Here is a 56,770-nt window from a genome sequence, read left to right as displayed (position 1 = left end):
TGGGCGATGAGAACCGTTGCCGCAGTGCTGGGCGAAATCGCGGGCCTCGCCGTTGCAGGAAAGGGGAGCCACTTCCTGGCCGCGGCCGGTGTGGTGTCAATTGGGGTGCTGTATGCACGCGATCGCGCAGGTCCGATCGCCTTTTGGCCGGTACTGGTCGGCGTCCTGATGCTAAGCGCGGCATTGGCCCATATGGCGGACCGGTCGCTCGGGATCGGCGATTGTATCCCCTCGGTCCAGCTGGCGGCACTGTTCGCGCTCGCCCTAATCGTCCGGGCTCGGGTGGCGGGCAAAACGGGATTCCTTGCCATCGGGTCGATCCGGAATCATGCGCCGTTCTGGATCGTCGCGATGCTGGCGCAGGCACTCGCCAGTTCGTTGGCCGACTGGGTGGTGGAGCCCGGTCAGACCGGCTCATCCGTCGTGCTGCTGGCTGTCGCAATCGGCCTGCCGGCGGTGGCCGCAGCCCGATGGGCGCGGATCGCACGTCCCGCACTGTTCTGGGCCGCGTTTGTGTTGACCGGGATTCTCGGCGCGCTCTGGGGTGACATGCTGATCCGTCTGATCGGAGCCGGCCACTCGCTCTCCACCTGATCTCAAGCTCCCTTGCGCCACTGGCCACGCCACCACAGGCCGAAGGCAATCGTGACCGCGGCGGCCAGCGAAAACCAGGTGATAGCGTACTGCATGTGGTCGTCTTTGAGATGGACCTTGAGAGGTCCGGGCTTCGGGGTGCCGCTGTCGGGCACCGGCGCCTCGAGGTCGATATAGAACGGTGCGAGCTGAGCTCCGTCCTTGCCCCAGCCGAGCGCCTGCGCCATCGCGCGATGATCGCGCACGAACCACAGCCGCTTCACCGGATCCTCCTTCGGCGTCAGGCGGCCCGGCGGCTCGGGAAAGCGGATATAGCCGGTGAGCTCGACCGGTGCGCCCGTGACGAGGCGCCCGGTGACGCGATCCTCGAAGGCACGGTCCTGCATCGTGTTCTGCACGAAGCCGGTGTTGATCACGACGGTTTCGCCGCTGGCGAGCTTGGCCGGCAGGAACGCCCAGGTACCGGGTCCCGAAATGTCGTCGCGCACGGCGGAGCCGGAGCTGAAGACCATCGCATCCGGCTGTTGCGCGTAGGTCGCGGCCAGGGTGACGCGGCGGAATTCATCCTTGGCTGAGGTCAGCGTGGGCCATGCCGAGGGTGGCGGCAGCGCGTCGGTCGGGGCGGCCAGCCGTGCGTCGAGCGCAGCGATCAGCGCATGCTTCTCGACCCGGCGCTGCAATTGCCAGACGCCGAGCGCGACGAACACCGCGATCAGGATCAGCGTGAAAATGCCGAAGCCGGCCGCGCTCGGCCGGCGGGTCGTGGTGGTCTCATTCATTTCGGATCGCGCTCGATCAATTGGCCTTCGGCGGCCTTGTGGTGGAATTGCAGCGCGATCAGCAGCGCCTTCATGGATCGCAGCGGCAGGATCGTGGTCGCCACGATCAGCGGCAGCCACAGCGCGGCGTGCACCCAGAACGGCGGCTGGTACTTCACCTCGACGATCAACGCCGCCGCGACCACAATGGCGCCGGCCAGCATGATGACGAAGATCGCCGGCCCGTCGCCGGAATCGATGAAGGCGAAGTCGAGGCCGCAGGCCTGGCAGCGCGGCGCCAAGGTCAGGAAGCCGGAATAGAGCTTGCCCTTGCCGCAGCGCGGACAGCGGCAGGCGATGCCGCGCATCGCGCTCTCGGTCACGGTAGGCGGGGTATCGGTCATCGGTTCTCTTCAAAAGCAAAGGGGCGGCCGTTCGGCCGCCCCTGATAGCACGTCGGCCTGCGCTTTAGTGCGCGCCGTGAGCCATCGACTCGGCGCCGTGGCCCCAGACGTAGATGCAGATGAACAGGAACAGCCAGACCACGTCGACGAAGTGCCAGTACCAGGCGGCGAACTCGAAGCCGAGGTGCTGCTTCGGCGTGAAGTGGCCGGCATAGGCGCGGATCAGGCAGACCAGCAGGAAGATGGTGCCGACCAGCACGTGGAAACCGTGGAACCCGGTCGCCATGAAGAACGTCGCGCCATAGACGTTGCCGCCGAACGAGAACGTCGCATGGGCGTACTCATAGGCCTGCACGCAGGTGAAGAGGGCGCCGAGAATCACGGTGAGGATCAGGCCCTGCTTGAGGCCCTGGCGGTCGTTCTCCAAGAGCGCGTGGTGCGCCCAGGTGACCGTCGTGCCCGAGGTCAGGAGCAGCAGCGTGTTGAGCAGCGGCAGATGCCAGGGATCGAAGGTCTCGATGCCATGCGGGGGCCAGGTACCGGGGACCGAGCAGGCGCCCATCGCGGTGCCGGGGCCGCAGCCGAACACCGCATCGCGGGTGGCGTGCACCGCATCGGCCGGGAACAGCGCCGAATTGAAGAACGCCCAGAACCAGGCGACGAAGAACATCACCTCGGAGGCGATGAACAGGATCATCCCGTAGCGGTGGCTGATCTGCACCACGCGGGTGTGGTCGCCCTTGTACTGGGCTTCCTTGATCACGTCGCCCCACCAGCTCGCCATCGTGTAGAGCACACCGATGGTGCCGATGCCGAACACGATCGGAGCGGCGGAGTACATGTGGTGCATCCAGCCGATCGCACCGAACGCCATGATGAAGGCCGAGATCGAGCCGACCACCGGCCACGGGCTCGGGTCGACGAGATGATAGTCGTGATGCTTGACTTGCGCCTCAGCCATTGCCGTCTCTCCATTCGCGTGCCGCAAGGCACGTCTTAATCTTCAATTCCAATCTCTTCAGCATGATCTTCCCGGAAAACCGGTCCCCACTTTTCCGGATCGTGCTCTAGCCGCCCTTGCGCTGCTCCGCCTCGCCCGCAGCCACGGGCTTCGGCGTGGCATCGCGCACGGGGAAGAAGGTGTAGGACAAAGTGATCGTCTTCAGCGTGTCGTTCTCGCTGTCCCTGGCCAGCGCCGGATCGACATAGAACACCACGGCCATCTCGCGCTTCTCGCCCGGCGCCATGGTCTGCTCGGTGAAGCAGAAGCAGTTGATCTTCTGGAAATAGGCGCCGACCGTCAGTGGCGCGACGTTGTAGGCGGCCTGGCCCGTCGTGGTACGCGCCGACTGGTTGGTCACGGTGTAATAGACCGTGACCACCTGGCCGATCTTGACGTCGATCGTGGTCTGCTCGGCCTCGAACTTCCAGGGCAGGCCCGGCGCGACGTTGGAATCGAAGCTGACCGAAATGGTGCGCTCGAGCGGCGCATCCGTCGGGACCGACGTCGCGACCTGGGTGGTGCCGTTGAAGCCGGTGGTGCGGCAGAACCAGTTGTAGAACGGCACGGCCGCGTAGGACGCGCCGACCATCAGCACCACCACGAAGCCGCAGATCGACGCGACCATGGCGTCGCGCGTCAGCATGCGGCGCGTGACTTTCGTGCCCTCGCCTTGCGGAGCCTGCGGTGCGGGATGGTTCGCCACCTCGCTCACAGCGGCCGCACCAGCACGGCCGGCCCCTTGACGAGGGTGACGGCGAAGAACAGCACGACCATGACGCCGAGCGCGAGCGCAATGGCGATCGAACGCTGGCGGCGGCTCCTGAGCTGCGCCTCGGTGAGGACGATGCCTTCTGGTTGGTTCTTGTCGTCCATTGGTATCCCGTGCGTCCCCATCTCGCCCCCCGGCGTCCCTACCCGATGATGACAGGCAGGATCGCGCGGACCACGACCTCGGCGAGGAGGACGGCGAACAGCGCGAACAGATAAAGGATCGAGAAGGCGAACAGCCGGCGCGTGGCACGGTTGGCCGCAACACCCTCACGACGGCGATAGACCTCGATGGCGAGCCACAGCATGCCACAGCCGAGCACCAGCGAGGTGACGCCGTAGATCGCGTCGAAATAGCCGAGCGGCCACGGCGCCAGCGCGATCGCGACCAGCACGATGGTGTAGAGCAGAATCTGCAGCCGGGTCGCGTCCGGCCCGGCGACGACCGGCAGCATCGGGATGCCGGCGCGCGCATAGTCGTCGCTGCGGAACAGCGCCAGCGCCCAGAAATGCGGCGGGGTCCAGAAGAAGATGATCAGGAACAGCAGGATCGGCTCGACCGAGAGCGAGCCGGTCGCGGCCGCCCACGCCACCACCGGCGGCAGCGCGCCGGCGGCGCCACCGATCACGATGTTCTGCGCGGTCCAGCGCTTCAGCAACATCGTGTAGATCACGGCGTAGAAGAAGATGGTGAAGGCAAGCAGCCCGCCCGCCACCCAGTTCACCAGGATGCCGAGCGTCATCACCGAGAAGAAGGCGAGCGTCAGGCCGAAGGCGGCCGCTTCGGCCTGGGTGATCTTGCCGCGCGGGATCGGCCGGTTGGCAGTGCGCGACATCACGGCGTCGACGTCGCTCTCATAGGCCATGTTGAGCGCGCCGGAGGCGCCGGCGCCGACCGCGATGCAGAGGATCGAGGTGAACGCCAGCACCGGATGCACATGCACCGGCGCGATCATCAGCCCGACCAGGGCGGTGAAGATCACCAGCGACATCACGCGCGGCTTCAACAGCGCGATGTAGTCGCCCACTTCGGCCTCGGAGATCCGGGGCATTTCGATAGCGTTGTGATCGACAACCGACAAGATCAGGTCTCACTTCTCTTGGAAAGGCGCGGCGCACCTGGGGTGCGCCGCGTTGTCTTGGACTTACTGCACGCGGGGCAGCACTTCGAACTGGTGGAACGGCGGCGGCGAGGTCAGCGTCCACTCCAGCGTGGTCGCACCCGCGCCCCACGGGTTGTTCGCGGCCTGCTCCTTGCGGACGAAGGCATCGATCACCCCATAGATGAAGATCAGCACGCCGACGCCGGAGATGTAGGAGCCCCAGGAGGAGATCAGGTTCCAGCCGGCGAACGCGTCCGGATAGTCGACGTAGCGGCGCGGCATGCCCGACAGCCCGAGGAAGTGCTGCGGGAAGAACACCAGGTTGACGCCGACGAAGGTGAACCAGAAGTGCGCCTTGGCGATCTTCTCCGAGTACATGTAGCCGAACATCTTCGGGAACCAGTAGTACCAGCCGGCGAAGATGCCGAACACGGCGCCGAGCGACAGCACGTAGTGGAAGTGCGCCACCACGTAGTAAGTGTCCTGCAGCACGCGGTCGACGCCGGCATTGGCCAGCACGACGCCGGTGACGCCGCCGACGGTGAACAGGAAGATGAAGCCGATCGCCCAGATCATCGGCGCCTTGAACTCGATCGAGCCGCCCCACATCGTGGCGATCCACGAGAAGATCTTCACGCCCGTCGGCACCGCGATCACCATGGTGGCGGCGACGAAATAGGCCTGCGTCGCCGAGGACATGCCGACGGTGTACATGTGGTGCGCCCACACCACGAAGCCGATGCCGCCGATCGCCACCATGGCGTAGGCCATGCCGAGATAGCCGAACACGGGCTTGCGCGAGAAGGTGGAGACGATCTGGCTGATCATGCCGAAGGCCGGCAGGATCAGGATGTACACTTCGGGGTGGCCGAAGAACCAGAACAGATGCTGGAACAGCACGGGGTCGCCGCCCCCGTCGGCCGCGAAGAAAGTGGTGCCGAAATTGCGGTCGGTCAGCAGCATGGTGATCGCACCGGCGAGCACCGGCAGCGACAACAGCAACAGGAACACCGTCACCAGGATCGACCACACGAACAGCGGCATCTTGTGCAGGGTCATGCCCGGCGCGCGCATGTTGAAGATCGTGGTGATGAAGTTGATGGCGCCGAGGATCGACGACGCACCGGCCAGATGCAGCGACAGGATCGCGAAATCCACTGCCGGACCCGGATGGCCCGAAGTCGACAGCGGCGCATACATGGTCCAGCCCGCGCCGACGCCGTTGGCACCCGGCTCACCCTCGACAAAGGTGGACATCACGAGCAGCGCGAACGAGGCAGGCAGCAGCCAGAACGAGATGTTGTTCATGCGCGGGAACGCCATGTCAGGCGCGCCGATCATCAGCGGCACCATCCAGTTGCCGAACCCGCCGATCATCGCCGGCATGACCATGAAGAAGATCATGATCAGACCATGCGAGGTCACGAACACGTTATAAGTGTGCGTTTCGTGGAATATCTGGACGCCCGGATACATCAACTCGGCACGGATCGCGATCGACATCGCAGCGCCGATGATGCCCGCGATCACCGCAAAGATAAGGTACATCGTACCGATATCCTTGTGGTTCGTGGAGTAGAGATAACGCCGCCATCCGGTCGGATGGTGGGCGTGATCGTCATGGGCGTGATCGTCGTGTGTCGCTGCGCCTGTCGCCATGTTCAAAATCCTGCCTTGCAGTCCCTCTCGGACCTTGCGGGTCCCATCGCCCTTATTCCGTCCGCGCCGTGAGCCGTCAGGCTTACTGCGCCGCCTGACCAGCCGAGGCGTAGGAATTCGCCGGGTTGGTCGCAAACTTCTTCTTCGCCCCTTCAACCCAGGTCGCGAATTCCTGGTCGCTGACGACCCGCACCGCGATCGGCATGAAGGCGTGATCCTTGCCGCACAGTTCCGAGCACTGGCCGTAGAACACGCCGGTCTTGGTGGCCTTGAACCAGCTCTCGTTGAGGCGGCCGGGGATCGAGTCGATCTTCACGCCGAACGCCGGCACCGCGAAGGAGTGGATCACGTCGGCACCGGTGGTCTGGATCCGCACCACCTTGTTGACCGGGACCACCATCTCGTTGTCGACGCCGAGCAGGCGGGGCTGCTTGTCCTTGTCGAGCAGCGAGTCGAACTCGAACTTGCCGTTATCCGGATAGGCGTAGGACCAGTACCACTGCTTGCCGGTGACCTTTACCGTGAGGTCCGGCTTCGGCACGTCGAGCTCCAGGAACAGGAGGCGGAACGACGGCACCGCGATGCCGACCAGGATCAGCACCGGGATCAGCGTCCAGGCCACTTCGATCAAGGTGTTGTGGGTGGTCCTGGAGGGGACCGGGTTGGCCCTGGCGTTGAACTTCACCACCACGATGACGAGCAGCGCCAGCACGAACAGGGTGATCAGGGTGATCAGCACCAGCAGGAAATTGTGGAACCAGATGATGTTTTCCATCACCGGGGTCGCGCCTTCCTGCAGCGTGTGCTCCCACGGCGCCGGCTGTCCCATTTCGGCGAAGGCCGATCCCGCGGCGATCGACGCCACACCCGCTACCGCCAACCCCAGCAATTGCCTGCCCAACCGGCCAATCGACATCTTCATGCCGCTCGCGCTCCCTTGCATTGTTCCCCAAAGCACCTCCGGCTTATGGCCGAAAATGCAGCACGATCCGCCCTGACAAACGGCCTTCCGGACATACCCGTCTCTGAGTCAAGGTGGGTACGGGAGCCAGATCGCTAGAACGCGTCGAAATCCAGCCTCTCAAACCATAATTCGCAGGCGCTCGCAATGCAGTAGTAGGGCCGAAAGCCATGCGCCTGCGATGAGCCTGCCGCTTGCGAATTTTCCCGCAAAATCAAGCGAAAGTCGTCGAAACTCCGCCGCACGCAGTTGACAGGGGGATTGCCGGATGTAGGCACAGGCGGCGTAGCCCACAGGAACCTGATTCGCTGCGTGCTGCCCCAATCCGGCGCGGGAATGGCTTCAAGATCGCCTTCAAGGCGCCCTATTGCGGTATCAGTCGAGGCTTGAGCATGATCCGGAAAGTTGGAGACCGGTTTTCCGAAAAAGATCATGCTCAAACAAGAACATGAGATCATGATGCGCTTCGGGAAGCGCATCATGGCGCGCGTGCTGCCGGCGGCCGGAATGGCCGGATTGACCAAACATCTCAAAGGATCGACCCGGATGGGCGCTTCGAACATTCAGGCAGGACGAAAGGCCGGCTGGCTCGGCGGGCTGCTGCTTCTGGCCCTTTCTCTTGGTCCGACTCTTGGCCTGAGCCAGCCGGCGAACGCGCAAGGCGCGGTGCGCTCGGTCCATGGCGACTGGCAGATCCGCTGCGACACCCCGCCGGGCGCCCAGGCCGAACAGTGCGCACTGATCCAGAGCGTGGTAGCGGAAGACCGCTCCAATGCCGGCCTGACCGTGATCGTGCTGAAGACCGCCGACCAGAAGAGCCGCCTGATGCGCGTGGTCGCACCGCTCGGTGTGCTGCTGCCCTCCGGCCTCGGCCTGAAGCTCGACAACCAGGACGTCGGCCGCGCCGGTTTTGTCCGGTGCCTGCCCAATGGCTGCGTCGCCGAGGTCGTGATGGACGACAAGCTGCTCGGCCAGCTCAAGAACGCCAAGACCGCGACATTCATCATCTTCGAGACCCCGGAAGAGGGTATCGGCTTCCCGCTCAGCCTGAACGGCCTGGCGGAGGGCTATGACAAGCTGCCGTGATCGGCCTCACGGTCGCGGCCCCTCCCGATTGCACATCACACGCATTATGTTGGCTGATCGCCGTCCGGTCCCTGACAGGGAGACCGGCACAGGTTTCCGGGTTGTAAGATGAGTTTCCTGCTCGTCTCTGCTTAGATGTCCGGAATTCCTGGGCTGGTTTCCACGCGCTGGCATTCAATTGCGCATGGGGGCAGGATCGCAAGGATGTGCCCTTTGCTGGAGTGACCATGACCAATCCCGCCACGACCTCCCTGCTCGACCGCGCCAATCTGGACCGCGATGCCGTCCGCCGCGAGGTGGCGCGCGGACTTGAGGGCGCCGACGACGGCGAGCTGTTCCTCGAGTTCGGGCAGACCGAGGCGCTTATGTTCGACAATGGAAGGCTGAAGCAGGCGACCTATGACACCTCGCAGGGCTTCGGCCTGCGAGCCGTCAAGGACGATGCGGTCGGCTATGCGCATTCCTCCGACGTCTCGATCCCGGCGCTGATCCGTGCAGCGGATGCGGTGGCGGCGGTGCGCGGCGGCTATGCCGGGACGTTCGCCGCGGCGCCGGCCCACACCAATGTCAGACTTTATGGCGACGAGAACCCGCTGGACGGTCCGGCGTTCGAGGCCAAGGTCAAACTGCTCGGCGAGATCGACGCCTATGTCCGCGACAAGGACCCGCGGGTGCGGCAGGTCTCGGCCAGCCTCACCGCGACCTGGCAGGTGGTGGAGATCCTGCGGCCCGACGGCGAGAGCTATCGCGACATCCGCCCGCTGGTGCGCGTCAATATCTCCGTGGTCGCCGGCCAGGGCGACCGGCAGGAGAGCGGCAGCAAGGGCTATGGCGGCCGCGAGGGCTATGCCCGCTTCATCGAGACCAAGGCCTGGCGCGACGCCGCCGACGGCGCGCTGCGCGAGGCGCTGGTCAATCTCGAATCGGTGCCGGCGCCCGCCGGCGAGATGGACGTGGTGTTAGGGGCCGGCTGGCCCGGCGTGATGCTGCATGAAGCGGTCGGCCACGGGCTCGAGGGCGACTTCAACCGCAAGCAGACCTCCGCCTTCGCCGGCCTCATGGGCCAGCAGGTGGCGGCCAAGGGCGTCACGGTGGTCGATGACGGCACCATGGCGTCGCGCCGCGGTTCGCTCTCGATCGACGACGAGGGCACCCCGACCAACCGCACCGTGCTGATCGAGGACGGCATCCTGGTCGGCTACATGCAGGACCGCCAGAATGCCCGGCTGATGGGCATGAAGCCGACCGGCAACGGACGCCGGCAGAGCTATGCCCATGTGCCGATGCCGCGCATGACCAACACCTACATGCTGTCAGGCGACCGCGACCCGGCCGAGATCATCGCCTCGGTGAAGAACGGCATGTATGCCGCCAATTTCGGTGGCGGCCAGGTCGACATCACCTCGGGCAAATACGTGTTCCAGTGCACCGAGGCCTACAAGATCGAGAACGGCAAGCTCGGCGCGCCGCTGAAGGGCGCCATGCTGATCGGCAATGGACCGACCGATCTCCACAGGATCACCATGATCGGCAACGATCTTGCGCTCGATACGGGAATCGGTACCTGCGGCAAGAACGGCCAGGGCGTGCCGGTCGGCGTCGGCCAGCCGACGCTCAGGATGGAACGGATTACGGTCGGAGGAACGGGCTAGTGAGCAGCGGAAACGAAGTCGTGGCGGCCAAGCCGACCAGCTGGCGCGGGCAGGCCATGCAACTGGCGGCGATCGTGGCCGTCGTGTTCCTCGCCAAGGGTGCGATCGCCGAGCCGTTCTACGTGCCGTCCGGCTCGATGGAGCCGACGCTTTTGATCGGCGACGCGCTGGTCGCCTCGAAGTTTCCCTATGGCTACGGCGCGGCGTCGCTGCCGATCCAGATCACGCTGCCGGAGACCGGCCGGGTGTTCGGCGAGACGCCGAAGCGCGGCGATGTCGTCGTGTTCCGCTGGCCGGGCGACCGCTCGCAGGCCTGGGTCAAGCGCGTGGTCGGGCTGCCCGGCGATCGTATCCAGATGCGGCAGGGCCAGCTCTTCATCAACGATCATCCGGCGGCCTTGAAGCCCGATGGCACCGGCTTTGCCGAGGACGATCGCGGCGGCGGCGAGGATGCCAATCGTTATGTCGAGACGCTGCCGAACGGCGTCAGCCATGCGATCTTCAAGATTCGCGACAATGGCAGGCTCGACAACACGCCCGAGGTGACCGTGCCGCCGGGCCAACTGTTCGTGCTCGGCGACAACCGGGACAACTCCGCCGACAGCCGCGTGCCGGTGCGCGACGGCGGCGTCGGCCTGTTGCCGATCGACAATCTGATCGGCCGCGCCGACGCGGTGGTCGGTTCCTGGGACATGGGCATCCGCAGCCAGCCGGTCTGGACCTGGCTCTCCGGCTTCCGCCTCGCGCGCTTCTTCACCTCGGTGCAGTGAGTTCGCCAACGTGACCTTCGACGACGTCAGGACCCTGGTGCTGGCGTGGCCGGAGGTCGAGGACGGCTCGTCCTACGGCACACCGGCGCTGAAGGTGCGCAAGAAGATGCTGGTGCGGCTCAGGGAGGACGGCGACAGCCTGGTGATGCCCGGCGTCCCGCCGGATGAGCGCGACATGCTGGTCGAGAGCCAGCCCAAGGTGTTTTACTTCACCGATCACTACCGCGACTATCCGACCGTGCTGATCCGCCTGTCGAAGGCAAAACACGCCACGGTCGAGCCGCTGCTGCGCCGGCACTGGCGCGCGCTGGCATCGAAGAAGGCGGTCCGCGATTTCGACGCGACCGTTTCGTCGTGACGCAAGACGAATTCCTCGCCGCGGCGTTGCGCAACCCGGCCAATCAAGCGATCACAGACGAGTTGTACCGCCGCGCCTTGCCGGATGCCTGGCTGGTGTCGGGCTGCCTGGTGCAGAGCGTGTGGAACGTGCTGACGAAGCGGCAGCCCGAACACGGCATCAACGATTACGACGTCTTCTATTTCGATCCGGATACGTCGTGGGAGGCCGAGGACGCGGTCATCCGCGACCTCACGGCGCGGCTCGGCCATCTTGGCGTCGCGATCGAGGTCCGCAACCAGGCCCGCGTCCATCTCTGGTACCCCGGCAAGCACGGCGTGCCCTACGCCGCACTGTCGTGTTCGACCGACGGCATCGATCGCTTCCTCAGCACAAACGTGCAGGTCGGCATCCGCCGCAGCGCGAGCGGCTACGACGTCTATGCGCCAAGTGGCTTTGACGATGTCGCCAGCATGATCGTGCGACCGAACCGGACCGCGAACTTCTCGGCGGCGAACTATGCGACGAAGGCTGCGCGGTGGAAGGCGCTGTGGCCGGAGATCACGGTGCTGGCGGCGGAATAGCGGCTCGTACTTTGCGCGTCAGCGCACCACGCCCGACGTGAACCCTGCCTTTCGGCGCGGCGGCTTGATCTCTTTTTTCAGGAAGCAACGCGCGTCGCGGCCGGCATAGCCGGGCCGGGCATAGGTCCAGGCGCGGCACTTGGTGTCGGCGGTGCAGGCGGCCTGGCAGGCCTCGTCGCCATCGCTGCTCTTCAGCTCGAAATTCTTGTAGTCGCCGCCGAGCCGGTCAATCGAGGTTTCGATGGCGCCGTTGCGCGGCTCGACCACGCCCGCGCCGCGCACCCCGGAGACGCAGCAGACGTCCTGCACCCGCGCCGGCACGGTATTCTTCAGCCAGCACACCGCGCCGTTATTGGCGTCGGTCGGATAGTTGAAGCTCCAGGCGCGACAGCGGCGGTCGCGCTCGCAGGTGAGCGCGCAATCGGCGGGATCGCCTGATGTCACCGGCGCGTTCAGGTAGTCGCCGCCGGGCCGGTCGAAATTGGTCTGCGCCAATGCCGGACGCGCGGCGAGAACGGCGGAAAAAACCGCATACATCACCACGCACGCCCTAAAGAGGCGACCTATCCCCATGAGATTGCTTTCAAATTCGCACAGCCCCGCGCACTCCGCGGGGCGTCATTTGAACGCCAAGAACCTGTACGGCTGATGAACGGCGGGTGCGACACCACCGCCGTTCCGCTCGTGTGCCTCACCCGAATTCGGGCCGGCGGGGATTAGAAGGCGTACTCCTGATAGGCCGGTTCCACCGAACCGTTCCACGGTCCGTTGAACTTCTCCAGCATCTCCTCTGCCGGCGAGCGGCCGGTCTCGATGATGCGCTCGAGCGGTTCGAGGAAGCGGCTCTCGTCGCGACCGAGATGATCGATCCGGCCGCGCCGCCGCAATCCGGCATGCGAAAGGACCAGGCACTCCTTGGCGATCTCGAACAGATAGCGGTCCTTGATCCGCGACTTGAAGCCGAAACGCGGCACGTCATCGCGCAGCGCCTGCCGCTCCGGCGCGGTCCAGTGCCGGACGATGTCCCAGGCGGCATCCAGGCTGTCATTGTCGTAGAGCAGCCCGACCCAAAACGCCGGCAGCGCCGGCAGCCGGCCCCACGGCACGCCATCGGCGCCACGCATCTCGAGGTAACGCTTCAGCCGCACCTCGGGGAAAATGGTCGACAGATGATTGGCCCAGTCCGACAGGGTCGGCCGCTCGCCGGGAAGGATCTTGTTCTTGCCGGCGAAGAAATCGCGGAACGAGGAGCCGGAAACGTCGATATATTCCTCGCCGCGCTTGACGAAATACATCGGCACATCGAGCGCGTAATCGACATAGCGCTCAAAGCCCATGCCGTCCTCGAATGCGAACGGAATCATGCCGCTTCGTGCGTTATCGGTGTCGCGCCAGATCTCGGAGCGGAACGACAGGAAGCCGTTGGGCTTGCCTTCGGTGAACGGCGAGTTGGCGAACAGCGCGGTCGCGATCGGCTGCAGCGCCAACGACACCCGCAGCTTCTTCACCATGTCGGCTTCGGAAGAGAAGTCGAGATTGGTCTGCACCGTGCAGGTCCGGAACATCATGTCGAGGCCGTATTTGCCGACCTTCGGCATGTAGTTTCTCATGATGTTGTAGCGGCCCTTGGGCATCACCGGGATCTGCGCCCGCGACCAGGACGGCGTCATGCCGAGGCCGAGGAAGCCGATGCCGAGCGGGGTTGCGATCTCCCGCACCTGCGCCAAATGCGCCATCAACTCGGATTGAGTCTGGTGCACGGTCTCGACCGGCGCGCCCGACAATTCGAACTGGCCGCCCGGCTCCAGCGAGATCGCGCCGCCGCCAGTGACGTCATAGAGCCCGATGATGTTGCCGCGCTCCATGATCGGCTCCCAGCCGAGCAAAAGCTTCATGCCCTCGAGCAGCGCACCGATGCCCTTCGCGCCTTCATAAGGCACGGGCTGATGGCCCTCGAGTGTGAACGGGGTCTTCTCGTGCTCGGTGCCGATCCGGAATTCGGACTTGGGCTTCACACCGGCTTCAATCCACGCCACGAGTTCGTCGCGCGACTGCAGCGGCGTCATGTCGATCTGGTCACGCGCCATACTAAATCCAACTCAAGGGCGCTTCGATCGAAGGCGCGCGGTGGCAGGGACATCCGTGCGCCGCAACGGCCGCGGATGATGGAATCAGGGATATCATCGGGCAGGCACGCCGTCTCGCGCCGGCGCGGCCTTGGTATCGCTCTTCGCATCGACTTTGGCATCGCTCTTGGCGTCACCGCAGGAGCAGCCCAGACGGTCGAGCAGGCCGCACAGCCTGGCCGCGTCGGCATCGGACAGTTTCGAGCCGACATGCTTGTCGATCGCAGCCGAATAGGCGTTCCACATCTTCTTCTGGAGCTCGCGTCCCGCCTCGGTGATCTCGACGAACTGGCCGCGCTTGTCGATCTTGCATTCGCGCCGGGCGGCAAGCCCTTCGTCGACCAGCTTGTCGATCAGTCGCGAGGTCGAATATTGCGGGATCAGCATCTGCCGCTCGAGCTCGACCGGGCGCAACTCGCCCGACGGCGCGCGCGACAGCTCGAGCAAGGCGTCATACCAGGCGAGCGGCGGAAAGCCGGCCTTCTTCAAATCCTGCTCGACGCAGTCAAGCACCCGGCTCGGCACCCGCATCAGGCGGATCCAGGCGGCCGTCGCCTCGCTCGATAGCTTGCGTTTCATCGTCTAGCCCATAAGGTCCCGGAACCCAGTGTACCGCACTGAATGCATCTGCATCAATCTTGACTATTTCATGCAGGTGCATGTAGGCAATCCCTCTCCGGACGCCAAGAACAAGGGAAGGAATACCCCCATGAAGCTGTATTACACCCCCGGTGCCTGCTCCCTCTCCCCCCACATCGCCCTGCTCGAGGCTGGCTTGCCCTACGACTTGGTGAAGGTCGATTTGCGCGCCAAGAAGCTCGAAAACGGCGACGATTTCCTCGCTGTGAACCCCAAGGGCCAGGTGCCCGCGCTGGCGCTGGATACCGGCGAGATGGTCACTGAAGGGCCGATCATCATCCAGATGATCGCCGACAAGGCCGCCGACAAGAAGCTGGCGCCGGCCCGCGATTCCAACGAGCGCTACAAGCTGCTCGAATGGCTGAACTACATCACGACCGAGCTGCACAAGAACCTCGGCCCGATGTTCTCGCCGGTGCTCGCCGATGACGCCAAGGCCTTCTTCAAGGACCGCGCCATGAGCAAGTTCAAGTATGTCGAGAGCCAGCTCGCCGGACGCGATTACCTGATGGGCAACCAGTTCACGGTCGCCGACGGTTACCTCTTCACCATGATCATGTGGGCGAGCGACCGGCTCGGCTTCGATCTCTCCGGCCTGCCGAATGTGATGGCCTACAAGGCCCGCATTGCGGCGCGTCCGAAGGTGCAGGAAGCGCTGAAGAAGGAAGGCCTGCTGAAGGCGGCCTGAGCCCAGCGTTTCCATCGCCGGCCTCGCGCAACGACGGTGCCGGCGATCGCTTTGCCGACAATTTTCGGCAGATTGTCGCGTCCGCTCTTACGCGATGTTCTCCACGACTGCGCAGGCCCGGAAACCCGAGCGCGATCAGCTGGTTGAGAGACCACTCACTCAACCTGGCGTGGAGATGCGCATGAGTACCAATGATCGCGACGCCTACCGTGACCAGTACGTCGCCATGGGCGGCATGGTCGGCGACAGTGCCGCCACAACGTCCGCTTCCGGCGCGACGGGTCAGCCTGCCGGTTCGGAGACGACGCCGCCGCAAGGCGATACGTCGTCAGCTCCTCCTCAACAGAGCACAACCCCGACGGGGTCTCAGGCTTCCGGCGGCAACGGCGGCTCGGACACTGGAAGTGGTGCAGGTGGCTCGGGTACCGGCGGTGGCACCTCGACGCCGCCCGGCCAGACTGGAATGCCGGGATTGGGCGGCTTCCTCGGCGGCGATGGCAGCCTCCACCTTGCGGGCAGTGAAGGCATCCTCCAGCCGGTGCTCACCGCCGTGAACGGCGCGGTCAACGACGTCAACACCGGCGTCCTCGATCCGGTCGGTCAGGCAACAGGGCTCGGCGATACCGTGCACGACGTGACCGGCCTCGCCGGAACGGTCGGATTGGGCGAGATCGGCGTCCCGACGCCCGCATCGGACGGCCATACCAACCTGCTGACCGACGTCCTCAACGCGCCCGGAACGATGCTTGATGGCGGCGGCCTTGGCACGGTGCTGACGGAGGTGGGCAGTGATCTCAACGACATTGTCCACTCGGTCGACGGCGTTGTCGGATCGTTGACCGGAGACAATGGCCTCGTCGGCTCGCTGCTCGGAAATACGGGACTCGGTTTGCTGCTCGGCGGCACCGGTGCGACCAACCCGGTGACGGATGTCGTCCATGCGGTGGACGGTGTGGTCGGATCGTTGCTCGCGGACGCGGGTGTCGGCTCCGTGCTCGGCAGTGGCACCGGCGCGCTCGCTCCGGTCACGCAGGTCGTCCATACCGTGGATGGCGTCGTCGGCTCCCTGCTCGGAGACACGGGTGCCGGTTCTCTGCTCGGTGGCACGGCCGCGCTGAGCCCGGTGACGGGTCTGCTCGGCAATGTTCTGCATGACGTGGAGACGCTACCGCTGCTCGGCATCAATGGCGGCAACAGCGGCGGCAATGGCGGACTGCTGGGCGGATTGCTTGGCAATCTCGGCGGCTCCAACACCGGTCACCTCGCCGACGTCGATCTCGGCCCCACGCAGCCAAACGGGAATTCGATTGACCTGCTCGCGGCGCCGACATCAGGCGATCACCACACATTGGAGGTAAATGCCGTCGACGTCGGCCAGAACGGCCCGCATCTGCTCGACCTCGGCGCGCTGACCGGCACCGGCGGGCTCAGCATTCCGAGCCTTGGCGGCACGGGGGCCGACGGTCTCGCCGGCAACCTGCTCGGTAGCCTGGACCTCAGTCATGTGCTCGGCGGCAATATCGCCTCCGGCAACACAGCCAGCGCGCCGGTCTCCGTTCCGATCGACGTCGATGCCGTGCTGCACGACCTAGTCTCGGGGCCATTGGCGGCCGATCACGGCATCCTCAACAACCACGGCACACACATCCTGTGATGTCGTAACACCCGGCGGAAGCGCGGAGATCGCCGCGCTTCCGCGACTTCCTCACCAATCGATTTGGGCATCACGGCTCGAACATCCGCGAGGGCGAGGTGATCGGTCAGGTCAAAAGGTTTTCGGCTCTACCGGTGGAGATCCGGAACGCGGTGGTGGCTCTGCGCGGCGCGCTGATCGCGACGGCGATCGCCAGCGGGCTGGTCAATCTGCTGATGCTGGTCGCGCCGCTGTTCATGTTGCAGACCTATGATCGCGTGCTGCCGAGCCGCAGCATGGCAACCCTGATCGGCCTGCTGATGATCGCGCTGGTCCTGCTCATGGTCCAGGCCGGCGTCGACATGTTGCGCAGCCGGCTGCTGGCGCGCATCGCCGAAATCTTCGATGAAACCATGCGTGATGCGGTGTTCGACAGCGTCCAGCACTCCGCGCTCAATCAGCCGGGCACTGACGGCTTGCAGGTCATGCGCGACCTCGACACGATACGGGGCTTCGTCGCCGGCAGCGGACTGATCGCGATCTGCGACCTGCCATGGACCCCGCTCTACATCGCCGTTTGCACCCTGTTTCATCCGCTGATGGGAATGGCGGTGGCCGGCGGCGCCGCTGCACTGGCGCTGATCACGGTTGGAGCCGAGATGTTCACTCGCGCGCCGACCCGCTCGCTGGTCACGCTGGCGTCGTCGCGGCGGCAGATGGCGGAGACCGCGTTCCACCACGCCGGCGTCGTGCACGCCCTCGGCATGCAGCGGCGGATGGCCGAGTTGTGGTCCGAGCGCACGCAGGCCTATCTCGACGCGCAGCGCGTGACCTCCGATCTGACCGGCACATTCGGCAGCGCCTCGCGCTTCCTGCGCATGATCCTGCAATCCGGGGTGCTCGCACTCGGCGCCTACCTCGTCATCAATCAGCAGGCGACCGCCGGCGTCATGCTGGCCGCCACCATCCTCTCGATCCGCGCCCTGGCGCCGATCGAGCTCGCGATCGCAAACTGGCGCAGTTTCATCACAGTTCGCGCGAGCTTTGGCCGGCTGATCGACGCCCTGACAGACATGCCCGTGCGACCGCCGGTCACTCTGTTGCCTGCTCCGAACAACGAGATCCGCGCCATCTCGCTCAGCTTGACCGCGCCCGGAACCAATGCCGTGGTGCTGCATGACGTGAGCTTCGCGCTGCGCGCCGGCAGCGCCGTCGCAGTGGTCGGCCCGAGCGGCTCCGGCAAATCGACCCTGGCGCGCGCTTTGGTCGGCGTCGGAACGCCGGCACGCGGCGTGATCAGGATCGACGGCGCCACGCTCGCGCAATGGGATCAGCTCGCGCTTGGCCGATCGATCGGCTACCTGCCGCAGGACGTCGCGCTGTTCCGCGGCACGGTCGCCCAGAACATCTCGCGTTTCGCCGCGGTTCCCGATTCCACGCGGTTGATCGCAGCCGCGCGCGAGGCCGACGTGCACGAACTGATCCTGCGGCTGCCAGGCGGCTACGAGACCGAAGTGGGCGATGGCGGCCTGATGCTGTCGGGCGGCCAGCGGCAGCGCATCGCGCTCGCCCGCGCGCTCTACGGCGATCCGTTCCTGGTCGTGCTCGACGAGCCGAACTCGAATCTCGACGCCGAGGGCGAACGCGCGCTGGTTCGCGCCATCAGCCGCGTCCGCACCCGCGGCGGGATCGTGGTCGTGGTCGCGCACCGGCCCGCCGTGCTGCAGACCGTCGACCACATGCTGGTGCTCAACGAAGGACGCATGCATGCGTTCGGCACCACGGCATCGGTGTTGCCGTTGCTGGTGGCGCAAGCGCAACCGCTCGCGCCAACATCGGCCCCCGCCCAGGCTCCCATGCCGGCACGCCGCAGGCGCAAAAAGCCGATGGAGCCTCGTCCCGATGCCTAGCGCACGACAATCGGTTCGGCATCACATTCTGGCAGTCGCTATCGCCGCGATATTCCTCATCGCCAGCATCGGCTTGATGGGCGCCGCCACCAAGATGTCCGGCGCGATCATCTCGCAGGGATCGCTCGTCGTCGAATCCAGCGTCAAGAAGGTGCAGCATCCCTCCGGCGGCGTTGCCAAGCAGCTGCTGGTGGAAGACGGCGCCCGCGTCGGCAAGGACGATCTGCTGATCCTGATGGACGAAACGGTGGCGCAGGCCAATCTCACCGCGGTGACCAAGAGCCTGTGGGAGCTTGAGGCGCGGCGGGCCCGGCTACAGGCCGAGCGCGACGGCGATGCCGAGATCGGCTTCCCCGACAGCGTCGCATCGAGCGACGATCCGGCGGCGCAGGCCGTCGTCTCGGGCGAGCGCCGCTTTTTCCAGCTGCGCAAGGACGCCAACGAGGGGCAGAAGCAGCAGTTGCGGGAGCAGATCGCGCAGCTCAAGGAGCAGATCGGCGGCATGCAGGATCAGTTGAGCGCGAAGAAGCAGGAGGCAGACTTGATCGCCAACGAACTGACCGGCGTGCAGCAGCTCTGGGAGCAGCGCCTGGTGTCGCTGTCGCGTCTCTCTGCACTGCAGCGCGATTCGGCCCGGCTGCTCGGCGAACGCGGTCAGCTCACCGCGTCGATCGCGCAGGCCAAGGGCAAGATCTCGGAAACCGAGCTGAAGATCCTGCAGGTCGATCAGGATTTCCGCTCCGGCGTCGCCAAGGAGCTGGCCGACATCCGCGCCAAATACGCCGAGACCGTGGAGAAACAGGTCACCGCGAAAGACCAGACCGAGAAGCTCGAGATCCGCGCCCCGCAGGCCGGCGTCGTGCACGATCTCACCATCCACACCCAGGGCGGCGTGATCGCGGCGGGCGAAACCATCATGACCATCGTGCCCGACCAGGACAATCTGATCGTGGAAACTCATGTTGCGCCGCAAGATATCGATCAGGTCAAGCTGGGCTCCGCGGCGGTGCTGCGTTTCACCAATTTCAACCAGCGCACCACACCGGAGATCGAGGGCGAGGTCAGCCGGATCGGCGCCGACGTGTCGCGCGACGACAAGACGGCTCCGACCTACTTCCTTGTACGCATTGCGATTCCGCCGTCGGAGCTGAACAAGTTCGCGTCCACGCATCTGCTGCCGGGCATGCCGGTCGAGGTCTTCATCCCGACCAGTGAGCGAACGGTGCTGTCCTATCTGATGAAGCCGCTTGCCGACCAGGTGCACCGCGCCTTCAGGGAGAAATGAGCGGTGCAAAGTTTCGGCGCGCGCCGGAACAAATCAAATTTAGTCCGCATTGTACCGATTAATGTTAAGTCGGTGTACATCCGGCTGAGGGCGCTACCGTCCTTGTGCGAGCGATCCGACTGATCGACTATGACCTGCGGCGCGCCCTCCGCTCCAACTGGTCTGAAAATGTGACGATCGCCTTTACGGTTCTGTTGACCAGCACGCTCGTCGGGCTGGCGACCAGTTTGTACTTTCGCGTTTGGACCTTGATGCTGGTGTCGCCGCTGATCGCGGTGGTCGCGGCAATCGTGCTCCAATCCGACGGCTATGCGTTTGCCACCGGCGCCCCGATCGTCGTCGCCTGCCTCGCATTCAACCAGATCGCCTATCTCGCCGGAGCTGTCCTCGCGCCGGACAGTGACGTCTCAATTGCGGAAGAAGCCGACGGCATTCCAGGCGGCCGCCGCGAGCACAAGGTCCACGGCCAGAACGAGCAGCAAGAGGCCGAACCAGGAAGGACCCTTGCCTCGCAAGCGCAGCGAGACGGAATGGCCCGTGACCCTGGCGGCGCCTTCCTTGAGCACAGAACGCATTGCAGGACATCCCAATCCTGATCGTCGTCTTCGATCATCCCGGCGATCGACGAGCAAGAGTGATGCCAGCGGCGTGGTGTCAGTTGGGAGTAAGCGTGGCGGGACTTTGACCGGCGCGACCGTCACGCGACAGGATCAAGTCGGATCGATGACCGGCCTGATCCTGCGCGAGTTGGCTCAAGACGTAACGGCGCTTATGCCGCTTGCTTCTTCGGCGGGAAGCGGCCGTAGAAGGTTTCGCCCTTGGCCGCCATCTCCTCGAGCAGCTTCGGCGGCGTGAAGCGCGAGCCGTATTTTTTCTCGAAGGCGTGGCAGAGCGCGACGAAATTCTTGGTGCCCATGAAGTCGATGTAGGACAGCGCGCCGCCAGTGAACGGCGCGAAGCCGAAACCGAGGATCGAGCCGACGTCCGCCTCGCGCACGTCGGTGATGACGTGATCCTCGACGGTACGGGCGGCTTCCACCGCCTGCACCACCAGGAAGCGCTGCTTCAGCTCCTTGACGCTCAGCGTATCGGGATCGAGCTGCTTGGGCTGCAGATGGGCCAGTCCCGGCCACAGGCTCTTCTGACCCTTGCCCTTCTCGGGATAGTCGTAGAAGCCCTTGCCGTTCTTGCGGCCGAAGCGGCCCTGCTTCTCGACCATCTCGACCATCAGCTTCTTCTGCGCCTGGTCGATCGCGTTGGGACCGAGATCGGCTTCGGTCGCCTTGGTGATCTTCAGCCCGAGATCGAGCGCGACCTCGTCCTGCAGCGACAGCGGGCCGACCGGCATGCCGGCCATCTTGGCGGTGTTCTCGATCATCGCCGGCGGCACGCCTTCGAGCAGCATCTCGTTGCCCTCGGAAATGTAGCGCATCACACAGCGGTTGGCGAAGAAGCCACGCGAATCGTTCACCACGATGGGCGTCTTGCCGATCGCGCGGACATAGTCCAGCGCGGTCGCCAGCGCAACGTCGCCAGTGTTCTTGCCGAGGATGATCTCGACCAGCATCATCTTCTCGACCGGCGAGAAGAAGTGGATGCCGATGAACTTGCCCTGATCCTTGAATTCCTCGGCCAGCGAGTTGATCGGCAGGGTCGAGGTGTTGGAGGCGAAGATCGCACCCGGCTTCAGAAGCGGCTGCGCCTTGGCGTAGGTGTCGGCCTTGACCTTGCGATCCTCGAACACGGCCTCGATGACGAGGTCGCAATCCCTGATCACGCTGTAGTCGGCAGTGGCCGAGATGCGGGCCAGGATGGCGTCGCCCGCCTCCTGCTTCATCCGGCCCTTCGCGACCAGGCCGTCGACCACGGTCTTGGCGTGGCCCTTGCCCTTGTCGGCGCTGTCCTGGTCGCGATCGACCAACACGACATCGATGCCAGCCTGCGCCGAGACATAGCCGACGCTGGCGCCCATGAAGCCGGCGCCGATCACGGCGAGCTTCTTCACCTTGGTCGGCGGCACGCCCGCCGGGCGACGCGCGCCCTTGTTCAGCTCCTGCATCGACAGGAACAGCGATCGGATCATCGCCGCCGCTTCCTTCGAGCGCAGGATCTGCGTGAAGTAGCGCGACTCGACGCGCAGTGCGGCATCGATCGGCAACTGCAGGCCCTCATAGACGCAGCTCATGATGGCGCGCGCGGCCGGATAATTGTCGTAGGTCTCGCGGCGATAGATCGCGTTGCCGGCCGGGAACATCTGCATGCCCATCTTGGAGAAGACGGGGCCGCCGGGCAGCTTGAAGCCCTTCTCGTCCCACGGCGCGACCGCCTTGCCGCCGCCCTTGATCCAGTCCTTCGCGGCCTTGATCAGATCGGCCGCGGGCACCACGGCGTGAATCAGGTTGAGCGCCTTGGCGCGGGTCAGATTGACCGCCTCGCCCTTGAGCAGCAACTGCATCGCGTCCTGCGGCGACACCAGGCGCGGCACGCGCTGGGTGCCGCCCGCGCCGGGGAACAGGCCGACCTTGATCTCGGGCAGGCCGAGGCGAGTCTTGGGGTTCTCGGCTGCGACACGGTAGTGGCAGGCCAGCGTGATCTCGAAGCCGCCGCCGAGCGCAAGCCCGTTGATCGCGGCGACCCAGGGCTTACCCGAGGTCTCGATCGCGCGGAACGATTGCGACATCTGGCGGCTCTGCTCGAACAGCATCTGGTTCGCGGCTTCCTCGCCCTTTTCCTTGAAGAGCTGCGCGTAAGCGCGGTTCATGCCCTCGAGCATCGAGAGGTCGGCGCCGGCGCAGAACGCCTCCTTGGCCGAGGTGATCACGACGCCCTTGATCGCGGCATCGCTGGTGGTCTGCTTGATGATCTCGCCGATCTCCTGGGTCGAGACCTCGTCGAACACGTTCATCGAACGATCGGGGATGTCCCAGGTGACCAGCGCAATGCCGTCGGCGTCGACGTCGAACTTGAAATTCTTGTAAGCCATGTTGCTCGCTCCCCTCGCCTCAGACGCGCTCGATGATGGTGGCGGTGCCCATGCCGCCGCCGATGCACAGCGTGACCAGTGCCGTCTGCTTGTTGGTGCGCTCGAGCTCGTCGAGCACGGTGCCGAGGATCATCGCACCGGTCGCCCCGAGCGGATGGCCAAGCGCGATCGCGCCGCCATTGACGTTGATCTTGGCGTTGTCGATGTCGAACGCCTGGATGTAGCGCAGCACCACCGAGGCGAAAGCCTCGTTGAGCTCGAACAGGTCGATGTCCGACTTCTTCATGCCGGAACGCTCGAACAGCTTTTCGGTGACGTCGACCGGGCCGGTCAGCATCATCGCGGGCTCCGAGCCGATATTGGCGAACGCACGGATTTTCGCACGTGGCTTCAAGCCGTGCTTGGCGCCCGCCTCCTTGCTGCCGAGCAGCACCGCGCCGGCGCCGTCGACGATGCCGGACGAATTGCCGGCGTGATGCACGTAATTGACCTTCTCGACCTCGGGGTGCGACTGGATCGCCACCGCGTCGAAGCCGGCCATCGCCGCCATCGCCGCGAATGACGGCTGCAGCTGCGCCAACGACTGCATCGTCGTGGTCGGGCGCATGTGCTCGTCCTTGGCCAGGATGGTCAGGCCGTTGATGTCCTTGACCGGCACCACCGACTTGCTGAAGCGGCCTTCGTCCCAGGACTTCGCAGCGCGCTGCTGGCTCTGCACGGCATAGGCATCGACATCATCGCGCGAGAAGCCGTATTTGGTCGCGATCAAATCGGCCGAGATGCCCTGCGGCATGAAATAGGCCGGCACCGCCATCGAGGGATCCATCGGCCAGGCACCGCCGGAGGCGCCGATGCCGACCCGGCTCATCGATTCGGCGCCACCGCCGATCACGAGCTCATGCTGGCCGCTCATGATCTGGGCCGCGGCGAAGTTCACGGCATCGAGGCCGGAGGCGCAGAAGCGGCTGATCTGCACGCCCGGCACCTTCTCGCCGAGACCGGCGTTGAGCGCGGCAAAGCGCGCGATGTCGCTTCCGGCCTCGCCGACCGGATCGACCACGCCGAGGATGACGTCGTCGACGGAGTCCTCGGGCAGATTGTTGCGTTCCTTGAGCGACTTCAGCGGCACCGTGGCGAGCGCCAGCGCGGTGACCTCATGCAGTGCGCCATCGGCCTTACCGCGGCCGCGCGGGGTACGAACGTGATCGTAGATGTATGCCTCAGGCATGACGCCCTCCTTGATATGAGGATCATAATATATACGGAAGGAAGCGACGCCGCACGGTGGTGCGGCGGCAATTTTCAGAATGCTTCCGCGGCCAGTTCCATTGTGGTGGCGCTGCCGCTCTGGATCCGGGCCAGGTGCACGGCGGTCTCCGGCAGCAGCCTTTCCATGAAGAAGCGCCCGGTCACGAGCTTGGTGTTGAGGTAGGGCGTCGCGCCGGCAGCGGCCTTATCCTGCGCCACCTTGGCCATCTTCGCCCACATGTAGCCGAGCGCGACCAAGCCGAACAGTTTCATGTAATCGGTCGCGGCGGCGCCGGCATTGTCGGGCTTGGTCAGCGCGTTCTGCATCAGCCAGCCGGTGGCCTGCTGCAGATGGCCGAGCGCGGTGGAGAGCGGGGTGATGAACGGCTTCATCGCCTCGTCCGCGCCATGCTCCTTGGCGAAGGCACCGACCTCGCCGAAGAACGCCATCGCGGCGCGGCCGCCGTCGCGCGGCAGTTTGCGGCCGACAAGGTCGAGCGCCTGGATGCCGTTGGCGCCCTCATAGATCATCGCGATACGGGCATCACGGACGAACTGCTCCATGCCGTGCTCGGCGATATAGCCGTGGCCGCCGAACATCTGCTGCGCCGAGACCGTGTTGGCGAAGCCGGTGTCGGTCAGCACGCCCTTCAGCACCGGCGTCATCAGGCCCATGTGATCATCGGCAGCTTGGCGATCCTTCGGATCGTTGGAGCGGTGCGCAACGTCGCTCTTCAGCGCGGTCCACACCACCATGGCGCGTGCCGCCTCATTGAAGGCGCGGATGGTGAGCAAGGTACGACGGACGTCGGGATGCACGATGATCGGATCGGCCGGCTTGTCGGCGGCCTGGACGCCGGTCAGCGAACGGCCCTGCAGACGCTCGCGCGCATAGGCGACCGCGTTCTGATAGGCGACCTCGGACTGCGCGAGGCCCTGCACGGCGACGCCGAGGCGGGCCTCGTTCATCATCACGAACATGCCCTGCATGCCCTTGTTCTCTTCGCCGATCAGCCAGCCGGTGGCGTTGTCGTAGTTCATCACACAGGTGGAATTGCCGTGGATGCCCATCTTGTGCTCGATCGAGCCGCAGGTGACGCCGTTGCGCGCCCCGAGCGAGCCGTCGGCATTGACCAGCACCTTGGGCACGACGAACAGCGAGACGCCCTTGATGCCGGCCGGCGCGCCTTCGATGCGCGCCAGCACGAGATGAATGATGTTGTCGGCGAGGTCGTGCTCGCCGGCGGAGATGAAGATTTTGGTGCCCGTGATCTTGAAGCTGCCGTCGGCCTGGCGCACCGCCTTGGTGCGCAGCAGACCGAGATCGGTACCGCATTGCGGCTCGGTCAGGTTCATGGTGCCGGTCCATTCGCCGGCGATCATCTTCGGCACATAGGTCTTCTTCTGCTCGGGGGAGCCGTGCACCAACAGCGCCGCGGTCGCGCCCATGGTCAGCCCGCCATACATCGAGAACGCCATGTTGGCGGAGATCTGGAATTCGTTGACCGCCTGCGAGAGCGTCACCGGCAGGCCCTGGCCGCCGAATTCAGTCGGCGCCGAGAGGCCGAGCCAGCCACCTTCAGCGACTTGTTTGAAGGCCTCCTTGAAGCCCTTCGGTGTGGTGACGCTGCCGTCGTCGTTGCGCTTGCAGCCTTCGAGATCGCCGGTGCGATTGAGCGGCTGCAGCACTTCCTCACTGAGCTTGGCGGCCTCGCCGAGGATCGCCTCACGCACATCGGCCGACGCATCGGTGAAGCCGGGAAGATTGCCATAACGATCGATCTGGAAGACGTCGTTCAACAGGAAGCTGACGTCTTCGACGGGGGCTTTGTAGGTCGGCATGCTGATCTCCCGGCTGGCTCGTGGCCGCTTGTGCGACCTGTGCTGCGCAGCTTGTCCTTGGGTTTGTTGGAGCGGACCTTATCCGGTTCGGAAGGTCCGCGGCAGGTCCTAGCGAGACTGTGATTGCGACGTTGCGCCGCTCTGCTTCATCAACTCCTCGCCCATCATCCGATGCAGCAAGTTGATCGCCTTGAGCGGGCGCACCATCACCTTGAAGTGCGTGATCCGACCGTCACCATCGAACGTGATGATGTCGACGCCGTTGAGCTTGATGCCGTCGATCTCGTTCTCGAACTCGAGCACCGCGCCGGTGTCGCTTTGCCACTCGCCGAGATATTTGAAGGTCGGGCCGCCGAGCACCTTGGCGGCGCTGGTCAGGTACTTGAAGGTGATGTCGCGGCCGCGCTGCGGCGTGTGCACGACCGGGCTTTCGAACACCGCGTCGGGATGCAGCAGATCCCACAAAGCGGCGGTGTCGTGGGATTTCATGTAGGCGTACCACTTGTCGAGGCCCGGCTTGCTCATTCGGACGTCTCCTGCGGCAGGGGTTGTAAGAAGCCTGAACATCGGCCGCGCCAACAAGGCCGCACGCCGATCACCATATGCATATTGACGCATATGCACAGTAACGCATAAAGTCAAGCGAACTTCAGAATGGCCTTCTTAGGAACTGAGATGGAGGTGGGCGTTGGCACTCGGTGACGCAATCCTCGCCTGCCTCACGGAACGTCCGATGACGGGCTATGAGCTCGCCAAGACGTTCGACGCCTCGATCGGCTTCTTCTGGAAGGCCGACCATCAGCAGATCTACCGCGAGCTCTCCCGGCTGCGCGACAAGGGCCATGTCCAGGGCCGCGAGGTGGTGCAATCCGGCAAGCCGAACAAGCTGGTCTACACCCTGACGACCGAGGGCCGCGCGGCGCTGAAGCATTGGGCGGCGCGGCCGAGCGTGCCGCCCTCGATCAAGGACGACCTGCTGGTCCGGCTCTATGCGCTCGACTGTGTCGACATCGAGCCGCTGCGCACCGACCTGATGGCACGGCTGGAGCATCATCGCGACCGCTATGAGCGCTATGAGCGCCTGCTCAACAAAAGATTCCCCGACGGCACCGCGCCACCGGCCGATGTCGGCAAGATGCTCAGTCTGCGTCTCGGCATGCGCCATGAGCGCATGGTGGTGGAGTGGTGCGAGGAGGCGCTCGACGCGCTGTCGGCGATGTCCGGCCGCAGCAACGTGCTGCCGCTCGACGACGGCAAGCGCGAAGGCAACGGCTAGAAACAAATCTCGCGTCATTGCCTTGCGCGTGCCGACACGCGTCGCGGAATCCGCTTTGCCGGAAAGCGATGGGCGTGTCCTGATCCGGCGCAACAGGTTCCCGGATTCCCTAACTTTAAGGCCCGCCGGCCGCATTCCTTAACCCGTTATTTACCGTGACGGGAAAAAGTCAGCAGCTGAAGCAGACGACCAGCGCAGAATTCGATTGTCTCTTAACGGGAATGCGCGGGGAGGCTGCGGGCGCAGAGTATGGCGCCGGAGTCGGGACCGGACGGAATCATGAATTCGCGCGTATCGTGGAGTGTTGACGGCATCGATCCCTCCGTCCGCGACAGGGCCGAGGCGGCTGCGCGCCGCGCCGGCATGTCGCTGAACGACTGGCTCAATTCCACCGTCGGCGAGCCGAGCCCGCCGGATTGGCGTATGGAGCAACGGCAGCCGATGCCGAGCCGGGAAAGCCGCGAGGTCGCGGACATCCATCAGCGGCTCGATGCGATCACCCGCCAGATCGAACAGATTGCAAAACCATTGTCGCGCGCCGAAGCCGTGCGCGCCGAAGTACCGCGCGGCCAGCCCGCCGTCGCACGGCAGCTGAACGACGCGATCTCGCGCCTCGATGCGCGGCTGTCGCAGATTTCGCGGCCGCAGCAGGCGCGCGAGCCGCAGCCCCAGCCGATACGTGAAGCGCAGATGCAGCGGGAGCCGCAGATGCAGGACCGGCAACTGGAGGAAAGGCTGCGCCAGGCGGAAGCGGTCGAGCGCGCCGCAGCCCAGGTCTACCGTCCGTCGCCGCCACTGAGCCCGGCCTCGTTCGATTCCGCGATCGCGGAGATCGCCGCGCGCCAGAACGAGCTCGACGGCCCCCCCTCACGCCAGATGCCGCCGCGCAGCGCGCCGCCGATGCAGCAATCGGCGCCGCCGATGGCCGCCTATGCGCCGCCGCCGGCTGGCCCCGACTTCTCCTCGCTCGAGCGTCACCTGCTCAAGATCACAAGCCAGATCGAGGCATTGCAGCGGCCCGACCATATCGAGCAATCGATCGCGGCCTTCCGCGGCGAGCTTGCCGAAATCCGCCAGGCGATCACCGAGGCGATGCCGCGCCGCGCGATCGAATCGATCGAGAACGAGATCCGCTCGCTGCATCACCGGATCGACGAGATCCGCCAGGACAGCGGCAACGGCCAAGGCCAAGCCCAGGTGATTACCGGCATCGAACGTGCGCTGTCGGAAATCCGCGAGGCGCTGCGCACGCTGACGCCCGCCGAGCAGCTCACCGGTTACGACGAGGCGATCCGCAATCTCGGCGCCAAGCTCGACATGATCCTGCGCGCCAACGACGATCCCTCGACGGTGCATCAGCTCGAGAGCGCGATCGCCGCGCTGCGCGCCATCGTCTCCAATGTCGCCTCCAACGACGCGCTGCTGCAGCTCTCCGGGGACGTGCATGCGCTGGCCGCGAAAGTCGACCAGCTGTCGCAGATGTCGCGCGCCGAGTCCCATGTCGATGCCTTCGCCGGGATCGAGCAGCGCATCGCCGCATTAGCCTCGACGCTGGAAACCCGCGAGCGGCCCGCCGGCTACGAAAATACCGACGCCATCGAGGGCGCGCTGCGCTCGCTGTCGGAGCGGATCGATCGGCTGCAGGTCGGCAACGACAGCTCGTCGGCGTTCACCCATCTCGAGCAGCGGGTCTCCTATCTGCTCGAGCGGCTGGAGTCCGCCGACCAGCGCTCCGGCAATCTCGGCCGGGTCGAGGAAGGACTGCATGACATCATGCGGCACCTCGAGGCGCAGCACGCCCATCTCGCCTCGCTCGCCGACGCCACCCGCAACACCGTCAGCAGCGCTTCGCCGCAGCCGATGATGGACAGCGGCATCGTCGACCTGGTGAAGCGCGAACTGTCCGACATCCGCTTCAGCCAGTCGGAGACCGATCGCCGCACCCAGGACTCGCTCGAGACCGTTCACAACACGCTCGGCCATGTCGTCGACCGGCTGGCGATGATCGAGAACGATCTGCGCACGGTCCGCAGCGCGCCGCCGCCGGCTCCTGTGGCCCCTGCATTGGCCGAACAGCGGATGGAAGCACCGCGGATCGAGATGCCGCACGCGGCGGCGCCGCAGCCGAAACCTGAATCGTACCTGTCCGAATTGTACCGGCCCGAATTGCCCAATCCTGCGCTGGCGCAGGAGCACTTCATGTCAGCGCCGCGCGAATTCCATGCCGCGCAGCCGGCCGAGACCGCGCCGCCGCCGCTGCCGCCGCGTGCGATCAGCGAGATCCTCGAGCCGCATGCCGCCTCCGCGCGCGCTGCGATCGCTCCGGAACTGCCGCCGGATCATCCACTCGAGCCGGGCACGCGCCCCTCGGGCCGCGTGGCGTCGCCATCGGAGCGGATCGCGGATTCCGAGCGCGCCATCAGTGATCTTCCCGCCGGCAAAAAGGAGCCGGTCTCGACCTCGAGCTTCATCGCCGCCGCGCGCCGCGCCGCGCAGGCCGCCGCAGCGCAACCTGTCAACGAGAAGGCCGCGCGGGCTGCAAGCAAGGCTGCCGCCAAGGCCAAGGAGAAGGCCGACAAGGCTGCGAAGGCCGCGGCCGGCAAGGCCGGCGTGCCAGCGACCGGCGCACCCGAAGCCCAGCCGTCGACCATCACCTCCAAGATCCGCTCGCTGCTGGTGGGCGCGAGCGTGGTCGTGATCCTGCTCTCGACCGTCAAGATGGCGATGAACCTGCTCGACGCCGGCTCGGCGCCGCCGATGCCGGCGATCGAGCACAGCGAGCCGGCCGTGCCCCCGGCGCAACCGCCTGCCGAGAATTCCGCCGCGCCCGCACCGGCGGCGCCGTCCGTGCCCGGGCCGTCGATGACCTCGCCGACCCCGCTCGGCCGCCAGTCCAACAACACGCCGGCGCCGAACACGCTCGACAGCGCGCAGGTAACGATCCCTCAGGCTCCCGCGCCCGCCGCGGCGCCTGAGCCGGCTGCGGCACCGCTCGCCGCCGCCAGCGATATCACCGGCACGATTCCGACCGCGCCGCCGCTCGGCGGCAAGCTCGCCACGATCCAGATCCCGGCGGGCGAGAAGCTGCCCGACGCGATCGGCGGTCCGGCGCTACGGACGGCGGCGATCAAGGGCGATGCGGCCGCGGCCTATGAGGTCGGCGTCCGCTTTGCCGAAGGCAAGGGCGTGCCCGCCAATGTCGACGAAGCCGCCAAATGGTATGGCCGTGCGGCACAGGCCGGCGTGGTGCCCGCGATGTTCCGGCTCGGCACCTTCTACGAGAAGGGCCTCAGCGTGAAGCGCGACTTCGATACGGCACGGCGCTACTACGTGCAAGCAGCCGAGCGCGGCAACGCCAAGGCGATGCACAACCTGGCTGTGCTCGACGCCGACGGCGGCGGCAAGGGCGCCGACTACAAGAGCGCCGCGCAATGGTTCCGCAAGGCGGCCGATCGCGGCGTTGCCGACAGCCAGGTCAACCTCGGCATCCTCTATGCCCGCGGCATCGGGGTCGAACAGAACCTCGCCGAGTCCTTCAAATGGTTCAGCCTCGCCGCCGCGCAGGGCGACGCCGACGCCGGCCACAAGCGCGACGATATCGCCAAGCGGCTCGACCCGCAGTCACTGGCCGCAGCGAAGCTTGCGATCCAGACCTTTACTCCCGAGCCGCAGCCGAGCGATGCGGTCAACGTCCCGGCCCCGGCCGGCGGCTGGGACGGCGCGCCCGTGCAGCCCACCGCCGCGAAGTCGGTCCGACCGGCTTCGAAGCGCACCGCGGCGCTGGCCGCCCCGGCGCACTAAAGACCAAGCCGCTGCGGCGCCTTGACGGCGCCGCTGTCCTATCCCTCCGCGCTTCCGCCGTGTAGACAGGCGCACAGTGCTGCGCCGATTGCGCGCGCGTTCCGGAGGGTCAGGCTTGTCTGTCGACGATCGTCAGGATGATGGAACAGGCCATCGTTCGTCGCCGACCGGGCCCCGCGTCGCGCCGCCGCGCCAGACGCCGTCTCCGTTCGCCGTGCCTCCCAAGGCTCCGTCTCCCCCTCCTCCGCCGCAACGGAACGTGGCACCGCCGCCGCGCGCGTTCCGGTTCTCGCTCTGGTCCGTCATCATCTTCGTGCTGCTGTTGTCGAGCGTCGCCATCCAGGCCTATCGCGACCTGTCGAGGCCGGGCGCCTGGGACTTCTGGCGCGAGACCTACGTCGCGGCGAGCATGAATTCGGCGGTGATTCCCGATGTCGACATCGATGGGACGGGCCGCGGCCGGCGTGCGCTCGCGATCAGCGGCAAGATCGGCTCGGCCAGCGCGAGCTGGTTCCGCGACCGGCTGAGCGAGGCGCGTCTCGCCCCTGGCGACGCCGTGCTGCTGTCGTCGCAGGGCGGCGCGCTGAATCAGGCGGCGATCATGGGCGAGGTCATCCGCTCCCATGGGCTGGTCACTGCCGTCGCCACCGCAGACGCATCGGGCAAGCTCCGTCCGACGGCCTGCGCCAGCGCCTGCGTACTGGTCTTTGCCGGCGGCCAGACCCGCTATGGCATCGCGGGCTCGCGGCTCGGCGTGCATCGCTTCACGACCAGCGCACCGGTCAGCGATCCCCTCGCCGAGGCGCAACGCATCCAGGGCATGGTGCTGGGCTACATGACCAAGATGGGCGTCTCCTCCGGGATCGTGGAGGCGATGTCGCAGACCTCGGACATCCGCTGGCTGAGCCCGAAGGAAGCGCTCGCGCTGAACCTGATCACCAAGCCGGGCGATCGGCCCTAAAGCATGATCCGGAAAAGTGCGGAGCGGTTTTCCGAAGAGATCATGCTCAAATAGGCCGGCGCCGGCGTCATTAATCTGAATTATCAACCACGTCGGCAGCCGAGCGGCCACGTGCGGCGAAAAATGCCACCCGGAGCGGATTCTTTAGTCCCTCCCCCCACCGAATTCGGTTATGCAAGAACGCGGCAATCGACCCGCGTTCGCCTGCTTCTTGCGCGCCGACCGGTTTCGTTCAGCCGGAGAATGCCCGAACCGAACGACATCACGCCGTGATGCGGCCTTGCGCCCCAGCATGCGGCGAACCGACAAGAAGCGACGCGCGTGCAGCTCTATCTCCCGATCGCCGACATTCCGGTCAATGTCTTCCTCATCCTGGCGATGGGCGCGGCGGTTGGATTCGTCTCCGGCATGTTCGGGATCGGCGGCGGCTTCCTGATGACCCCGCTCTTGATCTTCGTCGGCATCGCGCCTGCGGTCGCGGTCGCCTCGGTTGCGAGCCACATCGCGGCCTCCTCGTTCTCCGGCGCGATCTCCTATTGGCGAAGACGCGCGATCGACCCGCTGCTGGCGGCGGTGCTTCTGGTCGGCGGCACGCTCGGCACCACGCTCGGGGTGTGGACCTTCACCTTCCTGCGCTCGCTCGGCCAACTCGACCTGATGATCGCGCTGTCCTACGTCATCCTGCTGACCACGGTCGGCGGCCTGATGTTCTGGGAAGGCCTGCGCGCGATGCTGCGGTCCCGGCGCGGCGGGGCGGTCACGCTGCGCAAGCCGGGCAGCCATGGCTGGATCCACGGCCTGCCCCTGAAGCTGCGCTTCAAGCGCTCCAAGATCTACCTCTCGGTCATCCCGGTCGTCGTGGTCGGGCTCGTGATCGGCTTCATTGGCGCGGTGATGGGCATCGGCGGCGGCTTCATCCTGGTGCCGCTGATGATCTATGTGCTGCGGGTGCCGACCTCGACCGTGATCGGCACCTCGATGGTGCTGACCCTCGTCACCATGGTGTTCGCCACCATGCTGCACGCGGTGACCAACCATCTGGTCGACGCCGTGCTGGCGCTGATCCTGATGATCGGCGGCGTCACCGGCGCGCAGTTCGGCGCCCGCGCCGGCCAGAAGATCCGCGGCGAGCATCTGCGCCTGTTGCTCGGCCTGCTTGTGCTCGCGGTCGGCATCCGCTTTGCCGTCGAGCTGGTGATCCGGCCGCAGGACCTGTTCAGCATCCGCGAAACCGGCGGAGCCCCGCCATGAGGTCGCGCGCGCCGCTTGCCATCGTGGGCCTTCTCGCTGCCAGCCTGGCGGCGGTCCCGGCGCATGCCGAGCGGCTGATCGTGTCGGTCTCCAACCACCGGGTCACGGTGACGCCGAATTATTCCGGCGGCGAGCTCGTGCTGTTCGGCTCGGTCGAGAAGGACGACAAGACGCCGTCCAATCGCAACAATTACGACCTCGTCGTCACGGTGTCCGGCCCGCGCGCCGACATGGTGACGCGGCGCAAGGAGCGCAAATTCGGCATCTGGATCAACACCGACTCCAGGCAGTTCCTGCAAGTGCCAGGCTATCTCGCGCTGTTCTCCAACCGCCCGTTCGACGAGATCGCCTCACCGGAGGTGCAGCGGCGGCAGCAGCTCGGGCTCAACAACGTGCTCTTGATGCAGCGGGTCGGGCCCGACTTCGCCGACGTGGTCCCGAACGATCCGTTCCGCAGCGCTTTCGTCCGCCTGCGCTCCGAACACGGGCTGTACCGCGAGGCGACCTCGGCGGTGACGTTCCTGACGCCCACTTTATTTCGCACCGGCATTCCACTGCCGGCGGAGGTGCCGATCGGCACCTACAATGTCGAGATCAAGCTGTTCTCCGACGGCGCGCTGGTGACCAAGACCGAGACCGCCTTCGAGATCGTCAAGGTCGGCTTCGAGCAGTTCGTCGCCACCACAGCGCGGCAGAACGGCCTGGTCTACGGCCTCGTCACCGCGTTCATGGCGCTGATGACCGGCTGGATGGCGTCGATCGTGTTCCGCAAGGATTGATCAGTCACGCCTCTGCTGCAACGCGCTCTCGAACGCATCGCTCAGGATCGAGAGACCAAGATCGATCTCGTCGTCGCTGATCGTGAGCGGCGGAGCGATGCGGAACACGCTGCCCATACCTGGCAATTGCACGATGTTGGTGCTCAGTCCTAGCGCCAGGCAGCGCTGCGATACACGCGTGCCCAGCGCTTCGTCGGGCTCCTTGCTGAAGCGGTCGCGCACGATCTCGATGCCCTGCATAAGCCCCCTGCCGCGCACGTCACCGATGCATTCGAACCGGTTCTGCAGCGCGAGGAGCCCGTCCCTCAGCCGCGCGCCGGCGATGCCGGCGCGCTCGACCAGTCGGTCGCGAAGGATGATCTCGATCACCTTCAGCCCGACCGCGGCCGGCATCGGGTCCGACACATGCGTCGTGTAGAACAGGAAGCCGCGTTCGTGACAGCGCTCCTCGATTTCCGCTGACGTGACGACCGCGGCCAGAGGCAGGCCGGCGCCGAGCGTCTTCGACAGGGTCAGGATGTCAGGCACGACACGATCGCGCTCGAACGCGAACATGGCGCCGGTTCGCCCGAGGCCGGTCTGCGCCTCGTCGACGATCAGCAGCATGCCGCGCGCGCGACACAGCTCCTTCAACGCGGCGAGATAGCCCTCCGGCAGGTCGATCAGCCCGCCGGAACTCAGGATCGGCTCGGCGATCATGCAGGCGAGCGAGCCGGTCGATTGGCGGTCGACGAGATCGAAGGCGTAGTCCAGCTCGGCCCGCCAATCGGCCGCATGGCCGAAGCGGGGGCGATAGAGGCTCGGCGTCGGGATCGCGAGCGAGCCGACCGGCGCGGGACCATGGCCCTTGCGGCCGGCCGAATAGGTCGTCCCGGCCGCACCCGACGTCATGCCGTGCCAGGACTGCGCGAACGCGACGGTCTCGAAGCCGCCGCTGGCGAGCTTGGCCATCTTGATGGCCGCCTCGTTCGACTCGGCCCCCGTGCTCAGCAGCATGACGCGATCGAGCCCCGGCGGCAAAAGCTCCGCGAGCTGTTCGGCGAGCGCGACGACCGGGCGCGTCAGCATTCCGCTGAACAGATGGTCGAGCCGTTCGGCATACTCCCCGATGGTCTTGACGATCTCCGGGTGGCCGTGGCCAAGCACGGCACTCATCTGCCCGGACGTGAAATCCAGGATGGCGCGGCCGTCGGCGTCATAGACGAAAGAGCCGGCGGCGCGCTCGATAATGACGGGAGCGAACGTCCCGCCATAGCGGATGAGGTGACGCCGCGCACGATCCCAAAAGGATTCGTCGTCGTTTCCAGCCATGCCCGTTCCCCTGCTGCTCGATCGCCCAGATGAGAGACCTTCGCAGCGCATCTTATGCGCGCGACACAGCAAGGACATTGCGATTTGAGATGCTTTTGATCCCATCTTCTGCGATCAATTGCGCAAAAGATGGAAAATGCGAAAGAAATGGGAACCGCGATCGTGATCGACGAGATGGACCGGAAGATCCTCGACGTGCTGCAGGTCGAGGGGCGCATCACCAATCTCGAGCTGGCCGAACGGATCGGCCTCTCGTCTGCCCCCTGCATGCGGCGCGTCCGGACCCTGGAAGAGACCGGCGTCATCAATTCCTATGTGGCTTTGGTGGACCCTGCGCGAATTGGACTTGGCTTCGACGTGATCGTCGAACTCCGCCTCAAGCAGCAGAACAGGGAATCCTTCGCGCGTTTCGAGAAGAAGGTCATCAACCTTCCGGAGGTCGTGGAGTGCTGCATGATTGCCGGCGACTGGGATTACGCGCTGCGCGTCGTGTCCTCAGATCTCGCAAGCTATCAATCGTTCATCCTCGACCGCCTGATGCATCCGGACACCGATATCGCGAGCTATCGCACGACCATCATCCTGCGCAAGGTCAAGTCGACGACGAAGATCGATAGCTCGCTGTTCTGATCGCAAGGGTCAAACGAGGATCAGACAAGCATCCCGACCGCCATCGCGATCACGCTGAGCGCCATCGCGCCGGTCGAGAGCCAGCCGAGCGAGTAGAGCCACCCGCCGATCACGAAACGGCCCATCACCTCCCTGTGACGCGCCATGACCATCAGCAGCACCATCACGGGCACGGCGAGCACGCCGTTGACCACCGCGCTCCAGTACAGCGCCGAGATCGGATCGATTGGGGTGAAATTCAGTGCGATGCCGATGCCACCCGACAGTCCCAGCACCGAATAGAATGCAACCGCCTCCTTCGGCTTACGCGCCAGCCCGACCGGCCATCGCCGGCCCTCGCCGACCGCGTAGGCGGTCGCTCCCGCAAGCACCGGGATCGCCAACAGGCCGGTGCCGACGATGCCGAGCGCGAAGATCACCTCGGCAAAGGGCCCGGCAATCGGGCGCAACGCTTCGGCGGCCTGCGCCGAGGTCTGGATATCGGTCTTGCCGGCGGTATGCAGCGTCGCGGCAGCGGTGACGATGATCGATAGCGCGATCACGTTGGAAAACGCCATGCCGGTGATGGTGTCGGCACGGATGCGGGAAAACTCCTTCCGCGCGCCGTCATGCTTGTTGATCAACGGATGCTTGGTGGCGTCGACCCGCTGCTCCTCCGCCTCCTGCGAGGCCTGCCAGAAGAACAGATAGGGCGAGATGGTCGTGCCGAAGATCGCCACGATGGTGGTGAAATAATCGGAGCTCCAGGTCAGGCGCGGAACGAACACGCCGGCCAGCGCCTCTGTCCATGACACTTTGGCAAAGCCGAGTGCCGCGACATAGGCGAACAGGCTGAGTGTCAGCCATTTCAGAACGGCGACATAGCGGTGATAGTTCATGAAGATCTGAGCGGCGACCGAGGTCACCCCGAACAGCACGACGTAGAGGATGGCCGGACCGCCGATCAGGAGCTTGGTCGCGTCCGCCATGGCCGACAGGTCGGCGGCGATGTTGACGGTGTTGGCGATGAACAGCAGCGTCACCACGATGATCAGCAGCCAGCCCGGATAGTGCTTGCAGACGTTGCCCGCGATACCATGGCCGGTGACGCGTCCAACCCGCGCGGAGATCTCCTGGATCGCGGTCATCAGCGGGAAGGTCAGCAGCATGGTCCAGCCGATACCGTAGCCGAGTTGCGCGCCGGCCTGGCTGTAGGTGCCGATACCCGACGGATCGTCGTCGGAGGCGCCGGTGATCAGGCCGGGGCCGAGCGACTTCGCAACGCGCTTGAAGCTGAACGGCTCGCGCCGCGGCTTGCCGGTCGACGCGCTGCGGGAATTGTCCTGCTCTCGCGAGATTTTCCTCTGCCGTGTCATGTCCTGATCCGACCGTCGCTACAACGGCGAGGACGCTGGCAGGGTTCCTAAAATGAAACCCGCGGCGCGCTCACGGTCGCGACGCGGGCGGCAGTTCGCTGACGGCGGCCACATGGCTGCCGTCAGCGATGCATGCTCATGCTGCTCTCGCCGTAGCTGGCGCTGCCGGGCGAGTCACCAGGTAAATGCCGAGCGCGACGGGAACGATCCCGAGCAGATCGCGAAATTCGACATGCTCGCCGAGCACGAGGTAGGCGAACAGCATGCCGAGCGGGGGCATCAGGAAGTGATAGGCGCTCGCGGCGGTCGCGCCACACACTTTCAGGAGATGAAACCAGAGCAGATAAGCGAGGATCGAACCGCCGAGCACGAGGAAGGCAAAGGCGCCGGCGAGCCGCATGCTCGGCACAATGTCACTGGCGCTGGAGAGCGTGAAGGCGAACGGCATCACCGCAAGGCCGCCGGCGATGTTCTGGATGCCGTTGCCGATCCACAGGCTGCCCTTCGGCGCCAGCAGCTTGAACAGGATGGTGCCGGCAATGATCGAGGCGAGCGAGGCCAATGTGAAGAGTATGCCGTGCGGGCTGTCGGTGCCGATCTTGAGGCGATGCCAGACGATGAAGGCGACACCGGCGATGCCGAGCACGAGACCAATCACCTTGCGCAACGTCATGGTCTCGCCGAGGAACAACGCCGCCAGCATGGCGGTGAAGACCGGATTGGCCGAGACGATCAGCGCGCCGAGGCCGGCCGACACCGTCTTCAGGCCGGTATAGCCGAGCCCGAGATAGAGCGCGTTGTTGGCGACGCCAATCACGGCGAACACTGCCGCATCGCGCCAGCTGAGGTCCCATTTGTCACTGCGCAGCCAGGAGATGCCGAGGATCAGGACGCCTGCGAGCGAGAATCGCGTGGCGAGCAGGATCAGCGGCGGGCAATCGGTGACGCCGATCTTGCCGGCGACGAAGGCATAGCTCCAGAGCAGGCAGAACAAGGCGATCAGCAGCGGCAGGGTGTTGAAGCGGGTACGGGGGACGGACATCGAGGTTGCGGCGGACATGGGCATTGCTCCTGGCGATTTTCGCCTCGCCCCGATCTAGGCTCGCGCCTTGATATTTGGAAATTAAATGATAGACTGGATTGCAGTGGATTTACGAATGGAGGCTGCGATGCTCGACCTGGAGCTCTTGCGCAGTTTCGTCTCGGTTGTCGATGCCGGCGGCTTCACCCGCGCCGGAGAGCGCGTCCACCGCACGCAATCGACGGTAAGCCAGCAGATCAAGCGCCTGGAGGAGGATGTCGGCCAGCCGCTGCTGATCCGCAGCGGCAAGGACGTCACCCCGACGGAGGCGGGCGAGCGGCTTTTGACCTATGCGCGGCGGCTGCTGTCGCTCGCCGAAGAAGCCCGCGACGTGCTCTCGCGCCCCGGCAGCGCAGGCGCGATCCGGATCGGCATCACCGAGGATTTTGCCGCCTACCGGCTGACGAGGTTGCTGGCGACCTTCTCGCGCAGCCATCCGAATCTGCGGCTCGATGTGCGCTCCGGCCAGAGCCTGTCCCTGTACCGCGATCTCGAGCGCGGCGATCTCGATCTCGCGCTGATCAAGCGCTCTGCCAGCGAGAAAGGCGGCATCGCGGTGTGGCCGGAACGCGTGCATTGGGTCACCAGCAAGAGCCATCCACGCGACACCGCGACCGGCTCGGTGCCGCTGATCGGCTTCGGCTCGGGCTGCCTCTACCGCGCCTTCGCCATTCATGCTCTGGAGCGCGCGGGCCGCAACTGGCACATGGCCTACACCTCCTCCAGCCTCGCCGGCATCCAGGCCGCGGTCGCCGCGGGCCTGGGCTTGAGCATCCTGTCCGAGATGTCGATCCAGGCCGAGCATCGCGTGCTGACGGCCAAGGACGGCTTTGCCCCGATCGAGCGCACTGAAGTCGCCCTCGTCGCTGCCCCCGAAGCCAGCCCCGCAACGCTGCGGCTTGCGGATCGGCTGGCGGAATATTGCGAGAGCGTGCAGGCGAAGGCGGCGTGAACTCACCGATCCGTCATTCCGGGGCTCGCGAAGCGAGAACCCGGAATCCATCGAGCCGCATCATTGATTGATGAATGGATTCCGGGTTCGTGCTGCGCACGCCCCGGAATGACGGAGAGAGCTCAATAACACCGCGACGCCGCGAAGGCGTGGACGCGATGGTCTCCGAGCACATGCGCCATGAAGCCGGGCGATCCGAAGATCCGCGCAAACGCCGCGTCGCGGATGCTGAGGCCCCCTGTGTAGGCGCCGAACGCCGGCATCACCGCGCGCTCGCCGTCGGAGGCGAAACAACGCCGCTCGATGGAGCGGCCGCGGGTCGGCACCCGTGCCTTGGGGTGAAGGTGACCGGCGATCTCGCCGGCAGCGCCGGTCGGCTCATGGCGGAACACGATCGGACCGATCGCGACCTCGGTCGCGACGACGCCGCCGAGATTGGGCGGCAGCGCCGGATCGTGGTTGCCCGCGATCCAGATCCAGTTGCGCCGCGTCTGCAGCGCCGCCAGCGCCTCGCGATCCGGCTCCGACAGGCGCGCATGCGCGTCGCGATCGTGAAAGCTGTCGCCGAGCGCGATCACCTGCCGCGGATCGTGCCGCGCGATCACAGCTGCGAGCCGGCTCAACGTCGCCACCGTGTCGTAGGGCGGCAGCAGCACGCCGCGGGCAGCGAAGCTCGAGCCCTTTTCGAGATGCAGGTCGGACACCACGAGCAGGCTCTGCTCTTCCCAGAACAGCGCGCCGGAGAAATCCGCCACGAAGCCGACGTCCGCCACCGTGACCCTCGCAACGCGCATGTCGTCACCGTCTCGCAAAGCTAGCGCGCCTGCCGTCACGTCCAGTTCCCCACACAGCCAGTATTACGTCGTCGCCTCCCGCACGAGTTCCTCGGCCGCTTCGGCCAGAAGCTCGTCGGATGCTTCGCCATAAACTGACTCGCGGCCGATTTCCAGCAGCGCGGGGACGGCAAGCGGAGAAACGTGGTCGAGATCCTTGTGGGTGATTCGGCCGTGGATGCGCGAAAGCATGTCGCTGAGACGGCGGAGATCAAGCAATCCCGTGGCGGCATCGCCGCGCGCGGCGCGCAGCAGCACGTGGTCGGCCTGGTGCTTGCGCAGCACGTCGTAGATCAGATCGGTCGAGAACAGCACCTGCCGGCGCGACTTCTCCTCGTCGGTGAAGCGGCGCGCGATCAGCCCGGAGATGATGGCGCAGTTGCGGAAGGTGCGCTTCATCAGCGCGGATTCCGCAAGCCATGCTTCGAGATCGTCGCCGAGCATGTCGGGGTCGAACAACGCGTTGAGATCGAGCTTGCCGTGCCGGATCATGAAGGAGAGATCGCCGACGCCCCAGACCGCGAGCGCATATTCATTGGCGACGAAGCCGAGCGGACGGGCGCGGGCACGCTCCAGCCGGCGCGTCAGCAGCATGCCGAGCGTCTGATGCGCAAGCCGGCCCTCGAAGGGATAGCAGACCAGATAGTGACTGCCGCCGCGCGGAAAGGTTTCCACCAAGAGCTCGCGCACCGCAGGTACCCGCGAGAATTTTCGCTGCAGCGACAGCCAGTCGTGCACCTGGTCCGGCAATCCGTTCCAGGCCCGGCTGTTGTCGAGCAGTTTCCGCACGCGTTCGGCGAGATAGGTCGACAGCGGGAACTTGCCGCCCATATAGGACGGCACTTTTGCATCCTTGTCATTGGCGCGGGAGACATAGACCTGGTCCTCGACCAAGGCCTCGTAGCGCACCACCTCGCCGCCAAAGACAAAAGTGTCGCCGGGCACCAGGCCCTCGATGAAAGCCTCCTCGATCTCGCCGAGCATCCGGCCGCCGCGGGCGATCGCGCCGGTCGAGCCGCGACCACCGGCGCGTGAGCGCACCAGCCGCACCTTCAGCATGGTGTCTTCCACGATGGTGCCGACGTTGAGGCGGTAGCTCTGCCGCACCTTGGGATTGCTGACGCGCCAACGGCCCTGCTTGTCCTGCTTGATCCGCGCAAAACGCTCATAGGTCTTCAGCGCGTAGCCGCCGGTCGCGACGAAGTCGACGACATCGTCGAAATCGGTCCGCGCCAGTGCCGCATAGGGCGCCGCGGTCCTCACCTCATCGTAGAGCTCGTCGGACAGGAACGGCTTGCCGCAGGCGCAGCCGAGCACGTGCTGGGCCAGCACGTCGAGCGCGCCCGAGCGCAGCGGCGGCGTGTCCTGCGCATTCTCGGCGATGGCGTCGATTGCGACACGGCATTCCAGCACCTCGAAGCGGTTGGCCGGCACCAGCACGGCGCGCGAGGCCTCGTCGAAGCGGTGGTTGGCGCGGCCGATCCGCTGCATCAGTCGCGACGAGCCTTTGGGCGCGCCGATGTTGATGACGAGGTCGACATCGCCCCAGTCGACGCCGAGATCCAGCGAGGAGGTGCAGACCACGCCGCGCAGTCGGCCGGCGGCCATCGCATCCTCGACCTTGCGGCGCTGCGCGACGTCGAGCGAGCCGTGATGCAGCGCGATCGCGAGCCCGTCGTCGTTCATGCGCCAGAGATCCTGGAACAGCATCTCGGCCTGGCTGCGGGTGTTGACGAACACCAGCGTGGTCTTGTTGCGCTTGATTAGCTCATAGACCTCGGGCAGCGCGTGGCGCGCGCTGTGGCCGGCCCACGGCAGCCGTTCCCGCGTATCGAGCATCTCAACCACCGGCGGCGCCGCGCCACCGGCCGTGACGACGTCGGCGGACGCGCTCGCGCCGCCCGGCTGCGGCACCAGGAAACGCGCGAGCTGCCCGGGTTCGGCGACCGTTGCCGAGAGCCCGATGGCGCGCGCCTGCGGCGCGACGGTCCAGAGCCGCGCAAGCCCGAGCGACAGCAGATCGCCCCGCTTGGAGGTGACGAGGGCATGCAGCTCGTCCAGCAAGATGCGCTTCAGCGACGAGAACAGATAGGGCGCGTCGTCCGATGCCAGCAGCAGCGCCAGCTGTTCCGGCGTGGTGAGCAGAATATCCGGCGGATAGCGCCGCTGCCGCTGCCGTCGCGACACCGGCGTGTCGCCGGTACGGGTCTCGATCCTGATCGGCAGCCCCATCTCGGCAACCGGCGTCTCCAGGTTGCGCGCAATGTCGACCGCGAGGGCCTTCAACGGCGAGATGTAGAGCGTATGCAACCCGCTGGAACGGCGAACCGAGCGGCCGGTGGAGATGACTTTTGGCCTCGGATCGACTGCGACAGCCGCCTCACTCGCTTGCCGGAGCGGTTTGCTACCGCCCGGTTCGCCCGCCAATTCCACCAGCGTCGGCAGGAACCCGGCCAGGGTCTTGCCTGCACCTGTCGGCGCAATCAGCAATGCGGAACGTTCCTCGCGGGCCTTGGCCAGCAGCGCGAGCTGGTGCTCGCGCGGCGACCAGCCGCGCGAAGCGAACCAGTCGCGAAACCGGCGCGGCAGGAGATCGGCCGTTTCCGACGGCGGGACGGAAAAGAGATCGAGCGTCGACACGCCCAAGAGGTAGGTGGTTCAGCGGGTTTCGTCGAGGGCGGGGCGGGGATGGCAGCAGGTGGCAGCGACTCTGCGGGCCGAGTCACCTCGCCCCGCCTGCGGGGAGAGGTCGGATCGCATCGCCAGACGCGATCCGGGTGAGGGGGTACAGGTCCATCCACGCGGCTCACTCGCGGAGAGAGCCCCTTACCCCAACCCTCTCCCCGTAACAACGGGGAGAGGGAGAAGAGAGAGCTTCCCCTACTCCGTCATCGGCTCGCCGGCCAGATCCCAGTCCTTGCCGTTGAAGATCGAGACATAGAGCGTCTTCATCGGGGTGTAGTCGTCGGGCGTGTAGCTGTAATTGATGCCGTCGAGGAAATAGGGCGAGTGGAAGCCGGCCAGCGTGGTGGCGTGCTTCAGCACGTTGGCGCGGGTCAGGTCGTCGCCGCAGCGGCGCAGGATTTCGCCCATCGTCGCCGCCTGGCCGTAGCCGGCAAAGGCGATGGTGTTGTCGGGGTCGATATTCGGCAAATACTTCTTGCGCAGCTCCTCGAACGCGGCCACGTCCGCGTCCTTTTCATAGCGCGGCACGCCGACTTCCTTGTTGTAGCGGATCGCGACGATGTCCTTGGCGTTCTCGAGTCCCGCGGCGCTCAGGATCGAGCGACCGGTCGATCCTGCCGATAGCAGCTGCAGCGGCTTCCAGCCGAGCTCGGCCACCTTGCGGATCGACTGCGACGTCGCCTTGCCTGTCGTGATGTTGTAGAACACGTCGGCGCCCGACTTCGACAGATTGATCAGCTGGGAATCGACCGTCGGATCGGTGAGATCGTAGGTCTGCTCCATGATCACCTGTGCCTTGCCGCCCGCGTCAGTCAGCACCTTCTTGAACGGGCCGAGGAAGTCGCGGCCGAAATCGTCGTTCTGGTAGAGGATGCCGATCCTGGCGTTCGGCTTCACGCTGACGACGTGCTTGGCGAGGATGCGGGCTTCGGTCGGATAGAGCGGCAGGCCCGCCATGGTCCATTTGTAGGTCTTCGGATCGTTCCATTTCGAGGCGCCGGTGTTGAGCAACAACTGCGGCACGCCCTTGGAGTTGAGGTATTTGTGCACGGCGGTTTGCGGCGCGGTGCCGAGCGAGCCATAGAGCGCCAGCACCTCCTCCTGCTCGACCAGGCGGCGCGTCGCCTCGACGCATTTCGGCGCGCTGTAGGCGTCGTCCATGGTGAGAAATTTCACCTTGCGGCCGTTGATGCCGCCCTTGTCGTTCAGCATCTGAAAGTATGCTTCGCCGACGCGGCCGAGCACGCCATAGAGCGAGCCGGGGCCGGAATGCGGCACGGTCTGGCCGAGCTTGATCTCGGTGTCGCTGGCACCCGGATCGTACTTCTTGTCGGCGGCCCGGACGAACGGCGCGGGCAGCACGGACGCTGCGATCACGGACAATGCGGTGGCGCCGAACTCGCGCCGCGTATGTTTCTTCATTGTTTCTCTCCCTGAGGCGAAAGCTCTCGCATCCCGCCCTGCGCCGGGCAAGCGCGAAGTCACGGCTTTGCGGCGCAATGCCGCGTCACGGCAAATGCGTAGCGTGTAGACTCAAGTTGGGAACGACGCGCATGACCATGCCCCCTCTCCCCCTGTGGGAGAGTGGCTTCGATGCGGAAGCATCGAAGCCGGGTGAGGGGTCTGTCTCCGCGGATAGAGACCCCTCATCCGGCGCGGATTGCATCCGCACCACCTTCTCCCACAAGGGGAGAAGGGAAGACGCATCACGGCTTAATAGCGACAGCCACGAGCCCCGGCGCCGGGATGTTGTCCTCATTGCGCGCCGAGAGATCATCGAGCAGCGCCAGCGTCAGCCCGGCGGTGGCGACGGAGGCGCGCACGTAGGCTGCACTGTGCGCGTAGCGCAGCCCTTCGCCGAGGATGACTCCCTCGCCGTCATGGGTTTCCGTGGTGAAGGCGAGCACGCCGCCGCGCACCAGCACGCGCGCGGCTTCCGTGAGCACGGGCGCGAGATCGGCGACATAGACCATCGCATCCGCCGCGAGGATCAATTCGGCGCTGGCGTCCGGCTTGCCCGAAATGCCCTTCAGCATGTCGTCGACCTCGAGCTCGGCATAGAGCCTGGTGGCGCGCGCCTTGTCGATCATGCGCGGCGACAGGTCGATGCCGATGAAACGGTCGACGTGCTTGGCGAATGCAGCGGCCGCAAGGCCGGTGCCGCAGCCGAGATCGATCGCTCGCTTGAAGAAGGCCGGCTTTTTCGCGGAGGCACGCACCGACAGCACCGCCTTGAACAGCAGCGCGGGACCGCGATAGCCGAGATCGCCGACCAGCGCGGCCTCGAAGCGCGGCGCATATTGATCGAACAGCGTCTGCACGTAGCCCGGCGGCATCGCGCCGACGGCCTCGACGCCGAGCTGCATCAGATGCAGACCGGCGCCATGGCGGTCTTCGGGATCGGCGTCGCGCGCGGCGCGGAAGGCCGCGATCGCGGCCTCGCGCTGGCGGAGCTCGAGGCGCAGCTTGCCCAGCGTGTACCAGGCCGACGGGAATTTTGGCACCAGCTCGATCGCCTGTTCGAGCAACTCGGCGGCGGCCGGCAGATCACCCTTCAATTGCAGGTCGCGCGCGAACTCGTAGCGGCGGTCGGCAACGAGGTCGCCGGAGGATAGAAACAGGCGGGGGGCCATTTTCTTTATGGAACCGATCTTGGCCGACTAGGCCATCCATCAAAGCACGGACTTTTTCCGGAGATGGATGCCCGGGTCAAGCCCGCGCATGACGGCTAAACATCGCGGGGAGAGCGCCTATATAGGACCGATGCGCCCGCAAGACATTCTGATGCCCGTCCCGGCCGGGCTTTGCTGCAAGCCCGGGGGCTTCCACATCGATCCTGTCAGGCCGGTCGAGCGTGCCCTGATCACGCATGGCCATTCCGACCATGCGCGGGCGGGCCATGGCGCCGTGCTCGCGACCCAGGAAACCCTCGACATGATGCGGCTGCGCTACGGCGAGAATTTCGCCGACTCAGTGCAGGCTATCACTTATGGCGAGGAGATCAGGCTCGGCGACGTCGCGGTGACGTTTCATCCCGCCGGGCACGTGCTGGGCTCCGCCCAGATATCGGTCACCTGCAAGGACACCCGCATCGTCGCCTCCGGCGACTACAAGGACGCGCGCGACCCGACCTGCGCGCCGTTCGAGCTAGTGCCCTGCGATGTCTTCATCACGGAGGCGACCTTCGGCCTGCCGGTGTTCCGCCATGGCGATGCCGCAGGCGAAGTGAACAAGTTGCTGGCGTCCGCAAAACTGTTTCCGGAGCGCGCCCATCTGGTCGGCGCCTATTCGCTCGGGAAGGCGCAGCGCGTGATCGCGCTGCTGCGCGAGGCCGGTTACGACGCGCCGATCTATCTGCACGGCGCAATGGAGAAGATCACCAATTACTATCAGGAGCGCGGCATTCCGCTCGGCGAGCTCCGGCCGGTGCGCGGCATGAAGAAGAAGGCCGAGCTCGCCGGCACCATCACGCTGGCACCGCCGAGCGCGACTTCAGATGTCTGGACGCGGCGCTTCCCCGATCCGGTCACGGCTTTTGCATCGGGCTGGATGCGGGTGCGCGCCCGCGCGCGGCAGGGCGGCATCGAGCTGCCGCTGGTGATCTCGGATCATGCCGACTGGGACGGGCTGACCGCGACGATCACCGCCACCGGCGCAGGCGAGATCTGGGTCACCCACGGCCAGGAGGACGCGCTGGTGCATTGGTGCAAAACCCGAGGCCTTGCCGCGCGGCCGCTCGATCTGGTCGGCTATGGCGACGAGGACGAGGGCGAGACGGCGGCGATCACTGGCGAAGTCGAGGCCCAGCCCGAAGGCGAGACAAAAGCATGAACCGCTTTGCCGAGCTGCTCGATCGCCTCGCCTATGAGCCGGGCCGCAACAACAAGATCAAGTTGCTGGTCGCCTATTTCGGCGAGACTGAGGATCCCGACCGCGGCTACGCGCTGGCGGCACTGACCGGTGCGCTGTCGTTCAAGCACGCCAAGCCCGGCTTGATCCGCGACCTGATCACCGAACGCGCCGACCCGGCGCTGTTCGGCTATTCCTATGATTACGTCGGCGACCTCTCCGAAACCGTCGCGCTGATGTGGCCGAAGGCCGAGCTGCCGGGCCACAACAACCCGCCCCCGCCGACGCTCACCGACGTCGTCACCACGTTGCGCACGCTCGGCAAGGCCGAGTTGCCGGCGCAGCTGGCGCGCTGGCTGGACGAACTCGACGAGACCGGACGCTGGGCGCTGCTGAAACTCGTCACCGGCGCGATGCGGATCGGGATCTCGGCGCGGCTGGCGAAGACCGCGGCGGCGGCGCTCGGCGACAAGGACGCGCACGAGATCGAGCTGATGTGGCACGGCCTGTCGCCGCCTTATCTCGACCTGTTCGCCTGGCTCGAAGGCCGCGGCGACAAGCCTGTCAACAGCGACCCGACGCCGTTCCGCCCGGTGATGCTGGCGCATGCGATCGAGGATGGCGATTTCGCCAATCTCGACGCCGCCGATTTCAGCGCGGAATGGAAGTGGGACGGCATCCGCGTGCAGGCTGTGGCCGGCCACGACGCGCGCGGGCACATCCAGGCGCGGCTCTATTCGCGCACCGGCGAGGACATCACCGGCAGCTTCCCCGACCTCGTGCCGTCGCTGCATCTGCCCGGCGCGATCGACGGCGAATTGCTGGTGCTGCGCGAAGGCCGCGTGCAGACCTTCAACGTCTTGCAGCAGCGGCTGAACCGCAAGGTGGTCTCGCCGAAGCTGATCAAGGAATTTCCGATCCACTTGCGCGCCTATGACCTACTCGGTGATGACGCGAACGATTTGCGCGAGCTGCCGTTCACCGAACGCCGTGCGCATCTCGAAGCCTTCGTCGCCAGACTGGACGATCCACGGATTGACCTTTCTCCAATGGTCCCGTTCGCGAACTGGGAAGACCTCGCCGCGGCACGCGCCGATCCGAAAAGCGCGGGCGCCGGCAACGACGCCGACGCGGTCGAAGGCGTGATGCTGAAGCGGCGCGACGCGCCCTATCTGCCCGGGCGGCCGAAGGGCCCGTGGTGGAAATGGAAGCGCGATCCGCACATCATCGACGCGGTGCTGATGTATGCCCAGCGCGGCCACGGCAAGCGCTCGTCCTATTACTCCGACTACACGTTCGGGGTCTGGACCCATAGTGAAGCCGGCGACGAACTGGTGCCGGTCGGCAAGGCCTATTTCGGCTTCACCGATGAGGAGCTGCTGCAGATCGATCGCTTCGTCCGCCGCAACACCACCGAGAAGTTCGGTCCGGTGCGACATGTCGTGCACGAGCCAGATCAGGGGCTGGTGCTGGAGGTCGCCTTCGAGGGTCTGCAGCGCTCGCCGCGTCACAAATCCGGCGTCGCGATGCGCTTTCCGCGGATCAGCCGCCTGCGCTGGGACAAGCCGCCGCGCGAGGCCGACCGGCTGGAGACACTTGAACGGATGTTAATCTCCATGACAGGAAGTTAAACCCGCAAGCCGCATGGCAGCCATTGATCGCGGCAGACGGATTTCCCATGTGCTGCGCCGTGACCTATAATGCGGGCGATTCCGCCAGGAGAGAAAGATGCCAGACAACATCCGGGACTTGCCGGCCGGTGGCCAGAGCGACGGCCTGTACCGCTTTCTCGGTGGATCGCCGCTCTCGGTGGCGTTCCGGCTGATCCTGCTCTCGATCCTGGTCGGCGTCGTGCTCGCCGCGATCGGCCTCGATCCGTGGAACATTCTGTACAGCATCCGCCGGCTGTTCCAGAGCCTCTGGGATTTCGGCTTCGACGCAATCAACTGGGCGTGGCGCTACTTCCTGCTCGGCGCCGTGATCGTGATCCCGATCTGGCTGCTGTCGCGGCTGTTCGGCGCGCCGCGCGGCCGCTGATCGCAAGGAAAGCCCGCAGCCGATGCAATTGCAATTTGTCGGCTGCGGCGATGCATTCGGCTCCGGGGGCCGCTTCAACACGTGCTTCCACGTCAGTGGCGCGCGCGTCAATTTCCTGATCGACTGCGGCGCGTCCTCGCTGCCGGCACTGAAACGGCTCAGGATCGATCGCAACGCGATCGATTTGATCCTGATCACGCATTTCCACGGCGATCATTTCGCCGGCCTGCCGTTCTTCCTGCTCGACGCGCAATTCTCCCGCCGCACCCGGCCGCTCGTCATCGCGGGGCCCGAAGGCATCGAAACGAAGCTGCCTGAGTTGATGGAGGTGATGTTCGAGCACTCCTCCAGGACCAGACAACGCTTCGAGCTGTCCGTCGTCACGCTGGCACCGCAGGCGCGGCGCAGCTTCGGCGAGGTGGCCGTGACGCCCTACCCTGTGGTGCATGGCGAATCCGGCGGGCCGTTCCTCGCCTACCGCGTCGAGGCGGAAGGCCGCGTCCTCAGCTACAGCGCCGACACCGAGTGGACCGACGCGCTGATCCCGGCTGCGCGAAACGCCAACCTCTTCATCGCCGAAGCCTATACCTATGACAGGATGGTCAGGAACCATCTCAGCCTGAAGACGCTGGAAGCGCATTTGCCGGCCATCAACGCCAAGCGCGTGGTGCTGACTCATATGAGCGACGACATGCTCGGCCGTGTCGATGGCCTGCCCTACACGGCGGCGAGTGACGGCATGGTCGTGACGCTCTAACCATGTAGTGCCTTGTCGGCTGCCCTTCCGCCACCGCATTGCTCCGAGAACAATTCCGGCATGGTCGCGCGACGGATGTCGCGATAGAAACGCCTGTTCCTCGCAACTGTAGCCATGCACGCACCCATCCACCCGAAGATCACCACCCGCCAGGTGTTCGCCATCGCCGGTCCCGCGATGGTCGCGAACCTGACCACGCCACTGATCGGCATCGTCTCGACCACGGCGATCGGCCGGCTCGACGATGCCGCGCTGCTCGGCGGGGTGGCGATGGCCTCGGTGATCTTCGACTGCCTGTTCTGGCTGTTCGCCTTCCTGCGCATGTCGACGCTGGCCTTCACTGCGCAGGCTCAAGGAGCGGGCGAGCCGCAGGAATATGCCGCGATCCTGGTACGCGGCTTCATCGTCGCCGGCCTGATCGGCGCTGCGCTGATCGCGCTGCAGGTGCCGCTGGCCGCAATCACTTTCCAGCTGATGGGCGGCAGCGAGGGCGTCACGCGCGCGGCCAAGAGCTATTTCATGATCCGGATCTGGTCGGCGCCGCTGGCGCTCGCCAATTACGTCATCCTGGGCTGGCTGGTCGGCCAGGCCCGCGCCAATCTGGCGCTGGCGCTGCAGATCGTGATCAATCTGATCAACATGATTGCAACCGTGCTGCTGGTGCAGGCCTATGGCGCCGGCATCACCGGGGCTGCGATCGCCGCCGTGCTGGCCGAGACGACCGGCTTCGCCGTCGGCATCGTCGTGGCGTGGCGGATCTCGCAAGGCGGCTTCGCCGTTCCCGTGGCGACGCTGTTCGACCGCGCCAAGCTGATGCGCATGCTGGCCGTCAACCGCGACATCATGGTGCGCACCGCGGCGCTGATCGTCGTGTTCCTGTTCTTCACCGCCAAGGGCGCGCGCGAGGGCGACGTCACGCTGGCGGCGAATTCGGTGCTGAACAATTTCCTGCTGGTCAGCGCCTTCTTCCTCGACGGCCTCGCGAATGCCGCGCAACAGCTCTGCGGCCGCGCCTTCGGCGCCCGCGACGCGCGCGGCTTCGCCGATTCGACCCGGCTGGTGCTGCTCTGGGGTGTCGGCTTTGCGCTGGTCGTCTCGGCGCTGTTCGCGCTGTTCGGACCCTCGCTGATCAATCTGATGACGACCAGCGACGATGTACGCCGCTATGCACGAGAGTTCCTAGTGTTCGTCATCCTGGCGCCCTTGCCCGGCGTGTTCGCGTTCGGTTTCGACGGCATCTATGTCGGCGCGACCTGGGCGCGCGAGATGCGCAATCTGATGCTGGCCTCGCTTGCGATCTTCCTCGCCGCCTGGTGGGTGCTCAGCTCGTTCGGCAATACCGGGCTGTGGATCGCGCTGCTCGGCTTCTACGTCGCGCGCGGCGGCCTGCAAGGCCTGCGCTATCCGGCGCTGCTGAGGAAGTCGTTCAAGACCGCGTAGCTCCGTAGCCCGGAGGGAGCGCAGCGCAATCCGGGGACCTATGCCGCGGTAAGACTGTCCCGGATTGCGCTGCGCTTCATCCGGGCTACAGGTCCCTACCTCACCGGCCAATCCTCGGCCGTAATCGTCGCGGCATCGGCGCCGACGATTTCAGACAGAGAGTCGCGCCCCGTGCGCAGCAGGGTCGAGGACAGATCGCGCTTGATGTCGTCGACCAGGCCGATGCCCTTGTAGACCAGCGAGGAATAGAGCTGGATCAGGCTGGCCCCGGCGCGCATCTTGGTCAGCGCGGCGCCGCCGCTATCGATGCCGCCGACGCCGATCAACGGAAATGCACCTTCGACGCGGACATAGGTCTCGGCCACCATTCGCGTCGACAGCCGGAACAGCGGACGGCCCGAAAGGCCGCCCTGCTCCTTGGCGCGGTTCTCCTCGCGCAGGGTCGAGGAACGCGCCAGCGTGGTGTTGGCGACGATCATGCCGTCGACACGCCGCGAGCGGGCGATGTGCACGACATCGTCGAGCTCGGCGAGGCTGAGGTCCGGCGCGATCTTCAGCAGCACTGGCGAGTCGCCGGCGTTCTTGCGGACCCGCTCGCGGGTATCGATCACCCGCGCCAGCAAATCGTCGAGCGCCGCCGATTGCTGCAGATTGCGCAGGCCCGGCGTATTCGGCGAGGAGACGTTGACGGTGAAATAGCTCGCGACCGGGGCAAAGGTCTCGATCAGCTTCACATAATCGGCGACACGGTCGGTCGAATCCTTGTTGGCCCCGACATTGACCCCGACGATGCCGCCGCCACCGGCGCGCGCGGCGAGCCGGCGCAGCACGGCTTCCGCGCCGTCATTGTTGAAGCCCATGCGGTTGATGACGGCCTCGTCGCGCTCGAGGCGAAACAGCCGCGGCCGCGGGTTGCCGGCTTGCGGCTTCGGTGTCACCGAGCCGATCTCGACAAAGCCGAAACCAAGCCGCAGCAGCGCGTCGGGCACCTCGGCGCTCTTGTCGAAACCCGCCGCCATGCCGATCGGGTTCGGAAAGTTCAGCCCGAAGGCGCGCACCGCAAGCTTCGGATCATCCACCCGCTGCCGGATCGGCGGCAGCAGCTTCAAGCCCTGGATCGCCATGCGATGGGCATCTTCGGGATCGAACCAGCGCAGCAGCGGCAGCGAGAAGGCATCGAAGGCACGGATCACGGCTTGAGCTCCGGAACGTCGTGGCCGCCGTCGGAGCGCGCGTGCAGATTGAGGATCTCGGTGACCGCGCCGAGGTCGAGCTCGCCGTAGAGATGCGGAAACAGCTCGTCATTGCGCGAGCGTTCCCAGCGCAAGGCGTCGCCGAGCGCATCGGCATCGACCGCGACCAGGAACAGGCCGGTTTGCCCGTGGTAGTGCTTGCGCGCGGTCTCGGCCACCTGGGAGGCGGTGGAAAAATGGATGAAGCCGTCGCGATTGTCGTCCGCACTGCCCCGGTAGACGCCCTGCCGCTCGGCTTCGCGCCAGGCCGAAGCGGGAGTGATTTTGTAGATCATGGGCACGGCCCGGCCTTCCCTTTTGTCCTTGAGTCTCTTGGGGTTTATCCGGATTTGAGGGGAAATGCCCCAGACGCCATTTGGCGCGCGAGGGACCGTATCGGCGGCGGCGTCGCAACTCAAGCGGTGCCAGGGCACATCCGACGGCAGATTTGCGGAAACGCCAGGTTTCAGGTAATAATTCCTACCATCCGGGGTATCCTCGATGGCCAAACAGTCCAAAGCAGCGCGACCGCTGACCCACGCACAGGTCTGGGCCGGGCTCGACCGGCTCGCCGAACGCGCCGGCCTTTCGCCGTCCGGCCTTGCCAAGCAGTCCGGTCTCGATCCCACCACCTTCAACAAGTCCAAGCGCGTGACCGGCGACGGCCGCGAGCGCTGGCCTTCGACCGAATCGCTCTCCAAGGCGCTGGCCGCGAGCAATGCCAGCATGGAGACCTTCGTGCAGTTGCTCGGCGATGGTCCACGCGGCGGGCAGTCGGTGCCGCTGATCGGGTTCGCGCAGGCCGGTGCCGGCGGCTATTTCGACGACTCCGGCTTTCCCGCCGGCAAGGGCTGGGACGAAGTGGCGCTGCCAGGGACAACCGACGAGCACGCCTATGCGCTGGAGATCGAGGGCGACTCGATGAAGCCGGCCTATCGCGAAGGCGACATCATCGTGGTGTCACCCGCGACGGCGATCCGCCGCGGCGACCGCGTCGTGGTGCGCACCACCGGCGGCGAGGTGATGGTGAAGGAACTGAAGCGCCGCACCGGCAAGGTGCTGGAGCTCGCATCGCTCAACCCGGAGCATCCCGACCGCATGCTCGATGCCGAGGAAGTCACGTGGATCGCGCGCGTGGTGTGGGCAAGCCAGTAGTTGGGCAGATCGCTCACCTCGTCACCAGCGTCGTCGCGAGAATGCGAAGCTCCGTCCTCATCCACAACTGTCATCGCCCGGCTTCTGTTTGGCCCGGACAGATCACTGACGGGTGTTCGGAGACATAGCTGACACATCAACATTGGCTGGATTGGTCCGATTCGGGAGGCCGTCCGAGGCCCTTACGTCGCGTAATCCGGCTCCTTGCGGTCGAGCATCCGCGACCACCGGTGAATTTGCCGATGCCTGCCATCCGCATTTTGCGGGCTCGCCGCAATCATGTGATGATACATCGTAAGGCAAGCAGGTTCGGACCGATTGCAAATGAACGATGAAACCAGGCCAAGGCCGCCGGCATTCGATCCCGATACGGTGGCCGAGAGCAATTCGACCAGCATTCCGCCGCCACACCGCGCGGCCAACCAGATGCGTTACAACCGCCGGCTCGGCGATCATGCCGGCCTGACCAATTTCGGCGTCGTTTTGACGCGGATCATTCCGGGCGGCCAATCGTCGTTTCGCCATGCCCATTCGCGTCAGGATGAATTCGTCTACGTGCTGGACGGCGAGGTGGTGCTGGAGACCGATGGCGGCGCGCAGGTGCTGACAGCAGGCATGTGCGCCGGCTTCCCGGCGGGCACCGGCGGCGCGCACCGCTTCGTCAACCGCACCGACAGGGACGTCAAGCTGCTGGTGGTCGGCGACCGCACCGCCGGCGACGAGATCAGCTATCCCGACATGGACATGCATGCCGTGCTCGGCGCGGACGGCGCATACAAGTTCACGACCAAGAAGGGCGAGCCGCTGTAAATGGCCCGGTCGTCATTGCGCGAAGCGCCGTGGCCCCGCATTCCGCGTCGTTCCATCCGGATTACGATGCTGCTTCGCCGACCCAGAGTCACACCATGACAGGACCATCCGGTCGCAAGACCATCGCCATCGTTGGCCTCGGCAGCATCGGCGGCATCATCGCCGGCCTGCTGAGGTCGGTCGACAATCACGATGTGATCGCCTGCGTCCGGCGGCCGCTCGACCACCTGACGGTCGAGCGCGCCGAAGCCACAATAGAGGTGCCGCTGCGCGCGCTCACCGACCCGGCCGCTGCCATGCCGGTCGACTGGGTGTTGCTGTCGACCAAAGCACAGGACACCGAATCGAGTGCGCCATGGCTGGAAAGGCTGTGCAGGCCACAGACGCGCGTGGCGGTGCTGCAGAATGGCATCGGGCATGCCGAGCGGCTGGCACCGTTGGTCGGCGCCGCCACCGTCGTTCCCACCATCGTCTACTACAATGGCGAACGGCTGGCGCCGGATCGCGTCCGCTTCCGCCGCGCGGGCGAGCATGAATTCGCGGTCGCCGATGACGCGGACGGGCGCGCATTCGAAGCTCTGCTGGATGGCACCGCGATGCGCGTGCGGCGCTCCGCCGATTTCACCACGCTCGCCTGGCGCAAGCTTCTGCTCAACGCCGTCGCCAACCCGATCACCGCGCTCACGCTGCTGCGGCAAGCCGTATTCCGCCGCGAGGACGTCAAGGCGCTGTGCCTTGCCATCCTCGAGGAGGCCGCGCGTGTTGGCCGCGCCGACGGCGCGCAACTCGCACCCGACGAGCCCGAATTGATGCTGACGACGCTGCTGACCTATCCGCCCGACGCCGGCACCTCGATGTATTTCGATCGTGTCGCAGGACGCCCGTTCGAAGCCGACGCGCTTACCGGCGCGATCATCGCGGCCGGTGAACGGCATGGCGTGCCGACGCCGCTCAATGGCCTGTTGCTGACGTTGCTGCGCGCCACCAGCGACGGCCTGCGCGACGCGGCGCAGGCCACACGGTGATGAACACGGCTTGGATTTCAGGCACCCCATCCGGGCGACGTTCTTTGCAGCAAATCCGAACGGCAAATCGATGCGCACAAGGTAGCCCCGAGCGCTGAACCTTATCCGCGCTCGTCGGCCATGGACTCGGTCAGCGCCGCGCGCAGTGCCTGGATGCGCTTGTTGAGCGAGATCAACTCCTCGACCGTCAAGCCCGACCGTTCGAGCAACGTATCCGTGAGGCAGCCGGTCCGGGATTGCATCGCCTTGCCGCTGTCGGTCAGATGGACACCGACCTGTCGTTCATCCTCCGCGCTGCGCCGGCGCACCACGAAGCCGGCGTTTTCGAGCCGCTTGACCAGCGGCGTGATAGTGCTGGGCTCGAGCGCAAGCCGGTCGGCGATGGCGGAAATCATCTGTCCGTCCTTTTCCCAGAGCACGCTGAGCACGAGGTACTGCGGATAGGTGATGCCGAGGCCGTCGAGCAGCGGCTTGTAGGCGCGGTTGATCGCGATGGTCGTTCCATAAAGAGAGAAGCAGAGCTGGCTATCCAGCGGAATTGGTCCCGAGGCCGACATTGAGGGCACCCTTTCGATCGTTACTGGCGTACCATATCACAAAAATCATTATCGGGATAAAAAATATCTGGACAAGCAAATCGAGATGCGCTACCTAATATTTATCGCGATAATGATTATCGCGAAATAGATGTCAGGAGAACTTCAATGTCTGTCGTCACCAAATTGCTCGCCGCCGCAGCGTCGCTGGGCCTCGCCACCGCCACGATCCCTGCTGCTCAGGCCGAAACGGCCCCCGTCAAGTCGGTCGTCCTCGTCCACGGCGGCTTCGTCGATGGTTCGGGATGGGAAGGCGTCTACAAGATCCTGAAGAAGGATGGCTACAAGGTCAGCATCGTCCAGAACCCGACCAGCACGCTGGCGGACGACGTTGCCGTCACCAAGCGCGCGATTGCGGCGGCCGATGGAAACGTCATCCTGGTCGGCCATTCCTATGGCGGCGTCGTGGTCACCGAGGCGGGCACCGATCCGAAGGTCGCCGGTCTGGTCTACATCACCGCCTTCGCGCCCGATCAGGGCGAATCGGTCGGCAAGCTGATCGCCAACCCGCCTCCCGGCGCGCCGGTGCCGCCGATCCTGCCGCCGAAGGACGGCTTCCTGTCGCTCGACCGGGCGAAGTTCGGGGCGTCGTTCGCGGCCGACGTGAAGCCCGATGTCGCCGCCTTCATGGCCGACTCGCAGGTGCCGTGGGGTGTCGCGGCCTTGAACGGCGAGATCACCGTGCCGGCATGGAAGAGCAAGCCGAGCTGGTACCTGGTGGCGACCAACGACAAGATGATTCCGGTGGACGCGCAGCGGATGATGGCCAAGCGCGCCGGCGCCAAGACCGTCGATCAGGCCGGCAGCCACGCCATCTATGTCTCGAAGCCGGAAGCCGTCGCCAAGGTCATCGAGCAAGCCGCCAAGGGCGTCGGCGACCAGCAGAAGTAATGCGCCTGGCCGTGACCGAGCTCCCAGATC

Annotated in this window: 53 protein-coding genes (1 of these 53 only partly in view); 27 read left to right on the top strand and 26 right to left on the bottom strand. The window is 65.7% G+C overall.

Annotated elements, in window-relative coordinates; all coding sequences use genetic code 11:
• On the top strand, positions 1–594 hold the 3' portion of the coding sequence (locus tag AKN83_RS09020; RefSeq protein ID WP_050406329.1) for a hypothetical protein. It extends 63 nt beyond the left edge of the window; 594 of the gene's 657 nt are visible here — the last part of the coding sequence; its start codon lies beyond the left edge, outside the window; it ends in the stop codon at positions 592–594.
• A 2-nt stretch (positions 595–596) separates the two neighbouring features.
• Here AKN83_RS09020 and AKN83_RS09015 read toward each other — a convergent pair whose 3' ends face one another.
• The 9 genes from AKN83_RS09015 to AKN83_RS39495 form a co-directional block, all read right to left on the bottom strand.
• Entirely contained in the window at positions 597–1,373 is a 777-nt protein-coding gene (locus AKN83_RS09015; RefSeq protein WP_050406328.1) for an SURF1 family protein, read from the bottom strand.
• Complete coding sequence (locus tag AKN83_RS09010; protein ID WP_050406327.1) at positions 1,370–1,756, bottom strand: DUF983 domain-containing protein; 387 nt, start codon at positions 1,754–1,756, stop codon at positions 1,370–1,372. Before AKN83_RS09010 ends, AKN83_RS09015 begins: the two co-directional genes overlap by 4 nt.
• Before the next feature lie 64 nt (positions 1,757–1,820).
• Complete coding sequence (locus AKN83_RS09005) at positions 1,821–2,717, bottom strand: cytochrome c oxidase subunit 3 (protein ID WP_050406326.1); 897 nt, start codon at positions 2,715–2,717, stop codon at positions 1,821–1,823.
• Positions 2,718–2,823: 106 nt separating this feature from the next.
• Positions 2,824–3,402 carry a cytochrome c oxidase assembly protein gene (locus AKN83_RS09000; protein WP_157113357.1) on the bottom strand — a complete coding sequence of 193 codons (579 nt, stop codon included), beginning with the start codon at positions 3,400–3,402 and terminating at the stop codon, positions 2,824–2,826.
• Positions 3,403–3,467: 65 nt separating this feature from the next.
• A complete protein-coding gene (locus AKN83_RS08995) occupies positions 3,468–3,632 on the bottom strand; it encodes a hypothetical protein (protein ID WP_050406325.1) in 165 nt (54 codons plus the stop codon).
• Positions 3,633–3,670: 38 nt separating this feature from the next.
• Positions 3,671–4,609 (bottom strand): heme o synthase, encoded by a 939-nt coding sequence (locus AKN83_RS08990; RefSeq protein ID WP_050406324.1) that lies wholly within the window; start codon positions 4,607–4,609, stop codon positions 3,671–3,673.
• Between the two features lie 63 nt (positions 4,610–4,672).
• Positions 4,673–6,289: a cytochrome c oxidase subunit I gene (gene ctaD / locus AKN83_RS08985; protein WP_050406323.1), complete on the bottom strand. Its 1,617-nt coding sequence runs from the start codon at positions 6,287–6,289 to the stop codon at positions 4,673–4,675.
• A gap of 82 nt (positions 6,290–6,371) precedes the next feature.
• Positions 6,372–7,211 (bottom strand): cytochrome c oxidase subunit II, encoded by an 840-nt coding sequence (gene coxB / locus AKN83_RS08980; RefSeq protein ID WP_050406322.1) that lies wholly within the window; start codon positions 7,209–7,211, stop codon positions 6,372–6,374.
• A gap of 134 nt (positions 7,212–7,345) precedes the next feature.
• Positions 7,346–7,813: a hypothetical protein gene (locus AKN83_RS39495; protein WP_157113284.1), complete on the bottom strand. Its 468-nt coding sequence runs from the start codon at positions 7,811–7,813 to the stop codon at positions 7,346–7,348.
• Here AKN83_RS39495 and AKN83_RS08975 point away from each other — a divergent pair.
• The 5 genes from AKN83_RS08975 to AKN83_RS08955 all read left to right on the top strand — a co-directional run bounded on the left by AKN83_RS08975 (position 7,797) and on the right by AKN83_RS08955 (position 11,679).
• On the top strand, positions 7,797–8,336 hold the full coding sequence (locus AKN83_RS08975; RefSeq protein WP_050406361.1) for an invasion associated locus B family protein: 540 nt from the start codon (positions 7,797–7,799) through the stop codon (positions 8,334–8,336). The two genes, AKN83_RS39495 and AKN83_RS08975, sit on opposite strands and share 17 nt — an antisense overlap.
• Before the next feature lie 227 nt (positions 8,337–8,563).
• Positions 8,564–9,988, top strand: a complete 1,425-nt coding sequence (gene tldD / locus AKN83_RS08970; protein WP_050406321.1) for a metalloprotease TldD — start codon at positions 8,564–8,566, stop codon at positions 9,986–9,988.
• A gap of 56 nt (positions 9,989–10,044) precedes the next feature.
• Positions 10,045–10,758, top strand: coding sequence for a signal peptidase I (gene lepB, locus AKN83_RS08965; RefSeq protein WP_063695328.1), 714 nt, complete (start codon positions 10,045–10,047; stop codon positions 10,756–10,758).
• A 10-nt stretch (positions 10,759–10,768) separates the two neighbouring features.
• The gene (locus tag AKN83_RS08960; protein ID WP_050406320.1) at positions 10,769–11,116 is read left to right on the top strand and encodes an MmcQ/YjbR family DNA-binding protein; all 348 of its coding nucleotides are present in this window, start codon (positions 10,769–10,771) and stop codon (positions 11,114–11,116) included.
• A complete protein-coding gene (locus AKN83_RS08955) occupies positions 11,113–11,679 on the top strand; it encodes a nucleotidyltransferase family protein (RefSeq protein ID WP_050406319.1) in 567 nt (188 codons plus the stop codon). Before AKN83_RS08960 ends, AKN83_RS08955 begins: the two co-directional genes overlap by 4 nt.
• 18 nt (positions 11,680–11,697) lie before the next feature.
• On the opposite strand, the gene AKN83_RS08950 is transcribed toward AKN83_RS08955, so the two are convergent.
• The 3 genes from AKN83_RS08950 to AKN83_RS08940 form a co-directional block, all read right to left on the bottom strand.
• Complete coding sequence (locus tag AKN83_RS08950) at positions 11,698–12,252, bottom strand: PAN domain-containing protein (protein WP_050406318.1); 555 nt, start codon at positions 12,250–12,252, stop codon at positions 11,698–11,700.
• 143 nt (positions 12,253–12,395) lie between these two features.
• A complete protein-coding gene (locus AKN83_RS08945) occupies positions 12,396–13,766 on the bottom strand; it encodes a glutamate--cysteine ligase (protein WP_050406317.1) in 1,371 nt (456 codons plus the stop codon).
• 93 nt (positions 13,767–13,859) lie between these two features.
• The gene (locus tag AKN83_RS08940) at positions 13,860–14,384 is read right to left on the bottom strand and encodes a MarR family winged helix-turn-helix transcriptional regulator (protein WP_050406316.1); all 525 of its coding nucleotides are present in this window, start codon (positions 14,382–14,384) and stop codon (positions 13,860–13,862) included.
• A gap of 130 nt (positions 14,385–14,514) precedes the next feature.
• On the opposite strand from AKN83_RS08940, the gene gstA reads away from it, so the two are divergent.
• The 5 genes from gstA to AKN83_RS41110 all read left to right on the top strand — a co-directional run bounded on the left by gstA (position 14,515) and on the right by AKN83_RS41110 (position 20,556).
• Positions 14,515–15,132 carry a glutathione transferase GstA gene (gstA, locus tag AKN83_RS08935; protein WP_050406360.1) on the top strand — a complete coding sequence of 206 codons (618 nt, stop codon included), beginning with the start codon at positions 14,515–14,517 and terminating at the stop codon, positions 15,130–15,132.
• Between the two features lie 181 nt (positions 15,133–15,313).
• Entirely contained in the window at positions 15,314–16,786 is a 1,473-nt protein-coding gene (locus AKN83_RS08930; RefSeq protein WP_157113282.1) for a hypothetical protein, read from the top strand.
• Positions 16,787–16,920: 134 nt separating this feature from the next.
• Positions 16,921–18,675 carry a type I secretion system permease/ATPase gene (locus AKN83_RS08925; RefSeq protein ID WP_206600779.1) on the top strand — a complete coding sequence of 585 codons (1,755 nt, stop codon included), beginning with the start codon at positions 16,921–16,923 and terminating at the stop codon, positions 18,673–18,675.
• Complete coding sequence (locus tag AKN83_RS08920) at positions 18,668–19,960, top strand: HlyD family type I secretion periplasmic adaptor subunit (protein WP_050406314.1); 1,293 nt, start codon at positions 18,668–18,670, stop codon at positions 19,958–19,960. Before AKN83_RS08925 ends, AKN83_RS08920 begins: the two co-directional genes overlap by 8 nt.
• A 170-nt stretch (positions 19,961–20,130) precedes the next feature.
• Positions 20,131–20,556 (top strand): hypothetical protein, encoded by a 426-nt coding sequence (locus tag AKN83_RS41110; protein WP_244521935.1) that lies wholly within the window; start codon positions 20,131–20,133, stop codon positions 20,554–20,556.
• A 173-nt stretch (positions 20,557–20,729) separates the two neighbouring features.
• Here AKN83_RS41110 and AKN83_RS08910 read toward each other — a convergent pair whose 3' ends face one another.
• From AKN83_RS08910 to AKN83_RS08895, 4 genes are all read right to left on the bottom strand, one after another.
• Complete coding sequence (locus tag AKN83_RS08910; RefSeq protein WP_050406313.1) at positions 20,730–22,943, bottom strand: 3-hydroxyacyl-CoA dehydrogenase NAD-binding domain-containing protein; 2,214 nt, start codon at positions 22,941–22,943, stop codon at positions 20,730–20,732.
• 19 nt (positions 22,944–22,962) lie between these two features.
• Positions 22,963–24,171 carry an acetyl-CoA C-acetyltransferase gene (locus AKN83_RS08905; protein WP_050406312.1) on the bottom strand — a complete coding sequence of 403 codons (1,209 nt, stop codon included), beginning with the start codon at positions 24,169–24,171 and terminating at the stop codon, positions 22,963–22,965.
• Between the two features lie 74 nt (positions 24,172–24,245).
• On the bottom strand, positions 24,246–26,033 hold the full coding sequence (locus AKN83_RS08900) for an acyl-CoA dehydrogenase C-terminal domain-containing protein (protein WP_050406311.1): 1,788 nt from the start codon (positions 26,031–26,033) through the stop codon (positions 24,246–24,248).
• Between the two features lie 108 nt (positions 26,034–26,141).
• The gene (locus AKN83_RS08895) at positions 26,142–26,558 is read right to left on the bottom strand and encodes a nuclear transport factor 2 family protein (protein WP_050406310.1); all 417 of its coding nucleotides are present in this window, start codon (positions 26,556–26,558) and stop codon (positions 26,142–26,144) included.
• 163 nt (positions 26,559–26,721) lie between these two features.
• On the opposite strand from AKN83_RS08895, the gene AKN83_RS08890 reads away from it, so the two are divergent.
• The 5 genes from AKN83_RS08890 (at position 26,722) to AKN83_RS08870 (ending at position 34,101) form a co-directional block, all read left to right on the top strand.
• Complete coding sequence (locus tag AKN83_RS08890) at positions 26,722–27,309, top strand: PadR family transcriptional regulator (protein WP_050406309.1); 588 nt, start codon at positions 26,722–26,724, stop codon at positions 27,307–27,309.
• A 279-nt stretch (positions 27,310–27,588) separates the two neighbouring features.
• Positions 27,589–31,110 carry a tetratricopeptide repeat protein gene (locus AKN83_RS08885; protein WP_050406358.1) on the top strand — a complete coding sequence of 1,174 codons (3,522 nt, stop codon included), beginning with the start codon at positions 27,589–27,591 and terminating at the stop codon, positions 31,108–31,110.
• A 115-nt stretch (positions 31,111–31,225) separates the two neighbouring features.
• Positions 31,226–32,071 (top strand): COG3904 family protein, encoded by an 846-nt coding sequence (locus tag AKN83_RS08880; RefSeq protein WP_050406308.1) that lies wholly within the window; start codon positions 31,226–31,228, stop codon positions 32,069–32,071.
• 321 nt (positions 32,072–32,392) lie between these two features.
• Complete coding sequence (locus tag AKN83_RS08875; protein WP_050406307.1) at positions 32,393–33,322, top strand: sulfite exporter TauE/SafE family protein; 930 nt, start codon at positions 32,393–32,395, stop codon at positions 33,320–33,322.
• On the top strand, positions 33,319–34,101 hold the full coding sequence (locus tag AKN83_RS08870; protein WP_050406306.1) for a TIGR02186 family protein: 783 nt from the start codon (positions 33,319–33,321) through the stop codon (positions 34,099–34,101). The genes AKN83_RS08875 and AKN83_RS08870 overlap by 4 nt, the downstream gene beginning before the upstream one ends.
• Here AKN83_RS08870 and AKN83_RS08865 read toward each other — a convergent pair whose 3' ends face one another.
• Positions 34,102–35,412 carry an aspartate aminotransferase family protein gene (locus AKN83_RS08865; RefSeq protein WP_050406305.1) on the bottom strand — a complete coding sequence of 437 codons (1,311 nt, stop codon included), beginning with the start codon at positions 35,410–35,412 and terminating at the stop codon, positions 34,102–34,104. It lies immediately after the preceding gene.
• A 147-nt stretch (positions 35,413–35,559) separates the two neighbouring features.
• Between AKN83_RS08865 and AKN83_RS08860 the strand changes: the two genes are divergently transcribed.
• Positions 35,560–36,042, top strand: a complete 483-nt coding sequence (locus AKN83_RS08860) for an Lrp/AsnC family transcriptional regulator (protein ID WP_050406304.1) — start codon at positions 35,560–35,562, stop codon at positions 36,040–36,042.
• 20 nt (positions 36,043–36,062) lie between these two features.
• Here AKN83_RS08860 and AKN83_RS08855 read toward each other — a convergent pair whose 3' ends face one another.
• Positions 36,063–37,397, bottom strand: coding sequence for an NRAMP family divalent metal transporter (locus AKN83_RS08855; protein ID WP_050406303.1), 1,335 nt, complete (start codon positions 37,395–37,397; stop codon positions 36,063–36,065).
• Positions 37,398–37,533: 136 nt separating this feature from the next.
• Positions 37,534–38,457, bottom strand: coding sequence for a DMT family transporter (locus AKN83_RS08850; RefSeq protein ID WP_050406302.1), 924 nt, complete (start codon positions 38,455–38,457; stop codon positions 37,534–37,536).
• Between the two features lie 109 nt (positions 38,458–38,566).
• Here AKN83_RS08850 and AKN83_RS08845 point away from each other — a divergent pair, with 109 nt between their 5' ends.
• Complete coding sequence (locus AKN83_RS08845) at positions 38,567–39,430, top strand: LysR family transcriptional regulator (RefSeq protein ID WP_050406357.1); 864 nt, start codon at positions 38,567–38,569, stop codon at positions 39,428–39,430.
• A 122-nt stretch (positions 39,431–39,552) separates the two neighbouring features.
• Here the strand turns inward: AKN83_RS08845 and pdeM are convergent, their stop codons facing one another.
• From pdeM to AKN83_RS08825, 4 genes are all read right to left on the bottom strand, one after another.
• On the bottom strand, positions 39,553–40,224 hold the full coding sequence (gene pdeM, locus AKN83_RS08840; protein WP_050406301.1) for a ligase-associated DNA damage response endonuclease PdeM: 672 nt from the start codon (positions 40,222–40,224) through the stop codon (positions 39,553–39,555).
• Positions 40,225–40,287: 63 nt separating this feature from the next.
• The gene (locus tag AKN83_RS08835) at positions 40,288–42,903 is read right to left on the bottom strand and encodes a ligase-associated DNA damage response DEXH box helicase (RefSeq protein ID WP_050406356.1); all 2,616 of its coding nucleotides are present in this window, start codon (positions 42,901–42,903) and stop codon (positions 40,288–40,290) included.
• 240 nt (positions 42,904–43,143) lie between these two features.
• Positions 43,144–44,370 (bottom strand): ABC transporter substrate-binding protein, encoded by a 1,227-nt coding sequence (locus AKN83_RS08830; RefSeq protein WP_050406300.1) that lies wholly within the window; start codon positions 44,368–44,370, stop codon positions 43,144–43,146.
• A gap of 284 nt (positions 44,371–44,654) precedes the next feature.
• Positions 44,655–45,581, bottom strand: coding sequence for a methyltransferase domain-containing protein (locus tag AKN83_RS08825; RefSeq protein ID WP_050406299.1), 927 nt, complete (start codon positions 45,579–45,581; stop codon positions 44,655–44,657).
• Between the two features lie 130 nt (positions 45,582–45,711).
• On the opposite strand from AKN83_RS08825, the gene AKN83_RS08820 reads away from it, so the two are divergent.
• The 5 genes from AKN83_RS08820 to AKN83_RS08800 all read left to right on the top strand — a co-directional run bounded on the left by AKN83_RS08820 (position 45,712) and on the right by AKN83_RS08800 (position 51,031).
• The gene (locus AKN83_RS08820) at positions 45,712–46,779 is read left to right on the top strand and encodes a ligase-associated DNA damage response exonuclease (protein WP_050406298.1); all 1,068 of its coding nucleotides are present in this window, start codon (positions 45,712–45,714) and stop codon (positions 46,777–46,779) included.
• Positions 46,776–48,428 (top strand): cisplatin damage response ATP-dependent DNA ligase, encoded by a 1,653-nt coding sequence (locus tag AKN83_RS08815; RefSeq protein ID WP_050406297.1) that lies wholly within the window; start codon positions 46,776–46,778, stop codon positions 48,426–48,428. The genes AKN83_RS08820 and AKN83_RS08815 overlap by 4 nt, the downstream gene beginning before the upstream one ends.
• Before the next feature lie 97 nt (positions 48,429–48,525).
• Entirely contained in the window at positions 48,526–48,834 is a 309-nt protein-coding gene (locus AKN83_RS08810; RefSeq protein ID WP_050406296.1) for a DUF6460 domain-containing protein, read from the top strand.
• Positions 48,835–48,856: 22 nt separating this feature from the next.
• On the top strand, positions 48,857–49,591 hold the full coding sequence (locus AKN83_RS08805) for an MBL fold metallo-hydrolase (RefSeq protein ID WP_050406295.1): 735 nt from the start codon (positions 48,857–48,859) through the stop codon (positions 49,589–49,591).
• Between the two features lie 114 nt (positions 49,592–49,705).
• Complete coding sequence (locus tag AKN83_RS08800) at positions 49,706–51,031, top strand: MATE family efflux transporter (RefSeq protein WP_050406294.1); 1,326 nt, start codon at positions 49,706–49,708, stop codon at positions 51,029–51,031.
• Between the two features lie 95 nt (positions 51,032–51,126).
• On the opposite strand, the gene AKN83_RS08795 is transcribed toward AKN83_RS08800, so the two are convergent.
• Positions 51,127–52,224, bottom strand: coding sequence for a quinone-dependent dihydroorotate dehydrogenase (locus AKN83_RS08795; protein WP_050406293.1), 1,098 nt, complete (start codon positions 52,222–52,224; stop codon positions 51,127–51,129).
• Positions 52,221–52,565 carry a DUF952 domain-containing protein gene (locus AKN83_RS08790; RefSeq protein WP_172803509.1) on the bottom strand — a complete coding sequence of 115 codons (345 nt, stop codon included), beginning with the start codon at positions 52,563–52,565 and terminating at the stop codon, positions 52,221–52,223. Before AKN83_RS08790 ends, AKN83_RS08795 begins: the two co-directional genes overlap by 4 nt.
• 199 nt (positions 52,566–52,764) lie before the next feature.
• On the opposite strand from AKN83_RS08790, the gene AKN83_RS08785 reads away from it, so the two are divergent.
• From AKN83_RS08785 to AKN83_RS08775, 3 genes are all read left to right on the top strand, one after another.
• A complete protein-coding gene (locus AKN83_RS08785) occupies positions 52,765–53,418 on the top strand; it encodes a S24 family peptidase (protein ID WP_050406291.1) in 654 nt (217 codons plus the stop codon).
• Positions 53,419–53,742: 324 nt separating this feature from the next.
• Entirely contained in the window at positions 53,743–54,228 is a 486-nt protein-coding gene (locus AKN83_RS08780; RefSeq protein ID WP_050406290.1) for a cupin domain-containing protein, read from the top strand.
• Positions 54,229–54,323: 95 nt separating this feature from the next.
• Positions 54,324–55,253, top strand: coding sequence for a 2-dehydropantoate 2-reductase (locus tag AKN83_RS08775; protein ID WP_050406355.1), 930 nt, complete (start codon positions 54,324–54,326; stop codon positions 55,251–55,253).
• 101 nt (positions 55,254–55,354) lie between these two features.
• Here the strand turns inward: AKN83_RS08775 and AKN83_RS08770 are convergent, their stop codons facing one another.
• On the bottom strand, positions 55,355–55,810 hold the full coding sequence (locus AKN83_RS08770) for a MarR family winged helix-turn-helix transcriptional regulator (protein ID WP_050406289.1): 456 nt from the start codon (positions 55,808–55,810) through the stop codon (positions 55,355–55,357).
• A 147-nt stretch (positions 55,811–55,957) separates the two neighbouring features.
• Here AKN83_RS08770 and AKN83_RS08765 point away from each other — a divergent pair, with 147 nt between their 5' ends.
• Complete coding sequence (locus AKN83_RS08765; RefSeq protein ID WP_083991992.1) at positions 55,958–56,740, top strand: alpha/beta fold hydrolase; 783 nt, start codon at positions 55,958–55,960, stop codon at positions 56,738–56,740.
• Positions 56,741–56,770: the final 30 nt, after the last annotated feature.

The sequence above is a fragment of the Bradyrhizobium embrapense genome, assembly GCF_001189235.2.
Taxonomy (GTDB): domain Bacteria; phylum Pseudomonadota; class Alphaproteobacteria; order Rhizobiales; family Xanthobacteraceae; genus Bradyrhizobium; species Bradyrhizobium embrapense.
This window is presented reverse-complemented; position numbering and strand designations above follow the sequence as displayed.

Excerpts from the sequence above, each read along its gene's own strand:
- AKN83_RS08805 (WP_050406295.1), top strand. The coding sequence starts at position 48,857 with ATGCAATTGCAATTTGTCGGCTGCGGCGATGCATTCGGCTCCGGGGGC.
- AKN83_RS08900 (WP_050406311.1), bottom strand. The coding sequence starts at position 26,033 with ATGCCGACCTACAAAGCCCCCGTCGAAGACGTCAGCTTCCTGTTGAAC.
- AKN83_RS09010 (WP_050406327.1), bottom strand. The coding sequence starts at position 1,756 with ATGACCGATACCCCGCCTACCGTGACCGAGAGCGCGATGCGCGGCATC.
- AKN83_RS08910 (WP_050406313.1), bottom strand. The coding sequence starts at position 22,943 with ATGGCTTACAAGAATTTCAAGTTCGACGTCGACGCCGACGGCATTGCG.
- AKN83_RS08770 (WP_050406289.1), bottom strand. The coding sequence starts at position 55,810 with ATGTCGGCCTCGGGACCAATTCCGCTGGATAGCCAGCTCTGCTTCTCT.
- AKN83_RS08815 (WP_050406297.1), top strand. The coding sequence starts at position 46,776 with ATGAACCGCTTTGCCGAGCTGCTCGATCGCCTCGCCTATGAGCCGGGC.
- lepB (WP_063695328.1), top strand. The coding sequence starts at position 10,045 with ATGCAACTGGCGGCGATCGTGGCCGTCGTGTTCCTCGCCAAGGGTGCG.
- AKN83_RS08850 (WP_050406302.1), bottom strand. The coding sequence starts at position 38,457 with ATGTCCGCCGCAACCTCGATGTCCGTCCCCCGTACCCGCTTCAACACC.
- AKN83_RS08855 (WP_050406303.1), bottom strand. The coding sequence starts at position 37,397 with ATGACACGGCAGAGGAAAATCTCGCGAGAGCAGGACAATTCCCGCAGC.
- AKN83_RS08830 (WP_050406300.1), bottom strand. The coding sequence starts at position 44,370 with ATGAAGAAACATACGCGGCGCGAGTTCGGCGCCACCGCATTGTCCGTG.
- AKN83_RS08820 (WP_050406298.1), top strand. The coding sequence starts at position 45,712 with ATGCGCCCGCAAGACATTCTGATGCCCGTCCCGGCCGGGCTTTGCTGC.
- AKN83_RS08825 (WP_050406299.1), bottom strand. The coding sequence starts at position 45,581 with ATGGCCCCCCGCCTGTTTCTATCCTCCGGCGACCTCGTTGCCGACCGC.
- AKN83_RS08860 (WP_050406304.1), top strand. The coding sequence starts at position 35,560 with ATGGGAACCGCGATCGTGATCGACGAGATGGACCGGAAGATCCTCGAC.
- AKN83_RS08945 (WP_050406317.1), bottom strand. The coding sequence starts at position 13,766 with ATGGCGCGTGACCAGATCGACATGACGCCGCTGCAGTCGCGCGACGAA.
- AKN83_RS08785 (WP_050406291.1), top strand. The coding sequence starts at position 52,765 with ATGGCCAAACAGTCCAAAGCAGCGCGACCGCTGACCCACGCACAGGTC.
- AKN83_RS08930 (WP_157113282.1), top strand. The coding sequence starts at position 15,314 with ATGAGTACCAATGATCGCGACGCCTACCGTGACCAGTACGTCGCCATG.
- AKN83_RS08950 (WP_050406318.1), bottom strand. The coding sequence starts at position 12,252 with ATGGGGATAGGTCGCCTCTTTAGGGCGTGCGTGGTGATGTATGCGGTT.
- ctaD (WP_050406323.1), bottom strand. The coding sequence starts at position 6,289 with ATGGCGACAGGCGCAGCGACACACGACGATCACGCCCATGACGATCAC.
- AKN83_RS08870 (WP_050406306.1), top strand. The coding sequence starts at position 33,319 with ATGAGGTCGCGCGCGCCGCTTGCCATCGTGGGCCTTCTCGCTGCCAGC.
- AKN83_RS08865 (WP_050406305.1), bottom strand. The coding sequence starts at position 35,412 with ATGGCTGGAAACGACGACGAATCCTTTTGGGATCGTGCGCGGCGTCAC.
- coxB (WP_050406322.1), bottom strand. The coding sequence starts at position 7,211 with ATGAAGATGTCGATTGGCCGGTTGGGCAGGCAATTGCTGGGGTTGGCG.
- AKN83_RS08765 (WP_083991992.1), top strand. The coding sequence starts at position 55,958 with ATGTCTGTCGTCACCAAATTGCTCGCCGCCGCAGCGTCGCTGGGCCTC.
- AKN83_RS39495 (WP_157113284.1), bottom strand. The coding sequence starts at position 7,813 with ATGTTCGAAGCGCCCATCCGGGTCGATCCTTTGAGATGTTTGGTCAAT.
- pdeM (WP_050406301.1), bottom strand. The coding sequence starts at position 40,224 with ATGCGCGTTGCGAGGGTCACGGTGGCGGACGTCGGCTTCGTGGCGGAT.
- AKN83_RS08995 (WP_050406325.1), bottom strand. The coding sequence starts at position 3,632 with ATGGACGACAAGAACCAACCAGAAGGCATCGTCCTCACCGAGGCGCAG.
- AKN83_RS08920 (WP_050406314.1), top strand. The coding sequence starts at position 18,668 with ATGCCTAGCGCACGACAATCGGTTCGGCATCACATTCTGGCAGTCGCT.
- AKN83_RS08845 (WP_050406357.1), top strand. The coding sequence starts at position 38,567 with ATGCTCGACCTGGAGCTCTTGCGCAGTTTCGTCTCGGTTGTCGATGCC.
- AKN83_RS08885 (WP_050406358.1), top strand. The coding sequence starts at position 27,589 with ATGAATTCGCGCGTATCGTGGAGTGTTGACGGCATCGATCCCTCCGTC.
- AKN83_RS08940 (WP_050406316.1), bottom strand. The coding sequence starts at position 14,384 with ATGAAACGCAAGCTATCGAGCGAGGCGACGGCCGCCTGGATCCGCCTG.
- AKN83_RS08775 (WP_050406355.1), top strand. The coding sequence starts at position 54,324 with ATGACAGGACCATCCGGTCGCAAGACCATCGCCATCGTTGGCCTCGGC.
- AKN83_RS09005 (WP_050406326.1), bottom strand. The coding sequence starts at position 2,717 with ATGGCTGAGGCGCAAGTCAAGCATCACGACTATCATCTCGTCGACCCG.
- AKN83_RS08810 (WP_050406296.1), top strand. The coding sequence starts at position 48,526 with ATGCCAGACAACATCCGGGACTTGCCGGCCGGTGGCCAGAGCGACGGC.
- AKN83_RS08895 (WP_050406310.1), bottom strand. The coding sequence starts at position 26,558 with ATGAGCAAGCCGGGCCTCGACAAGTGGTACGCCTACATGAAATCCCAC.
- AKN83_RS09015 (WP_050406328.1), bottom strand. The coding sequence starts at position 1,373 with ATGAATGAGACCACCACGACCCGCCGGCCGAGCGCGGCCGGCTTCGGC.
- gstA (WP_050406360.1), top strand. The coding sequence starts at position 14,515 with ATGAAGCTGTATTACACCCCCGGTGCCTGCTCCCTCTCCCCCCACATC.
- tldD (WP_050406321.1), top strand. The coding sequence starts at position 8,564 with ATGACCAATCCCGCCACGACCTCCCTGCTCGACCGCGCCAATCTGGAC.
- AKN83_RS08780 (WP_050406290.1), top strand. The coding sequence starts at position 53,743 with ATGAACGATGAAACCAGGCCAAGGCCGCCGGCATTCGATCCCGATACG.
- AKN83_RS08800 (WP_050406294.1), top strand. The coding sequence starts at position 49,706 with ATGCACGCACCCATCCACCCGAAGATCACCACCCGCCAGGTGTTCGCC.
- AKN83_RS08905 (WP_050406312.1), bottom strand. The coding sequence starts at position 24,171 with ATGCCTGAGGCATACATCTACGATCACGTTCGTACCCCGCGCGGCCGC.
- AKN83_RS09000 (WP_157113357.1), bottom strand. The coding sequence starts at position 3,402 with ATGCTGACGCGCGACGCCATGGTCGCGTCGATCTGCGGCTTCGTGGTG.
- AKN83_RS08975 (WP_050406361.1), top strand. The coding sequence starts at position 7,797 with ATGGGCGCTTCGAACATTCAGGCAGGACGAAAGGCCGGCTGGCTCGGC.